The sequence below is a fragment of the Congregibacter sp. genome, assembly GCF_965660375.1.
In the GTDB taxonomy this organism is placed as follows: domain Bacteria; phylum Pseudomonadota; class Gammaproteobacteria; order Pseudomonadales; family Halieaceae; genus Congregibacter.
This window is the reverse complement of the sequence record NZ_CBFHZO010000084.1, coordinates 1-52,551: the sequence shown is the minus strand read 5'-3', so window position 1 is coordinate 52,551 and position 52,551 is coordinate 1. Positions and strand designations below refer to the sequence as shown.

General features: G+C 57.2%; 46 protein-coding genes and 1 pseudogene. 30 read left to right on the top strand and 17 right to left on the bottom strand.

Annotated elements, in window-relative coordinates; genetic code table 11:
* Positions 1-969 (bottom strand): hypothetical protein (locus ACTG3T_RS07595; protein WP_439101659.1); only part of this gene is annotated, 969 nt, incomplete at its 3' end.
* 172 nt (positions 970-1,141) lie between these two features.
* Between ACTG3T_RS07595 and ACTG3T_RS07590 the strand changes: the two genes are divergently transcribed.
* A complete protein-coding gene (locus ACTG3T_RS07590; protein ID WP_439101658.1) occupies positions 1,142-1,663 on the top strand; it encodes a helix-turn-helix transcriptional regulator in 522 nt (173 codons plus the stop codon).
* A 31-nt stretch (positions 1,664-1,694) separates the two neighbouring features.
* On the opposite strand, the gene ACTG3T_RS07585 is transcribed toward ACTG3T_RS07590, so the two are convergent.
* A complete protein-coding gene (locus ACTG3T_RS07585; protein WP_439101657.1) occupies positions 1,695-2,189 on the bottom strand; it encodes a 50S ribosomal protein L11 methyltransferase in 495 nt (164 codons plus the stop codon).
* A 134-nt stretch (positions 2,190-2,323) separates the two neighbouring features.
* On the opposite strand from ACTG3T_RS07585, the gene ACTG3T_RS07580 reads away from it, so the two are divergent.
* The 3 genes from ACTG3T_RS07580 (at position 2,324) to prlC (ending at position 8,195) form a co-directional block, all read left to right on the top strand.
* Positions 2,324-3,604 carry an ABC transporter substrate-binding protein gene (locus ACTG3T_RS07580; RefSeq protein WP_439101656.1) on the top strand — a complete coding sequence of 427 codons (1,281 nt, stop codon included), beginning with the start codon at positions 2,324-2,326 and terminating at the stop codon, positions 3,602-3,604.
* Positions 3,597-5,336, top strand: a complete 1,740-nt coding sequence (locus ACTG3T_RS07575; protein ID WP_439101655.1) for a diguanylate cyclase — start codon at positions 3,597-3,599, stop codon at positions 5,334-5,336. The genes ACTG3T_RS07580 and ACTG3T_RS07575 overlap by 8 nt, the downstream gene beginning before the upstream one ends.
* Before the next feature lie 825 nt (positions 5,337-6,161).
* A complete protein-coding gene (gene prlC / locus ACTG3T_RS07570; protein ID WP_439101654.1) occupies positions 6,162-8,195 on the top strand; it encodes an oligopeptidase A in 2,034 nt (677 codons plus the stop codon).
* On the opposite strand, the gene ACTG3T_RS07565 is transcribed toward prlC, so the two are convergent.
* Positions 8,192-9,187 (bottom strand): alpha/beta fold hydrolase, encoded by a 996-nt coding sequence (locus ACTG3T_RS07565; RefSeq protein ID WP_439101661.1) that lies wholly within the window; start codon positions 9,185-9,187, stop codon positions 8,192-8,194. The two genes, prlC and ACTG3T_RS07565, sit on opposite strands and share 4 nt — an antisense overlap.
* A 10-nt stretch (positions 9,188-9,197) precedes the next feature.
* Positions 9,198-11,432 (bottom strand): acylase, encoded by a 2,235-nt coding sequence (locus tag ACTG3T_RS07560; protein WP_439101653.1) that lies wholly within the window; start codon positions 11,430-11,432, stop codon positions 9,198-9,200.
* A 155-nt stretch (positions 11,433-11,587) separates the two neighbouring features.
* On the opposite strand from ACTG3T_RS07560, the gene ACTG3T_RS07555 reads away from it, so the two are divergent.
* The 7 genes from ACTG3T_RS07555 (at position 11,588) to ACTG3T_RS07525 (ending at position 18,293) form a co-directional block, all read left to right on the top strand.
* Entirely contained in the window at positions 11,588-13,462 is a 1,875-nt protein-coding gene (locus tag ACTG3T_RS07555; RefSeq protein ID WP_439101652.1) for a choice-of-anchor I family protein, read from the top strand.
* Positions 13,463-13,788: 326 nt separating this feature from the next.
* A complete protein-coding gene (locus ACTG3T_RS07550; RefSeq protein ID WP_439101651.1) occupies positions 13,789-14,760 on the top strand; it encodes an NAD(P)H-dependent flavin oxidoreductase in 972 nt (323 codons plus the stop codon).
* Positions 14,761-14,799: 39 nt separating this feature from the next.
* A complete protein-coding gene (locus ACTG3T_RS07545) occupies positions 14,800-15,708 on the top strand; it encodes an AEC family transporter (protein WP_439101650.1) in 909 nt (302 codons plus the stop codon).
* A 94-nt stretch (positions 15,709-15,802) separates the two neighbouring features.
* Positions 15,803-16,492, top strand: coding sequence for an SDR family oxidoreductase (locus ACTG3T_RS07540; RefSeq protein WP_439101649.1), 690 nt, complete (start codon positions 15,803-15,805; stop codon positions 16,490-16,492).
* Positions 16,493-16,570: 78 nt separating this feature from the next.
* Positions 16,571-16,966: an MAPEG family protein gene (locus ACTG3T_RS07535; RefSeq protein WP_439101648.1), complete on the top strand. Its 396-nt coding sequence runs from the start codon at positions 16,571-16,573 to the stop codon at positions 16,964-16,966.
* Between the two features lie 22 nt (positions 16,967-16,988).
* A complete protein-coding gene (locus ACTG3T_RS07530; protein WP_439101647.1) occupies positions 16,989-17,270 on the top strand; it encodes a TM2 domain-containing protein in 282 nt (93 codons plus the stop codon).
* Between the two features lie 108 nt (positions 17,271-17,378).
* Positions 17,379-18,293, top strand: coding sequence for a M14 family metallopeptidase (locus tag ACTG3T_RS07525; protein WP_439101646.1), 915 nt, complete (start codon positions 17,379-17,381; stop codon positions 18,291-18,293).
* 44 nt (positions 18,294-18,337) lie between these two features.
* Here ACTG3T_RS07525 and ACTG3T_RS07520 read toward each other — a convergent pair whose 3' ends face one another.
* Genes ACTG3T_RS07520 through ACTG3T_RS07510 form a run of 3 tightly spaced genes read right to left on the bottom strand, consistent with a single transcriptional unit; the run spans position 18,338 to position 21,338 of the window.
* Complete coding sequence (locus ACTG3T_RS07520) at positions 18,338-18,628, bottom strand: diacylglycerol kinase (protein WP_439101660.1); 291 nt, start codon at positions 18,626-18,628, stop codon at positions 18,338-18,340.
* 47 nt (positions 18,629-18,675) lie between these two features.
* Complete coding sequence (locus tag ACTG3T_RS07515; RefSeq protein ID WP_439101645.1) at positions 18,676-20,067, bottom strand: phosphotransferase family protein; 1,392 nt, start codon at positions 20,065-20,067, stop codon at positions 18,676-18,678.
* Between the two features lie 5 nt (positions 20,068-20,072).
* On the bottom strand, positions 20,073-21,338 hold the full coding sequence (locus ACTG3T_RS07510) for an acyl-CoA dehydrogenase family protein (RefSeq protein ID WP_439101644.1): 1,266 nt from the start codon (positions 21,336-21,338) through the stop codon (positions 20,073-20,075).
* A gap of 168 nt (positions 21,339-21,506) precedes the next feature.
* Between ACTG3T_RS07510 and ACTG3T_RS07505 the strand changes: the two genes are divergently transcribed.
* The 3 genes from ACTG3T_RS07505 to ACTG3T_RS07495 all read left to right on the top strand — a co-directional run bounded on the left by ACTG3T_RS07505 (position 21,507) and on the right by ACTG3T_RS07495 (position 26,524).
* Positions 21,507-24,803, top strand: a complete 3,297-nt coding sequence (locus ACTG3T_RS07505) for an efflux RND transporter permease subunit (protein ID WP_439101643.1) — start codon at positions 21,507-21,509, stop codon at positions 24,801-24,803.
* On the top strand, positions 24,800-25,855 hold the full coding sequence (locus tag ACTG3T_RS07500) for an efflux RND transporter periplasmic adaptor subunit (protein WP_439101642.1): 1,056 nt from the start codon (positions 24,800-24,802) through the stop codon (positions 25,853-25,855). The genes ACTG3T_RS07505 and ACTG3T_RS07500 overlap by 4 nt, the downstream gene beginning before the upstream one ends.
* Before the next feature lie 66 nt (positions 25,856-25,921).
* Positions 25,922-26,524, top strand: a complete 603-nt coding sequence (locus ACTG3T_RS07495) for a hypothetical protein (RefSeq protein ID WP_439101641.1) — start codon at positions 25,922-25,924, stop codon at positions 26,522-26,524.
* On the opposite strand, the gene ACTG3T_RS07490 is transcribed toward ACTG3T_RS07495, so the two are convergent.
* Entirely contained in the window at positions 26,514-27,518 is a 1,005-nt protein-coding gene (locus ACTG3T_RS07490) for an MBL fold metallo-hydrolase (protein ID WP_439101640.1), read from the bottom strand. The two genes, ACTG3T_RS07495 and ACTG3T_RS07490, sit on opposite strands and share 11 nt — an antisense overlap.
* Before the next feature lie 329 nt (positions 27,519-27,847).
* On the opposite strand from ACTG3T_RS07490, the gene ACTG3T_RS07485 reads away from it, so the two are divergent.
* The 5 genes from ACTG3T_RS07485 to ACTG3T_RS07465 are packed head-to-tail and all read left to right on the top strand — an operon-like array spanning position 27,848 to position 32,002.
* A complete protein-coding gene (locus ACTG3T_RS07485; protein ID WP_439101639.1) occupies positions 27,848-28,420 on the top strand; it encodes a thermostable hemolysin in 573 nt (190 codons plus the stop codon).
* Positions 28,417-29,952 carry an AMP-binding protein gene (locus ACTG3T_RS07480; RefSeq protein ID WP_439101638.1) on the top strand — a complete coding sequence of 512 codons (1,536 nt, stop codon included), beginning with the start codon at positions 28,417-28,419 and terminating at the stop codon, positions 29,950-29,952. The genes ACTG3T_RS07485 and ACTG3T_RS07480 overlap by 4 nt, the downstream gene beginning before the upstream one ends.
* Complete coding sequence (locus ACTG3T_RS07475) at positions 29,939-30,613, top strand: TenA family transcriptional regulator (protein ID WP_439101637.1); 675 nt, start codon at positions 29,939-29,941, stop codon at positions 30,611-30,613. Before ACTG3T_RS07480 ends, ACTG3T_RS07475 begins: the two co-directional genes overlap by 14 nt.
* Positions 30,613-31,386, top strand: a complete 774-nt coding sequence (locus ACTG3T_RS07470) for an SDR family oxidoreductase (protein ID WP_439101636.1) — start codon at positions 30,613-30,615, stop codon at positions 31,384-31,386. Before ACTG3T_RS07475 ends, ACTG3T_RS07470 begins: the two co-directional genes overlap by 1 nt.
* Entirely contained in the window at positions 31,379-32,002 is a 624-nt protein-coding gene (locus tag ACTG3T_RS07465) for a tetratricopeptide repeat protein (RefSeq protein WP_439101635.1), read from the top strand. Before ACTG3T_RS07470 ends, ACTG3T_RS07465 begins: the two co-directional genes overlap by 8 nt.
* A gap of 42 nt (positions 32,003-32,044) precedes the next feature.
* Here ACTG3T_RS07465 and ACTG3T_RS07460 read toward each other — a convergent pair whose 3' ends face one another.
* The 3 genes from ACTG3T_RS07460 to ACTG3T_RS07450 form a co-directional block, all read right to left on the bottom strand.
* Positions 32,045-34,237, bottom strand: coding sequence for a TonB-dependent receptor plug domain-containing protein (locus tag ACTG3T_RS07460; RefSeq protein ID WP_439101634.1), 2,193 nt, complete (start codon positions 34,235-34,237; stop codon positions 32,045-32,047).
* 147 nt (positions 34,238-34,384) lie between these two features.
* Complete coding sequence (locus tag ACTG3T_RS07455; protein WP_439101633.1) at positions 34,385-35,389, bottom strand: FecR family protein; 1,005 nt, start codon at positions 35,387-35,389, stop codon at positions 34,385-34,387.
* Positions 35,382-35,981, bottom strand: a complete 600-nt coding sequence (locus tag ACTG3T_RS07450) for an RNA polymerase sigma factor (RefSeq protein WP_439101632.1) — start codon at positions 35,979-35,981, stop codon at positions 35,382-35,384. Before ACTG3T_RS07450 ends, ACTG3T_RS07455 begins: the two co-directional genes overlap by 8 nt.
* Before the next feature lie 341 nt (positions 35,982-36,322).
* Between ACTG3T_RS07450 and ACTG3T_RS07445 the strand changes: the two genes are divergently transcribed.
* From ACTG3T_RS07445 to ACTG3T_RS07435, 3 genes are all read left to right on the top strand, one after another.
* On the top strand, positions 36,323-36,670 hold the full coding sequence (locus ACTG3T_RS07445; protein ID WP_439101631.1) for a zinc ribbon domain-containing protein YjdM: 348 nt from the start codon (positions 36,323-36,325) through the stop codon (positions 36,668-36,670).
* 31 nt (positions 36,671-36,701) lie between these two features.
* On the top strand, positions 36,702-38,327 hold the full coding sequence (locus ACTG3T_RS07440) for a SulP family inorganic anion transporter (RefSeq protein ID WP_439101630.1): 1,626 nt from the start codon (positions 36,702-36,704) through the stop codon (positions 38,325-38,327).
* A gap of 540 nt (positions 38,328-38,867) precedes the next feature.
* On the top strand, positions 38,868-39,425 hold the full coding sequence (locus ACTG3T_RS07435) for a CBS domain-containing protein (protein ID WP_439101629.1): 558 nt from the start codon (positions 38,868-38,870) through the stop codon (positions 39,423-39,425).
* A 49-nt stretch (positions 39,426-39,474) separates the two neighbouring features.
* On the opposite strand, the gene ACTG3T_RS07430 is transcribed toward ACTG3T_RS07435, so the two are convergent.
* Positions 39,475-39,999, bottom strand: a complete 525-nt coding sequence (locus ACTG3T_RS07430; protein WP_439101628.1) for a thermostable hemolysin — start codon at positions 39,997-39,999, stop codon at positions 39,475-39,477.
* A 113-nt stretch (positions 40,000-40,112) separates the two neighbouring features.
* Here ACTG3T_RS07430 and ACTG3T_RS07425 point away from each other — a divergent pair, with 113 nt between their 5' ends.
* The 5 genes from ACTG3T_RS07425 to ACTG3T_RS07405 all read left to right on the top strand — a co-directional run bounded on the left by ACTG3T_RS07425 (position 40,113) and on the right by ACTG3T_RS07405 (position 45,590).
* The gene (locus tag ACTG3T_RS07425; protein WP_439101627.1) at positions 40,113-41,342 is read left to right on the top strand and encodes a lytic murein transglycosylase; all 1,230 of its coding nucleotides are present in this window, start codon (positions 40,113-40,115) and stop codon (positions 41,340-41,342) included.
* Positions 41,343-41,346: 4 nt separating this feature from the next.
* The gene (locus ACTG3T_RS07420; protein ID WP_439101626.1) at positions 41,347-42,102 is read left to right on the top strand and encodes a glucosaminidase domain-containing protein; all 756 of its coding nucleotides are present in this window, start codon (positions 41,347-41,349) and stop codon (positions 42,100-42,102) included.
* Positions 42,102-43,172, top strand: a complete 1,071-nt coding sequence (locus ACTG3T_RS07415) for a polysaccharide deacetylase family protein (RefSeq protein WP_439101625.1) — start codon at positions 42,102-42,104, stop codon at positions 43,170-43,172. Before ACTG3T_RS07420 ends, ACTG3T_RS07415 begins: the two co-directional genes overlap by 1 nt.
* Before the next feature lie 207 nt (positions 43,173-43,379).
* Positions 43,380-43,901 (top strand): DUF4136 domain-containing protein, encoded by a 522-nt coding sequence (locus ACTG3T_RS07410; RefSeq protein WP_439101624.1) that lies wholly within the window; start codon positions 43,380-43,382, stop codon positions 43,899-43,901.
* 177 nt (positions 43,902-44,078) lie between these two features.
* Positions 44,079-45,590: a sensor domain-containing diguanylate cyclase gene (locus ACTG3T_RS07405; RefSeq protein WP_439101623.1), complete on the top strand. Its 1,512-nt coding sequence runs from the start codon at positions 44,079-44,081 to the stop codon at positions 45,588-45,590.
* Between the two features lie 88 nt (positions 45,591-45,678).
* Here ACTG3T_RS07405 and ACTG3T_RS07400 read toward each other — a convergent pair whose 3' ends face one another.
* Together ACTG3T_RS07400 and ACTG3T_RS07395 are read right to left on the bottom strand one after the other, a co-directional pair.
* Complete coding sequence (locus ACTG3T_RS07400) at positions 45,679-46,122, bottom strand: cupin domain-containing protein (protein WP_439101622.1); 444 nt, start codon at positions 46,120-46,122, stop codon at positions 45,679-45,681.
* Positions 46,101-47,360 (bottom strand): NRAMP family divalent metal transporter, encoded by a 1,260-nt coding sequence (locus ACTG3T_RS07395; protein WP_439101621.1) that lies wholly within the window; start codon positions 47,358-47,360, stop codon positions 46,101-46,103. Before ACTG3T_RS07395 ends, ACTG3T_RS07400 begins: the two co-directional genes overlap by 22 nt.
* Positions 47,361-47,640: 280 nt before the next feature.
* On the opposite strand from ACTG3T_RS07395, the gene ACTG3T_RS07390 reads away from it, so the two are divergent.
* Positions 47,641-48,891 carry a cytochrome P450 gene (locus ACTG3T_RS07390; protein ID WP_439101620.1) on the top strand — a complete coding sequence of 417 codons (1,251 nt, stop codon included), beginning with the start codon at positions 47,641-47,643 and terminating at the stop codon, positions 48,889-48,891.
* A 79-nt stretch (positions 48,892-48,970) separates the two neighbouring features.
* On the opposite strand, the gene ACTG3T_RS07385 is transcribed toward ACTG3T_RS07390, so the two are convergent.
* Both ACTG3T_RS07385 and ACTG3T_RS07380 read right to left on the bottom strand, forming a co-directional pair.
* Positions 48,971-49,261, bottom strand: coding sequence for a HigA family addiction module antitoxin (locus ACTG3T_RS07385; protein ID WP_439101619.1), 291 nt, complete (start codon positions 49,259-49,261; stop codon positions 48,971-48,973).
* 14 nt (positions 49,262-49,275) lie between these two features.
* Positions 49,276-49,566: a type II toxin-antitoxin system RelE/ParE family toxin gene (locus ACTG3T_RS07380; RefSeq protein ID WP_439101618.1), complete on the bottom strand. Its 291-nt coding sequence runs from the start codon at positions 49,564-49,566 to the stop codon at positions 49,276-49,278.
* A gap of 620 nt (positions 49,567-50,186) precedes the next feature.
* On the opposite strand from ACTG3T_RS07380, the gene ACTG3T_RS07375 reads away from it, so the two are divergent.
* On the top strand, positions 50,187-51,332 hold the full coding sequence (locus ACTG3T_RS07375; RefSeq protein ID WP_439101617.1) for a Fic family protein: 1,146 nt from the start codon (positions 50,187-50,189) through the stop codon (positions 51,330-51,332).
* A gap of 409 nt (positions 51,333-51,741) precedes the next feature.
* Positions 51,742-52,137: a DoxX family protein gene (locus ACTG3T_RS07370; RefSeq protein WP_439101616.1), complete on the top strand. Its 396-nt coding sequence runs from the start codon at positions 51,742-51,744 to the stop codon at positions 52,135-52,137.
* Positions 52,138-52,283: 146 nt separating this feature from the next.
* On the opposite strand, the pseudogene ACTG3T_RS07365 reads toward ACTG3T_RS07370, so the two are convergent.
* Positions 52,284-52,505, bottom strand: a pseudogene (locus ACTG3T_RS07365) (GNAT family N-acetyltransferase); the annotation flags it as partial.
* Positions 52,506-52,551 lie beyond the last annotated feature (46 nt).

Here is a 52,551-nt window from a genome sequence, read left to right as displayed (position 1 = left end):
GTCACGCTGCATCTGAAAAGTCCGCTGCAGGGCACGCTCACTACTGCGGGTGCTCGCACTGGCGGACTCGCCAAAGCTGAAGGGGATATCAATGGCTACCCCAATCTGCTGCTCGGTAAAACTGGGGATGGTCAGCTCCCGACCCACCAGCGCCACGTTCCAGGGTGTCGCATTTGCAGAGGTCGCACGGAGGGCCGCCAGCTGTTGATCCCGATTCAGGCTCAGGGACTCAAGAAGGGGGTGGTTGTCGTAAAGCAGTGCCCGGGGAAGCGCAGCCGAATCACCGGACACATCGGGCATGGTCGAGCCCGCCGTGAGCGACGCAAACTGACGGCTGGCGCCCGCGATATCTGCTCTCAGCGCGGCCAGCCTGCCCTCGGCGTTCAGGCGCTGCTGCTGAATGGCAATCACATCAAATTGTTCGGCGCTTCTTGCCGACAACTGTTTCTGCAACCGGGATTCCATGTCGGCCAGTAACTTTGCGGCCGTTTCTGCGGCCGGTAAAACTGCCTGCGCTTTTTGCACCCGGGCATAGAGGTCCCGCAACGTTCCCGACAGATACCAGGCCCGGTAGCGGTTCATAGCGGCGTCCAGCCGCGGATCAACGCTCTCAAGCTGGTTATCGCTATCGCGCTGGAGGGGCGATTTGACGGGAAAGTTGAGACTCACCTCCGTCTCGTCCGTTCCAAGGCTTCGATCAGACTCAAGGTGAGTTAAGGAAAGGGTGGGAAGCCCTCCCAACCAGCGACGGGCGCCCTCCATGGACGACACCGTCTCCAGGGCGCTATCAAATTCGGCACCGGGGTTGCTCAAGGCAAGGTCCAGCGCCGCTCTGAGGCTCTCGGGACGACCCGGGGTCGCGCCCTCGCCATCTCCAGGGGCATCTCCAAGGCCATCCCCAAGGGCAGAAAAAGGCGCCAAAAACGGAAAAACCAGTAGCAGTAGAAAGGCTGCTGCGCGTCGCCCCATTGATTTTTGCCTCCGGTCTTGTGTTGTGTGTCGAGTGCTTAACATGACGTAATTATCGGCGCGAGGGCGCCCCCGAACAACTGACAGGTGCCCTACACCCCTGCATAATACGTGGTACATATGTCCCATTCGCCCCCAGAAAGCACCCCAACCTCTTGATTTTCGGAATCTTATGAAAGACCTTTTAATCGCGGCCTTGCTGGCGGCCATCGTAGCCCTGAAGCTGGTAGACGTTATCGCCGATATGGGTTTGCAGTTACCGCTCGCACATCTGGTGCAGGAGTGGACCCTGCTCATGCTCTCTGCCATCGGCTGCGTATACCTTATCTTTGAAATCCGCCGACGGACGCAGGCCACACAGCAGCTCAACCACAGCCTGACGCTGAGCGATGCAAAGCTCGCGAACCTGAGTACGCAGCTCCGGGATGCGCGCCACGCCTACTCCCAAACCATCAGAAGTCAGTTTCTGGACTGGGGACTTACGCCGAGCGAACAGCAGGTCGCTCTGCTGCTCCTCAAGGGCCTTAGCCTGCAGGAGATAGCGGCGGTGCGCGAAACCCGGGAAAAGACCGTGCGCCAGCAGGCATCCAGGGTCTATGGCAAGGCCGGCATCGAGGGACGGCATGCGCTTTCTGCCTGGTTTTTAGAGGACTTTGTAACCGATAGCGAGCCGGTTGCTTCAGCAACACCCTGATCCGCAGCGATCACTGATTTCCCCCGGCGTTTTATAGGGCCGCCGCGTAAATCGACACCCGATTAAATTCTCCCGCCTCATCCATATCGGGGATGGTGCAGCTCTCTTGTTCACAGAGTTTCTGGTAGGGAGGAACAGAAAAATCGCGAACGCGGGAGTCTGCGACAAGTACGCTTCCCGCGCGCTCCACAAAGCGCTGCAGCCAGGGAAAATTACCTTTTTCGTAGAGCACATCGGCGACCAGGATCACATCGATCTCCCCGTTAACCGCCGCAAAGTTGTCACTCAGGGTCAGGTCCACACTATTGAGGGTGGCGTTATAGCGCGTAGCCCGAAGCGCCAGCGGGTCGATATCACAGGCGATGACCTCCCTTGCGCCGGCCATGGCCGCAGCGATCGCCACCACGCCGGACCCGCAGCCAAAATCCAGCGCCTGCTGAAGGGATACAAAGTGTGTCGTCGAGCGATGGTTTGGCAAATCTGTACATGAAACCGCGTAGGCCCAGGGAAAATTGGGGTAGGCCATTGTATGCCACCTTTAACGGGCCACCTTCAAGAAGCCACTTTCACATTCCTGCTGGCGCCAGGGGGCGCATTCAGAAATGCATAGGGCTACAATAAACCCAGATTCTCACCCTTAGACGGTGTAGAGGTGCCATTGTGACAACAATAAAAACCTACAAATCGGGACGCAGAAAGGTACTCAAACAAGCCTGCGCCCTATTGGCCACAAGTTGCACGGGCTTCCCTGCGATCATCTCTGCCCGCGATGCGAAACCCACGGTGCGGGTGCTGGGTACCCATGTCACTCTGCAGGAACCTCTTCGACAGCGTGCCGAGAAAGAACTGGGCATTAACCTGGTGTACAGCCCCGGCGGGAGCGCTCAAGTGCTGTTCAGGGCATCCATGGATCCCTCAGTGTTTGATGTCTACGAGCAGTGGTCGAACAGCATGCGGGTGTTATGGCAGTCTCGCGCGATACAGTCCATTGATCCGGACAGAATCGATTATTGGGGTGAGATCAACCCACTGAGTAAAACCGGCCGTTTGTCCCCGGGGGATTCCATCGGGGCGGGTGATGCTCCCCACCGGTTGCTGTACGTGCAGCCGGACGGATCCCTTGGAAGCCAACCAACCGGCGAAGTGAGTTATCTACCCTATGTGCACAACGCTGACTCCCTCGGCTACAACCCCCAGCGCGTGCCCGAGGGACAGCCCTACGAGACCGAGAGCTGGGGATGGTTACTGGATCCCAAACACGCCGGGAGAGTAGCCATCGTCAACGCACCCAGCATTGGTCTCTTCGACCTGGCACTCGCTGCCCGGGCTCGTGGACTCATGGACTTTGGCGATATCGGCAACATGACTCGGGGCGAAGTCAATCAGCTCTTTGACATTCTCATGCGCTTCAAAGCTGAGGGGCATTTTCGTGGATTCTGGAACTCCGTACCCCACTCAGCCAAACTGATGAGCCGCGGGGAAGTCGATGTACAGAGTATGTTTTCCCCCGGGGTATCCATGGTTCGCGCAACCGGCACACCCTGTCTGTATGCTGCACCAAAAGAAGGATATCGCGCCTGGCAGGGAGTAATGTGTCTTTCCCGGGAAACCCGTGGGGAGCAGGAAGAGGCCGCGTATCAGTACATGAACTGGTGGTTATCCGGATGGCCTGGCGCCTTTATCAGTAAACAGGGCTACTACATCAGCAACCCTGAACGATCCCGGCCGCTCATGTCCCCCACCGAGTGGGACTACTGGTACCAAGGCAGGGCAGCAGCTGCAGAATTGCGGGGGCCTGATGGGAGTGTCACGGTTCAACCCGGTGAAGAGCGACGGGGGGGCAGTTATGCCCAGCGGTTTTCTAATATTGCGGTCTGGAATACCGTGATGCCAACCTTTGACCTCACGGTCCAACGGTGGAATGAGTTTGTCATTGCCTGAAAACACCCAAAAGCTACCGGCATTGCTTGGCCGCCTAACGCTTCGTCAACGTCTCGCGGTAGCTTTTATCACTGGCATTTTCGCCGCGGGCACCCTGGCTCTGACCAGCTACCTGGCCGTAAATTTTAGCGCCAAACAGGCCGAGCAGCTGGAGTATGCGGGTTCGCAGCTTGATTTCGTCAACGGGCTGTCTATCGCCGCCAACGATTTACAGCTGGCGGCCACGCGCTATGTCCTTTACGGGCATGAATCTGCAAAGGAACGCGTAACCTCGGTTATCCACACATGGAACACACGCATTGACACTTGCGAAGAGAGCGGGTGCCTTGCCCCCGATCAGATTAGTGATCTTCGTGTTCACCTTCAGGCGTTTGACGACACCTTTTTACTGGTTGCCACCGCCTACAAAGAAATCTCCGAATCGTTGAGCCGCGAACTGGGGCGAGTGGAAAATCTTGCACCGACCCATGAGACTCTAGCGAGTATCGAATCCTATGAGGAATCCCTCGCGGCTCTTCACGGCAATAGCTTCAACGATCACCTGGTCACAATAGAGGCAGAACTACTTGCCTACTTTGTTACCTCAGATGCCCAAAGAGTTCGTGATGCGGAGGCTCATCTTGCCGAGCTCAAAGCACACGCTGCCCTTGCTGATGCTGCCAGGCGAAGGGCCCCCAACATGCCATATCCCTTTAGCGAAGCTGGTCTGGACATCGAAGAATTAGAGGACAGGCTCTATAGCAAGATCCAGAAGATCCGCAGCTACGCCTATCTTGTCAACGTGATAATGCCTTCGGAAGCGAGTGAACTTGCGTATCTCTCCTCTGAAATCGCCGTTGCCACGAACCTTGAGATTAGCGCCCTGCGTTCGGACATGCAGCAAAACAGAATGCGTTTCTATCGCTGGCAGTCTGGCATTATTGTCAGCGTACTGTTGTTGAGTATTCCGGTGTTCTTCTGGGTATTGAGCTCCGTTACATCACCGTTAAAGCATCTCGCTGAGATTTTTCGCAAGTTATCTGAGGGGGCCGAGGAGGATGTCGTTGGCACCATAAACACCAAAGATGAAATTGGTGATCTGTTTATCGCCGCCGAAGCGTTTCGAAGGGAAAACATTCGGGGACGGGAACTACTCACCGACTACAGGGAGCTCAGCCGGGGTCTGGAGGCTCAGGTCGCCGAACGAACACACGAACTGAACGAGAAAAACAAAGAGCTTGATCGCCTGGCCTCCATGGACAAGCTCACGGAAACCTACAACCGAAGGGCGTTGGACGAGAGCCTGGCCGCGGAGCTTCATCGGGCAAAACGCTATAACCGGCCTATGGCACTCCTGTTGATGGACATCGACCTTTTCAAGGAAGTCAACGACCAGTATGGTCACCTTACCGGTGATCAGGTACTGGTCGCCATGGCTCAACAGATCAAAAACAACCTGCGGGCCTCAGACTTGCTGGGTCGCTGGGGGGGCGAAGAGTTTCTCGTTATCTGCCCTGAAGCGGGCGTTGAGCAAGCGCGAAGCGTGGGTGAGAAAGTGCGCTCAGCTATCGAGGCCACGGACTTTGGACTACCCCGACAGATAACTGTCAGTATCGGCATTTCGATTATTGCGGAGGACAGCACGTCGGAGTCTCTGGTCGCTGACGCAGACCGAGCCCTGTACAGCGCCAAAAATCAGGGCAGAAACCGAGTCTGCCTGGGGCCCATGACGCTCACGCCTAAAACCGCATAAACAACAGCCACTGTCGCGCTCAAAAAGGCCTCCCACGGTAATGCCAAAGATGAACAAATGTTCATTGTCGACAAAGTCCACGTCAATTTGTGGCGACAGTTCGTAATTACCAACATGGAAGCCGTACTCGAGTCCAACTCTCACTAAAAATTCGCCACCCGCCTCCTCAGAATCCTCAATGCCGGGCCCGGCGTAGAGCTTCCAGGGACCGCGATGGTAAGCGAGGGGCAGCACGGCAACGTTGGTATCGAAGTCGCCGCCCACGTGCTCGACGATAGCGCCCACACCAAACGTCTCACTTAGGCGATATTCGTACTCAAGTCCGAGTGTGAAACCCTGGTTTCTACGGGTTTCCGTGGTATCCCCCAAAAACACGCCGAGGGTGTGATGGGGAAACCCAAGCGCGCCATGAGCCCCCGGATGCTCGCGATCGCCGCCATGGTTTGCGGCCAGGTCCGCGTCAGGGTGCGGGCCAGCCTGCAGCGGGACCTCCGCCAGGGTGGATACACTCAGCATGAGCAGGGCCGCAAGCCACCATGCGCCCAACAAGCGGAATTTATTATCTTCTCTGAACCTAAAAAATAGTGTCATCGCTGCTTTTGCCGTCGTCAGAAGCCTGTGCAAGCTGTCCCAGATGCACCGGTGGCCTTTCCTGAAAAAAACACTGTCGCGCCGCGTGCGTCGTCGTTGCGCTGCTCGGGCTGTAGGTCACCAAAAGCCATGACAGTTTTCCCGTGTGTTGCCGCACCGAAGTCTCAAGCAAATAGCCACCTCTCGTCGCTTCATGGCAGAATTGCGCGCCCAGATCACAGCATGGAACCCACTATGTCCAATCCGCTTCTCGCCGACGGCCCGCTGCCGCCATTTCAATCCATCCTGGCCGAGCACGTGGAACCTGCTATCGACGAGCTTCTGGCGCTCAACCGGGAGCAGATCGCCAAACGCCTGGCCTCCGACGACACCCCCACCTGGGAAAACTTCGTGGAGCCGCTGGAGCTGCTGGATAACCGCTTGTCCCGAGCCTGGTCACCGGTGTCTCACCTCAATGGCGTGCTCAACAGCGAAGCGCTGAGGGAAGCTCACAGCGCCTGCCTGGCAAAGCTGTCGGAGTTCAGCACCGAGATGGGGCAGAACGAAGCGCTGTATAAGGCCTACAAATCCGTAGCGGAGAATGGGGACGCACTCAACGCCGATCAACAGAAGTTCCTCAGCAACGTTCTCCGGGACTTCAAGCTGTCGGGTGTGGATCTGCCCGAAGACAAGAAGCAGCGTTACAAAGAAATACAGCAATCACTGTCGGCGCTGTCGAGCGACTTCTCCAACCAGGTGCTGGACGCGGGCAACGCCTGGAGCAAAGAGCTTAAAAACAGCGAAGAACTGGCGGGATTGCCCCAGACCGCGATTGATCTGGCAAAGCAAACAGCGGCCGACCGTGGACTAGACGGCTATCTCCTCACCCTGGATTTCCCCTCCTACCTGCCGGTCATCACCTACGCCGAGGACGCCGCGCTCCGCGAAGAGATGTATCGCGCCTTTGCCACCCGTGCCAGCGATGAAGGTCCCCAGGCGGGAGAATTCGATAACTCCGGGAACATGCGTGAGATTCTGGCGCTCCGCCACGAGGCGGCGCAGCTTTTGGGTTTTAACAACTACGCAGAGCGCTCCATTGCCACCAAGATGGCGCGGAGCACCGATGAGGTCATGAGCTTTCTCAATGATCTGGCGCAGCGCTCCAAAGCTCAGGCCGAGACAGAATTTGCAGAGCTCAAGACCTACGCTGCAAAGGAGCACGATCATCCGGATCTTCAACCCTGGGACGTAGGCTACTTCAGCGAAAAGCTCCGCCAGCACCGGCACAACATCAGCGAAGAAGAGGTCAAACCCTACTTCCCCGTGAGTCGCGTGATTTCCGGTATGTTCGAGGTAGTCGGCAAGCTCTTCAGCGTGAGCTTTCACAGAATCGACGATGTAGAGACCTACCATCCCGATGTCAGCTTCTATGAAATCCGTGACCCCGATGGCAGCGTGCGCGCGCAGTTTTACTTTGATCTCTATGCCCGCCAGCACAAGCGCGGCGGTGCCTGGATGGCGGATTGCCAGTCGCGGATGCAAACGGCGTCCTTCGAGCAGATCCCCGTGGCCTACATGACCTGCAACTTCACGCCTCCGGTCGGTGACGCTGATGTTCTGCTTAACCACCGCGAAGTAGAAACGCTGTTTCACGAGTTCGGTCACGGCCTCCATCACATGCTCACCCGCGTGGACTACCCGGGCATTGCGGGCATCAGTGGCGTGGCCTGGGACGCGGTGGAACTGCCCTCACAGTTTATGGAGAACTATTGTTGGGAGCGGGAAGCCCTCGACCTTTTCGCCGCTCACCATGAAACCGGCGAACGCATTCCCGACGATCTTTATGAGCGCATGATCGCCGCCAAAAACTTTCAGTCGGGCATGATGATGGTGCGCCAGCTGGAATTCTCGCTCTTCGATTTCCGCATGCACCTGGAATACGACCCCGCAGCGGGCGATGCGATCTACAAGATCCTCAATGAGGTGAGGGAGCAGGTAGCTGTGGTGCCAACGCCCCCCTGGAACCGCTTCCCCCACGCCTTTTCTCATGTCTTCGGAGGAGGCTACGCAGCAGGCTACTACAGCTACAAGTGGGCCGAGGTGCTGTCCGCGGATGCTTTCTCACGCTTTGAAGACGAAGGCGTGTTTAACGAAGCCACTGGAAAACGCTTTCTGGAGAGCATCCTCGAGCGTGGCGGCTCCGATGACGCCATGAATCTGTTTGTGGATTTCCGGGGGCGCGAACCCGAGGTGGATGCCCTCCTCCGGCACACGGGCATCGCCGCCTAAGGCGGAGGTGGCGCTTCTTCGTTTTTGATTTGGCTTGGGCTTGAACCCAGGCGGTTGTCCAAATTGGACGAAAGGTCCAGGGACTGAAGAAAAGCGCGCACTGGCTTTATAGACCGATCAGGACCCTCTTCCTGGGGCACGTGCCCCAGCCCCGGCAGAGCCACGAGGCGACTGTCGGGGAGGTACGCCTGATAGTCCGCCGCATTCTCGATGGGAATCGCTCCATCTTCCTCGCCCCACAGCAATAGCACCGGCACTTTGATGCGCGGTAGCAGCGGTTTGGGGTCCCTGAGTACCGTCTGCGCCATGCGTTGAATAAGCGCATCCCGGGAACCCGGGGCCAACATCAGATCGTAATAGCGCGACACCACTGCATCCGTAAGGATCTTCGGGTTGCCATAGGCGGGTCGCAGACTCATCTCCAGTAAAAACCGCGGTAGTGTATAGCGCATGAGTTCAGTCATGGCTGACACTTCCGGGACTTTGCCGTATTCAAAGCCCGCGCTGGCAAAACCATCGGGCGAGATGAGTACCAGCCCTGACACACGACCGGGGTAGGCCGCCGCAAAGCGCCAGGCGAGCCGTCCGCCGATGGAATTACCGATGACTACCGCCTTTGCAACACCGAGGTCATCCATAATCGCCTGCATCAAGGCCAGCGTTCGCTCATCCGAGTAATCACCGGAAGGATCCGGGTGGGACAGTCCAGCCCCCGGCAAGTCCATTCGAATCACGCGGTACTGTTCATCCAGTGCCCGGGCCCACCCTTCCCATGTATGGAGGCTGGAGCCAAAACCATGGAGGAGCAGCAGCGCGGGTGCGTTGGCGGGTCCCGACACCCGCAGATGAAGACGTACACCATCAACCAAACGAAGGTCGTCGGCGTCCTGCAGGTATTTAGCCTCGAGTCCCGGGCGACTTTTGTCGGGGGTCCATAAGGCAGCGACCGCTAGCAGCAGAATGCAAAGTACGGCGAGGATCCTGAGATACATCGACACGGTTTTAGTCTGCGCTCACCGACCGCTGCCCCGGGTGATAGCTACTTACCGCCCGCGCGTCCACATCCTCGCGATAAAACGCCACATCTTTGAACTTCCGGTCAATGTAGGGCTGCGCCTGATCGTAAAAGTGCGGGGAATCAGGATCGCCGCTCTGGCCGCCCGCAAGCATACTCTTGGCGCGCACCTTGTCGCCAAACTCCACTACCGCCACAAAGCTGTTGCCGGACACACCGTACAAACGTTTTGTATCGCGGCGTACCGCCCGATAAGACGCCAGAGCGCCCCAATCCCCGGACGCCAGACCCACAGGCAGGCTTGGCTTATCATCGTCAAAGGCCAAATTGATATCGCCCGAGAGTCGCTGGAAGCGGTTGATCTCACCCCAGGGGGTATCCCAGTGGCCAAAGTCATTCTCGAGGCGCTTAACGGCTGCCGCAAAGACGCGCAGCCGCTCATCGAGAGGAGACGCTGAGCCGAAATACTCAATCAGAGCCATACGGCGAAGACCCTCGGGATTTGCTCCGTCCTCGCGAAACTGCATGCCGTAAAACTGGGCCAGTGACATGGCCACGGAATCCGCGCTGGTGCGCATATCCCAGTCCCGCAAAGCCGCGATGGGCGCCGCCAACTCGGGGTAGCTGTCGCCCTGCGCATCATAGGCTTCCATAAGTCCGGGAATCAGCGCCTCAAACCCCGGCAGATAACTGTCGTAAGCCAGATCAAGAAGACCGTCCAGGGTAAGGTTGGAGACGCCCTTGAGTACCTGCTGCGCATGAATACCGCGGAAGTTCTCGGCATCGGGTGCCATGTACACCGGATAGTCTTCGCGCCTGGGACTGAATTGTCCGGCTGCGGTAAAGGGCGTGGAGTTACAGTTCTGAAGCCAGCCATTCTCAGGATTGGTCACCGTGACAATCTCATCCACCGTGTGCAGCCCCTGCCAGTCGGTCGCAGGATTGCTGCCATCAACGGGTTGGGAGAAATCAAACTCCGTGTCGCGTTTGGGGATAAAGTTGCCGTGGTAATAAGCAATGTTGCCGGACGAATCGGCGTACACCGTGTTGTTGGAGGAGTTCGTGCGCAGATCCATCATCTCATTGAAACCTTCGAGACCGGTTTTCTTGCTACGCACATAGGACTGCTCCAGCGCCGTCACCGGATCCCAGTTAATACGGGTGGCAACCCACCTGTCGTCGAGCATATGGGTAATAGGCCCGTGATGAGTGCGGTAGCGGGGGAAGGTCCGCTCCGCCATGCCCTCAGCCGTTTTGTAACGCAGGGTCACTTCTGACACATCCACGGGGCGCAGCTCATCGCCGTAGCGATACATCAGCGCACCATCTGCACCCTCGACGATCTCTTCAACGAACTCATCCATAAAATCCACACCGGTGGAGGTATGCATCCAGCCGGTGTCCTCGTTAAATCCCTGGTATACAAAAAACTGCCCCCAGGTGACAGCGCCGTAGGCATTGAGTCCCTCCTCGCTCACCACGTGAACTTCGCCGCGAAAATACAGCGAGGTGTGGGGGTTGATCAGTAGCATGGCGTCACCGGAGCGCGTGTGCTCGCCGGCAATGGCAAAGCCGTTGGAGCCCAGATGCTGCTCATAGCCGAGCTTTGGCTCCCGGGCCTGCTCCAGCTGGGCCAGGGCGATGGAGCGTCCCTCACCATAAAAAGCACGAATGCCGTTCAGGGGGATCTGCTCGATATCGCCGCCAATGGAGCCCTCAAAAAAGAACATGGGCATCCAGGGTTCAAAGCGGTTGAGCACCTTCGGTGTCACCTCGGGATGCGTGGCCAGGTAGTAATTCAATCCATCGGCAAATGCGTCACAGAGCTCCTGAAGCCACGCCGGCGCCCGGGCGTAGGCGGCCTTCGCCTCGTCTGTCGACATGTAAAGCCGGGCACGAAGATCGCTGAAAATAGCAGACTCACCTTCGGCTTCCGCCAGACGTCCAATCGCCCAGTAGTAGTTGCGCTCCACCCGGGGAAAGTCATCTTCTGCCTGGGCATATAAAAGACCAAACACCGCATCAGCGTCCGTCTTGGCGTAGATATGCGGCACGCCATAATCATCCCGAATAATAGTCACGGCCTCGGCGCGCGCCGCCAGACGCGCAAGCTCAGGATCTACCGTGGCTTCGGTTTTATTCTCACAGGCGCTGAGCAATGCAACCGCACATAACGCCACACACCATCGAAACGCACCGGGAACACTCATAGAACTACTCACTGCTTAATGGCCTTTAAAAACGCCACGTTATCACCGAAGCGTCACAAAAACGTCATCGTTTTGCCGCATTTTCTTCATCATTCTGTCATCCCGCTGCCACAGGCTCTGCTCCTTTAGTTTTGCCCATGTCGGGCCGCATTGAAGGGAGTCAACGCATGTCTTACAAACGTTTACTGATCAGTCTTGCTCTTATCGGGCCTCTCACCCTGGCGGGTTGCGAGGGTGATGATGGTGCCGCCGGCGCCCAGGGTCCTGCGGGACCCGCAGGACCTGCCGGCCCCGAAGGGCCTGCCGGCGCACCGGGCTCGGATGGTGCCAGTAGCTCTGCAAGCACCATCGCCCTGAGCTTTCTCGGTCGCTATGAAACCGGTGAGTTCGATGAATCTGCCGCAGAAATTGTCGACTACGATCCGGCCACGGAGCAGGCCTTTGTGGTAAACGCCAACTCCGGGCAGATCGACGTACTCGATATCAGCTCTCCCTCCACGCCTACGCTGGCAACATCCCTGGATGTCGCAGCAGATGTGGCCGGTGCCTTAGCAGATCTGGCCGATGCGTCTGCGCTCGGCGCGGCAAACAGTGTTTCGGTGTCAGGCAGCACCTTGGCTGTGGCCATTGAGGCAGACAGCAAGCAGGACAACGGCTACATCGCCTTTTACCAGACCGATGGTACCTTCCTGTCGGCGGTGGAGGTGGGCGCCTTGCCGGACATGGTGACCTTTACCCCCGATGGCAACAGTGTGCTGGTGGCCAATGAAGGCGAGCCCAACGGCGATTACAGCGTGGATCCCGAGGGAAGTGTAAGCCTTATCGATGTATCCGGCGGCGTATCCGGTGTGATGCAGTCCAATGTCACCTCTCTGGACTTCACCGCCTTTAACAGTGGCGGCACCAAGACTCTGGGTAGTGACGTCCGCATCTCCGCCAAGGCAGAGAGCGTCGCGCAGGATCTTGAGCCCGAGTATGTCACTGTCTCCTCCGATAGCAGCACCGCCTGGGTTGCTCTTCAGGAAAACAACGCAGTGGCAGTGGTCGACATCGCCGGCGCCGAGATCTCCGCCGTTCTGGGCCTCGGCTATAAGGATCACGGCCTCATTGGTAACGAACTGGATGCGAGCAACCGCGACGGCGGCGCCAACCTCCAAAGCTGGCCGCTCCGGGGCCTGTTTATGCCCGACACCATCGCCAGCTATGACTATGCCGGCACCACTTACCTGGTCACCGCGAACGAGGGCGATGCGCGGGAATACCTGACCGATGCCAGTGACGAGGCAGACTGCACCGCCCAGGGCGGCTTTGATTTTGACGGAGGTGATTGCTTTCACTACCTGGACGAGATTCGCGCAGGCGATTTTCTGGACGTTGGTGCCACCGTTGATCTTCCCAATCTCAGCCGCTTTGCCCCCGACCTGGAAACCCTGCTGGAAAACGAAAACCTCGGTCGCATCAAGATCGTCGTTGATCAGGGTGTAAGCGGTTGCAGTGATCTGGCGACCACCGGACAACCCGATGGGGCCTGTACCTACGAGGCGCTCTACAGCTACGGCGCTCGCTCCTTCTCCATCTGGAACGGCAGCACGGGTGCCCTGGTGTTTGACAGCGGCAGCGACTTTGAACTGATCACGGCGCAGCGCCTCGGTGAAGGCTTTAACGCCACGAACGATGATAATGAAGGCGATAACCGTTCTGACGATAAAGGTCCCGAGCCAGAGGCCGTCTCCATCGCCGCCATCGACGGCAACACCTATGCATTTATCGGGCTGGAGCGCGTCGGCGGCATTATGGTCTACGACATCAGTAATCCCCAGTCTGCGGAGTTCGTGCAGTACATCAGCACCCGGGACTTCTCGGTAGCTATCGGTGACCTGGTGGATGCGGGCGATTTTTCAGCTGCCGGCGACCTGGGACCGGAGTCCATCAAGTTTGTCGCCGCAGAAGACAGCCCCAGTGGCGAGCCCATCCTGATTGTCGGTAACGAAGTGAGCGGTACCACTGCGATCTTTGGCGTGACCGTCGTAGAGAATAATTAAGTAGAGAGCAATTAACGGCAGAGGGTAACTCACACCCTCTCGGGCCCAAGCGCTCCGAACCAGCCCCGCCTACTCCGGTACGCGGGGCTTTTTTTCGTCTGCCACCAGACAGGAGAACTCTGATTGGGGCAAGTCGCCGATGCAGCCGGTGAGGATTGCGCCAACGGTTGCAGAAGCCATTGCAAGGACGAGGGCTCGATTCATAGCAGCAAAAACCCCAATCATTGAAGATTGCATAAGCCCCCCGGATAAATCAGCATAGCCCCCATTCCAACTCCACCAAAACACTCTTCATAACATCAGCTACCTTTTGAGGGACACCGGCCATGAAAACGCGCATTACTGACATGTTTGGGATTGAGCATCCGATTATCCAGGGCGGCATGCACTATGTCGGCTTTGCTGAACTGGCCGCTGCCGTATCCAACGCGGGGGGCCTGGGGATTATCACCGGGCTCACGCAAAAAACGCCGGAAGACCTGGCCAATGAAATCGCCCGCTGCAAAGAGATGACGGACAAGCCCTTTGGCGTAAACGTCACCTTTTTGCCAGTCGTGAATGCGCCGGACTACCCGGGCATCATCAAAGTCATCATCGACGGTGGCGTGAAGGTGGTTGAGACTGCGGGCAACAACCCCGCCGAGTATTTGCCCGCGCTCAAAGAAGCGGGTGTCAAGGTGATTCACAAGTGCACCGCGGTGCGCCACGCCCTCAAAGCTCAAAAGATCGGTTGCGATGCGGTGTCGGTGGATGGCTTCGAGTGCGGCGGCCACCCCGGGGAAGACGATATCCCCAATATGATTCTTCTGCCCCGGGCCGCCGATGAACTGGAGATTCCCTTTGTCTCCTCCGGTGGCATGGCGGACGCTCGCTCCCTCGTCGCCTCGCTGGCCATGGGTGCCGAGGGTATGAACATGGGCACGCGCTTCCTGGCCACGAAGGAGGCGCCGGTGCACGAGAACGTCAAGCAGGCGATCCTTCAAGCCACGGAGCTGGACACGCGACTGGTGATGCGTCCGCTGCGCAACACCGAGCGAGTGCTCAACAACCCCGCCGTTGAGAAAATTCTTGCCACGGAACAAGCCAAAGGCAAGGATCTGGCGTTTGGTGACATCGCCGGAGAAGTAGCGGGAGTCTACCCGCGGGTCATGATGGAGGGTGATGTGGAATGCGGCGCCTGGTCCTGTGGCATGGTCGCCGGCCTGATCAACGACATCCCCAGCTGCGAGGAGCTCATCAGCCGGATTATGACCGACGCCGAGGAGATGATCCGCCAGCGACTGAGCGGCATGCTGTAGGCTGAGCATTCCGTCGCCCCGTTCAGCGCCTGAGGCATCATGAGCGTCTCCAGCGGCTCCTTCTTTGATCTTGCGACCTTTGCCCGCATTGCGGGCATTTTGTTCCCCATTGTCGCCATCGTCATCGCCGGCTTCTGGTATGGCCGCAAACACAATCCCGAAATGTCGGTGGCCAATCGCCTGAACATGGATGTATTTGTACCGGCGCTTATTCTCGGCGCAATGATGAGCAAGAGCTTTGACCCGGCGCGCTACGCAGGCCTTGCCGCCGGCGCGGCACTCATTGTTCTGTGTAGCGGACTCCTGGCCCGCCCCCTCGCCAAAGCGCTGAACATCGACTGGCGGACCTTCGTACCACCGATGATGTTCAATAACTCGGCGAACATCGGGATTCCGCTGGCGGTGCTGGCCTGGGGGGAAGACGCCCTGGCCGCGGCGGTGATTCTTTACAGCGTCTCCAACGTTTTACATTTTTCCGTGGGCCTGCACATGCTCGATCGGGATGCGCAACTCAAAACCCTGTGGCGCAACCCCACACTGCTGGCGGTATTTGCGGGCCTGAGCATTTCACTGATGCGCATCCCCGTATGGCCACCGCTGGTCGAGGCTCTGCAGCTCATGGGCAACGTGGCTGTACCGCTGCTGCTTTTTGCTCTTGGCGTGCGCATGCGCGAGGTCCGTTTTGATGCGCTTACCGCGCCGCTCCTGGGCGCTTTTCTGAAGCCTGCCTTTGGCATGCTGCTGGCCTGGGGCTTTGCGCTATTACTCGGACTCAATGAACGGGACACCGCAATGCTCATTATTTTTGGCGCCCTCCCCCCCGCGGTCATGAACTTTCTGTTTGCCGAGCGCTACGCGCAGGACCCTCAGCGCGTCGCAGCCATTGTGCTCATTGGTAATCTGGCATCGCTGATTATTCTTCCCGTGGCGTTGGGGATCGTATTGTGATCCAGGGCATCACGCCGGGGCCTTACACTGACCCTTGCCCTTCCCGGTGAACTACTAGAGGGTTCGTGCTCGTCTTCAGCCAAGGGGTTTTCTTATGCCGACAGTACTCATAACCGGTGTAAACCGCGGTCTGGGTCTGGAGTTTATCCGCCAGTACGCCGCCGCGGGATGGACGGTGCTGGGCACCTGTCGCGATCCAGACAGCGCCGGGGAAGCGAGAGAACTCGCCGCCGCTGCGCCCAATGTCACTTTATACAAACTCGATGTCGGCGATGCCGGGGCGATCGCCGCGCTTGCCGACACGCTCAGAGGCGTTGCCATCGATGTATTGATACTGAATGCCGGCATCATGGCGGAACGAACAGGCCTGGGAACCTTCAAGGCCGAGGACTTCCGGCACGTCATGAATATCAATGTGGTTGCACCCGCCCTGTTTATTCAGGCCTTTGCCGATCACGTGGCCGCCAGCGAGCGCAAAATCATTGTCGGCATGGGCAGCACCCTGGGCAGCATTGCCGGCAATAACAGCGGCGGACTCTACAGCTACCGAAGCTCCAAGGCCGGGCTCCACGCCATCATGAAAACCGCCAGCATTGATCTGAAGGACCGGGGCGTGATCGCCATCGCCATGCACCCGGGCTGGGTTGTCACTGACATGGGGGGCAATAGCGCCGATATTCAAACAGAGGAATCCATCGCCGGCATGATGGCAGTGATTGATACCTTGGGCCCCGACCACAGCGGCCGGCTTTTGACTTACGCAGGTGAAGAACTGCCCTGGTAGCGCCGGGCGGCACTCACCCACAGGCTCCAACTAACACGTTCCGAAGCTAGCTACCCCACCAGACCATGGAGAACCGACATGACCCCGTTATTGAGTATTGTTGTTTACACCACCCTGCTGACCTTCCTGGCAATTATGCTGGGGGCTTTTCTGCGTAATCGCGAATGGACGCCCGAGGGACTCAAAGCGGGCCTGAGTAACCGCGATGACCTACCCGAAGCGACGCCCCTCGGCGGCCGGGCCGAACGGGCGGCAAACAACACCATCGAAGCGCTTGTTTTGTTTGTACCCCTGGCGCTCACGGCTCAGGTCGCCGGCAGCGCCGATACGGTCACGCTGGGAGCCACCGTTTTCTTTTGGGCCCGCGTGGTCTATTTGCCCGTCTATCTCGTGGGAATTCCCGTTGTACGCAGTCTGGTGTGGGGTGTGGGCGTGGCAGGACTGGCCATGATGGTGATGGCCCTGCTGGGTTAAAGGCAGGCCCGCCGCAACACCGATGGAGGCGCCAGAGCCGCGCCGGGATGCCGATTTCTCCCGCGCGGTACTCGAAGACCTCTATTACTATCCAAAAAAGCGCAAAGGAGTCGCCTGGACGCTGTGGGCCTTAACAGGGCTCTTCGGTGGGCATCGCTTTTGTCTAGGTAGACCGGCAACGGCCCTGGCATTCATGCCGCCCAGTCGCGGCATGTGCTTTTGGAGCGGCGCGATCGCACGGTGTGGATTCTCACGTGCATTACCCTCGCCGCCATCTATCTTGGCGCAACGATCTGAGGTTTGACGATGGAGCTTGCTGTGGTTTGGGCTCGCACCACTGGCGATCACCACGAACTGGACATACCCCACTCATGCGGTATGGTGCGCCCCACATCACAGCTGGGAACGATAAATGAGCGACTCCGACCAGTACGCCATTGGCGACGCCAGAGTACCCTGGGGCGTCGCGGAAAAAGCCGCCTGGCGCGCCGTGCAGGTAAAACAGCGCTCCTACACTGAACAGGTGGAGCTGCGCATACAGGCCCTGATCGAAGACTATGACCTGGCGCAGTACGGCCGGCTGTACTATGACAGCGATGAGTACGCACTCCACGTCCTGGCCTCCAAAAACTGGAATCCCGAACTACCCAATATACTGGTGACCGGTGGTGTTCACGGCTACGAAACCAGCGGCGTTATGGGAGCCCTGAGCTTCCTGGAAACGGCCTGCGAGGCTTATAAGGGTGCTTTTAACTTTCTGGTGATGCCCTGCATCAGTCCCTGGGCCTTTGAAACTATCAACCGCTGGAATCCCCTGGCTATGGACCCCAACCGTTCCTTTGTCGCCGACAGTCCAGCGCCGGAGAGCGCAGCGGCGATGGACTATCTCTCCCGCCGTGGCCTGGATTTTTTGGCGCACTTTGACTTGCACGAAACCACGGATACCGATAACTCAGAGTTCCGACCTGCCCTCGCGGCGCGGGACGCCAAGCCCCAGGATCACTGGGACATCCCCGACGGCTTTTACGGCGTGGCTGACAGCTCCCGACCCGCACCTGAATTCCAGCGTGCCATCATTGAGTCCGTCGCCAAAGTCACGCACATCGCGCCTTCCATTGACGGACGAATCATCGGCGAGACCCTCCAGCAGGAAGGGGTAATCTGCTACGACGGTAAAGGGCTGGGACTTTGTATGGGGATTACCGATGCGCCCTACGTCACAACCACCGAGGTGTATCCCGATAGTCCTCTGGTAACGGATGACGACTGCACTGCCGCACAGGTGGCGGCAGTGACGGGCGGACTGGAGTACCTTCTCAGCGTTTAGCTCAGCATTTAGACCGGTGCATGATTCGCGCTGCATCCAGACGATCAAGAAAATCGGCGAAACAGCGCCTCTCCATACACCAACGCCAAAAAACTCAAGACCACAAAGACTGAGGCAGACCCCATGTCCTTGGCTCTGCCGACCAGTGGATTGTCTTCACGGGTGGCGGCGTCGGCCACCGCTTCAATCGCGGAGTTCACAAGCTCGGTGAGCAGCAGCAATAGCAGACTCAACATCATCAGTAACAGGTGATTCGTTGAGCTTGACAGAAAAAAGGCGGACGGCAGGAGAAGGAACACCAAAAACAGTTCCTGGCGAAACGCGGACTCGTGAATTAATGCACTGCATGAGTTGCCGATTCAGTGCAAAATTTTGCCGCCGGTCAATGCAGGGCGGGGTAGCGCGGTTGATCAATTGCCAGCTGACCCGCTACCGTCTGACGCAGGTGATCGGCCAAGCCTACCGTATCGAGCGGCATATCTTCTCTCAAACGATGAACCAGCTCCCAACGCAAAGCGTCTAGCTTGTCCTGACGCCCAAGAAGCACCTCCAGCCGGCTCTGTTCTTCTGTCGCTAACGAGTTTCCGTACTGCAATTCCCGCTGGGCAATACCCAGGGAGTTTGCCGCCACTTTGGCAAGAAACCCGTTGCGGCCCGGCAACTGCGTGGCAACCTCATCCTTCAAAAATGTGGCCACCCCCGACAGCAACTCGGCGGGCATGGGAAGCTGAGTGCCCTCGGCGATGGTTGCCGCGCTGTCCGGCAGATCGAAATCGCCGGGTATTAAAAGATTCACGCAATCCATCTGTGCCTCGGAAGAGCGCCTGCCTATCACGGGGCGCTCAAGGCTCGGCGTTTCCCCCGTGCGCCAGGCATGGGCCATTTGCAAGGTCGCCATGGCCCACCAGAACGAGCCGAAAACCTGCCAGTACTTGATCTCGTCCAGAGACACATCAACGCCACTGGTCTCGCGGTACCCTGTCCGCAGATCCTCAAGGCGTCCAAAACCGCCCACGGCCAACGCGTCGTTACCGAAGCGCCAGGAATTCACGCAAAGCCAGCCTAGGTCGCGGACGGGATCACCGATCTGGGCCAACTCCCAATCGAGCACAGCGTTGATTCCCTCGGGGTTGACCATGAGGTTGCCATTGCGAAAGTCCCCATGAACCAGCGTTGTGCGCCATTGTTCAGGCGCATGGTCCAGAAGCCAGCGGTAGCAGTAGTCGATCATGGGCACCGGCACCTGCAAATCGCGGTAGGTGGCCCAGGTCTCTTTCACCAGCTCCGGGGGACTGACCCGGGGAAGCTCCTCGGCCAGGGGCGTGGACTCCCAGTCCAGAGCGTGGATTCGGCCGAGGATCTGACCGCATTCCCTGGCAAGCTTCGGGCGGACATTCTCCAGCTCCTCAGATCTGACAATGCGCTGCCCCAGGGTCTCGCCGCTGAGCCAATCCATAATAAAACCACTGCCAAGACCATCGTCGGCCTGCAGAACGTAATGCACCGTTGGGCCGGGAATGCCTGCAGCGCCGGTCAACCGAAAAAGCCGCGCTTCGGTCTCCAGGGTGATCGTGCCCACACCCGATTGCGGTTCCAATGCCGGCGGTGAACGCCGAAGCGCATAGAGCTTCTCTCCCGATGCGTCCTCAACCCTGAGGCGATAGGTTTCCTGACTCGCACCCGCCGTGAGCTGCTCGCAGGCAATGAGACCACGGCAACCCGAAAGCTCCCGCTTGAGCACCCGCTCCAATGCCGCATTAAATTCCTGCGCCATGGCTGTTACTCAACGCCCTTGGGTTTCTTCTGATTCATAAAGCCGAAAAGGTACCCCGCTGCGCGTCGGATCTGAATTTCGTCGGCGCCTTCGGTAATGCGATAACGCCGGTGATGCCGGTAAATGTGTTCGAAGGGTTTATAGCGGGAATACCCCATACCGCCGTGGACCTGCATGGCAAAGTCCGCCGCTTCGCAGCAGAGTCGGTTTGCCTGGTAGTTGCACATGGACACCTTGTCCGAGACCGAGAATGCGCCGTCCCGATCCATGAGCCAGGCGGTCTTGTGGATGAGCGCGCGGAGCATTTCGCAGCGGGCATTGAGCTCCACCAGCGGAAACTGAATAGCCTGATTGCCAGCCAGCGCTTTACCAAAAGGCTTTCTTTGCTTTGCATGCTCCACCGCCTCGTTCACGCAGTACTGGGCCGCCCCCAGGCTAGACGCTGCCTGACGAATGCGGTTTTCGTTAAAGAAGTGCTGGATCACCATGAGGCCCTTACCCTCACCGCCAAAAATCGCGCTGTGAGGCACGCGGACGTCGGTGAAGGAGACCCGGGCGTGATCCGATGGCATATTGAAGGTCCAAAGGTATTCCTCGACCCTGACCCCGGGCGTCTGCATGGGCACGAGGAACGCGGTGATTCCTCTGGCCTCCCCCGGCTGCCCGGAGGTGCGCGCCATGACCATGTCCGCATCCGCAATGTGCACACCGGTGTTCCAGGTCTTCTCACCATTGATAATCCAGTGATCGCCATCGCGCACCGCGGCAGTCTCCATATGCGTCGCGTCCGACCCGTGCTCCGGCTCGGTAATACCAAAGGCAAAACCCTGGCGCGCTGATGCCATACCTTCGAGCCACTGGGCTTTTTGTTCTTCGGTGCCGTAGTTGAGCATGAGCAAAAGCGCGATATTATTCCCCACGATGGAGTGCTCGTTCTGCAGATCGTTATGCAATCCCAGACCCTTGGCGGCCAGGTGCTCGCGGATAAGCGCCATGCCCAGATTGCCGCCATCGCGTCCGCCGAACTCTTTGGGGAATGGGTAGTTGAATATGCCCGCTTCGATGGCCAGATCCTTGGCCTTGCGGAGCAGTGCTTCCCACTCTTCGTTGGGCAGGCCATCGCGCTCCCAGTCGGTTCGCGCGTCTTCACGACGATGATCAAAAAAACGGATATTGTCGTCGCTGTTTTCCAGCGGCTTGATTTTGTCGTCAATAAATTGGTCGACTTCCCTGAGGAATTTGACGACATCGGTAGGCATTTCAAAGTTCATGAGGAAGTCCAGAGCATTTTGCGACAGCGCATTTTATTACAATATGCGCGACGGTGATTGCAGCGAAAGACCGGGACGCGTTGACCTGCATCAAGACTGTTTTCACCCGATTTGTGATCTACTTAAACTTCCGGAGCGATCGCTCCGTTTCAGGGGACAATAAGATTCGTGTTTGATCGCATCATGGCCATGACGCTTCGAGGCTCTTTTCCGGCAGCCCTGTTTTTGCTCGGCCTGTTTGCCGGGGTAATAGCACTGACATTCACCCCTCGGGAAGAAGAGCCGCAGATTGTAGTCCCGATGATAGACGTGCTCGTTTCTGCGCCGGGGCTTTCGGCACGACAGACGGAGCGGCAGGTCACCATTCCCCTGGAAAAACTCCTGGCGCAGATACCGGGTGTAGAACATCTGTATTCCAGCACCGACGCGGGAAAAACCGCAGTTACCCTGCGCTTTTATGTGGGTGAGGATCGCGAAGACTCCCTCCTGAACACCTATAACAAGCTCTATGCGAACCAGGACCAGATTCCGGCTGTGGTCACCCAGTGGCTGCTCAAGCCGGTGGAAGTGGACGATGTGCCTATTCTGGTGCTCGGACTCTGGAGCCATGACGAGGCTCTTTACAGCGATTTTGAACTTCGGCGGATGGCCGACGAAATCTCTACGGCGATACAGGCGATTCCCCAGACCAGTGAAGTCAATGTAATCGGTGGACGACCCCGCACCCTGCGGATTTTGCTGGACCCGGAGAGCCTGGCGGCGCGCCATACGACAGCGGCCGACATCGTGTCTGCCATGCAGGTTTCCAATGTGCTGCAGCAGGCAGGCACCTGGACCGTCGGAGATACCGCTATTACGCTGGAAGCGGGCGATGTACTGCGGGTTCCTTCCCAGCTGGCAGAGCTGGTGGTGAATGTCATCGATGGCGCCCCGGTCTACCTGCAGGATGTGGCCACCATTATCGATGGCCCCGCCGAACCCGACAGCTACACCTGGCTGGGATTCTCTGACGCGGGCGTTGATGAGAACCAGTATCCCATGGTCGCCATCTCGGTCGCCAAGCAACGCGGCGCCAATGCCGTGACGCTGGCGGATGACACCCTGAATCTCATCGAAGACCTCCGTGAAAATCTCTTACCCCGGGAGGTCGACGTCGCAGTACTCCGGGACTATGGCGAAACAGCCGATGCCAAAGTGAACAACCTCGCAAGCTCCCTGGGTTTCGCTATTGTCACCGTTGTGGTGTTTATTGCCCTGTTTCTGGGCTGGCGGCCGGCACTGATTGTCGGCCTGGCGGTACCCGTTTGCTACGGCATCACCCTGGCTCTCGATATGCTCATGGGCTATACCATCAACCGTGTCACCCTGTTTGCTCTGATACTGTCCCTGGGACTCCTCGTGGACGATCCCATAACCGGGGTAGACAATATCGCGCGGTACATGAAGCGCCAGCAAATGTCCCTGACAGAGCGCGTGGTTGCGGCCATGCACGAGATTCGCACCCCTCTGATTCTGTCGACGCTGACCATCGTGCTTGCCTTCCTGCCCCTCGCAGCAATTACCGGAATGATGGGCCCTTATATGGCACCCATGGCGTTCAACGTCCCGGTCAGTGTGATCAGCTCCACGCTGGTGGCTTTCCTGGTGACTCCCTGGCTCGCCAGCCGGCTGCTCAAGGAACCCATCAGTGAGCCCTCGGTCGACAGCAACAAGGTCACGGCTTACGCCCGCCTGATCAGTCCATTCCTGGACACCCGCGCCCACGCCCATCGCCTGTTGTGGGTTGTGGGGTTCCTGTTTGTATTCGCCGCCCTCCTGCCGGCCCTGAGATGGGTGCCCCTGAAGCTGCTTCCCTTTGATAACAAAAATGAAGTGCAGGTACTCATTGACATGCCGGAGTCTGCAAGTCTCGAACGCACCGCCGCGCATACGCGCAGCGTGGCCGATGCGGCCCTGCGAATTCCCGAAGTTGATTTGGTGGCCGCATTTATCGGCGAGCCATCCCCCATCGACTTCAACGGCATGGTGCGCCGCTACTACCAGCGTAAGGGCCCCCACCTCGCAGAGTTACGACTGGTCCTCAAGGACAAACTTGATCGCGAGCACCAGTCCCATGCGGTTGTCCTGCGCCTCCGGGAACTGCTGGGCCCCCTGCAAACAGAGGGCGTAAAAATTAAAGTGGTGGAAGTCCCTCCCGGACCGCCGGTACTCAGCACCCTGGTGGGCGAGATTTATGGGGAATCCCTGACACCCTATGCCAGCCAGCAGGAGGCCGCCACCGTACTGATGGAGCGACTGTCGCGGGAAGCCCATGTTGTGGAGATCGATGCATCTCTGGAAGCCCCGCAGCCACGCCTTCGCTTTATTACCGACCAGAAAAAAGCGGCACTGTCCGGCGTATCCAACAGCGACATTGCCCAGACCCTCAGCATGGCCAACGATGGCCACGTCGCGGGCTATCTGCAACAGGCCCAGGAACTCAAGCCCCTGCCCATTGAGTTACGCCTGGCACAAAAACAGCGGGCCTCTCAGGTGGACCTGGAGCGCTTACAGGTTCGGGGCCGTGCCGGCGTGGTAAAAACCCGGTCACCCCAGGGACTGGATCTGGCTCCTCAGCCCCTGGTGCCCATGGGAGAATTGGGTGAATTTGTATCAGGCGAGGCGGACACACCGATTTTTCGCAAGAACCTTCGCCCGGTGGTCTACGTGACCGCAGAACTTAACGGCCGCACACCGGGCGCCGTCATCGCCGATCTGGTTGCGGATTACCAGGAACCGCACAGCGAGGTGGTGCGCCCCTGGCAAAGTCGCACGTTTTTTACCAATGGCGGAGGCGACGGCTGGGAGCTCCCCGAGGGCACATCGGTAATCTGGGCCGGTGAGGGCGAGCTGCAGATCACCCTGGATGTATTCAGAGACATGGGGCTGGGTTATCTTTTTGCCCTGCTGGCCATCTTTGTTGTGCTGCGCATCCAGACCTCCTCCACGGCGCTGTCCCTGATCATCATGCTTGCGATCCCCCTCACCATCATCGGAATCATGCCAGGCTTCTGGCTTATGAATCATGTGGGCGAGCGCGTCATCGCCGGCGCGCCGGAACCGGTGCTGTTCACCGCCACGGCCATGATCGGGATGATCGCGCTGGCGGGTATTGTTGTTCGCAACTCTCTGATTCTTGTGGAGTTCATCACCCAGGCCCGCAATGAAGGCATGCCTATTCGGGAAGCCTTACTCCAGGCGGGTTCGGTACGAATGCGCCCGGTGTTACTCACGGCCGGCACAACAATGCTCGGCAACCTGGTGATCACCCTGGACCCTGTGTTCAATGGTCTGGCGCTGGCAATTATCTTCGGCATTGTGGCCTCAACGCTGTTCACACTCATCGTGGTTCCGGTGGTTTATCTCCTTGTATTTGAAGGAACAGAGACCGCTGGCACAGCGAGTGCTATGGAGGATTCAACATGAACGGGAAGCGCACAATCCTATTGTCCCTCGTGGCATTGGGGGGACTACTGCTACTTATTGGCGTGATGGCGGGTATTTTTCGTGATCGCACGGAGCCCGGCCTCCTTGCGCTTAGCCCTGCTGACCAAGGAGATAGCTACACGGTGGCGCTTCGGGAGGTGCCGGCTTTTGAAAGTATCGCTGCGTCTGTGGAAGCGCGGGAGACCACGATCATTGCCGCACGCCTGCTCGCCCGAGTCGAACAAATCACGGTGCGGGCGGGGGACTATGCCGAGGCGGGGCAGTTACTGGTCAATCTCGAAAACGAGGATCTTGAAGCGCAGGTCGGTCAGACAAGCGAAGCTATGAAGTCCGTGCAGGCGCGCCTGATCGAAGCACAACAAAGCCGGGATCGCGCGGTGGAGCTTCATGAACGCAAGCTCATCGCCGATGCCGACCTGGACGCGGCCAACGCGAATGCGGCAGCGCTGGAAGCAGAGCTCGCTGCAGCAAAACAAAGCCTTGAGATCGCGAGAACCTCGTTGTCCTACGCCAAAATTCACTCGCCCATAGACGGTCGCGTTGTGGATCGCTTTGTGGAACCCGGGGATACGGTATCGCCGGGCCAGGACATTCTGTCGCTCTATAATCCCGTTTCTCTGCGTATCGAGGCCTGGGTGCGAGAGTCTCTCGCCCTGACGCTCACCGAAGGGCAGGAAGTTACCGTGGAAATCCCCGCACTCGACAGTCGCGTCGCGGCCCGTATTGAAGAGCTCGTCCCTGCAGCTGACCCCGGTTCCCGAGCATTCAAAATCAAGGCTGCCCTGCCCGCCGCACCGGGACTGCTGCCCGGCATGTATGCCCGCATGCTGGTCGCGGGGCGCTCACAGCAGGTTGTCGTGGCACCACTGGAGCGCATTGCCGAGGTGGGCCAACTCAACATCGCCTGGGTAAACACTGAAGCGGGCCCCGCTCGACGATTTTTGCGTCTGGGGGAGCGGGTGGACGATGAGCACATCATTGTCACCGCCGGACTCTCCCCCGGCGATGAATTGCTGATGCCACCGGGCTGAAAGCACTACCTCCTGGCTTAACTGCCCCGCCTTTGACCTGGATCATCATCCTGTTGAAGTTAATACATGCTCGGTAGAAGCCACGAAATCACCGTCATCAATGAGCGGCGACTGGAAGCCCCCGGTCACGTCATCATCGGCGCCATGCCCTTTGCCTCGTGCTTTGGCCCCGCCTACGAAACCGCATTTGTTATTGATGCGGATCTGCGCAAGCGCAAGATGCGCGACAAGGTTCCCATGACCTATGTCACTTCGGAGCCCTACATCGGCCACCGAGGCTTGGGGGGCGTAGGTGACTCCAAGTCTGTTCTAGAGTCCGAATTGCGTCAGCATCACATTAACTGGATTTGTAACGCCAAGGTCACCAAATGTGAAGCGGGCAAGATGTATATCGACGAGTTTCAACGCAACCCCAAGTGGCAGAACATTTACTCCGCCGGGGTATGTGTGGCAATTCCCCCCATCGAAGTCACACCGGAGACCCGGGCGACCTGGAATGCCCTGTGCCTGGCGGATATGGGGGATACCGGGGCAGCGTTTGTAGCACTCCCGCAAATGCCGCCCAGGAACGTTGCCTGGATCAAGAAAGGCAAGTGGGTACACCTGGCGAAGATCGCCTGCGAAAAGTACATTCTGAAGCTGCTGGGGATTGGCAAACTCAAGGAGTAGCCAACTCCCACTCCCGATACCAGGCGGCAATGGCTCTCTGGGGGTAACGGGGATTGAAGAATCCCCAGTCTGCTGTCGACGGGGGCATTTTGTAGGCCTCTCCCGCTTTCTCGGGCGACCATCCTCGCTCTCGCGCCTGAAGCGCAGCTTTATCGATGCTGGCGATCAATTCCACATAGGGGCCCATGTCCTCCGTCGACACGAGGCCACCATGGCCGGTCACCATCAGGCGGGATTCGCCGGACATCAGCGTCTCCACCGACGGTGCCAGTTTTGAAGGCACCGCATCGACGTAATTGGGAAACAGTCCCCACCAGGCCAGATCACCGCCAAAGGTAATGGGAAGATCATCCACCAGGATGGCGAGGTCGGACGGGGTATGCCCCGACAGCGGCATAATGGTGACGCTACGGCCTCCGAGGTCCATGGCATAGGATTGCGACTCATCCTCGATGACCCGCGTCGGCCCCACAAGTCGCGCGGGTGGCGCAAGAAAGGGCGTGCCCTCCACCGGGCTACCACTGCTGTACTGCGCCACCATCATCGCCCAGGTGCTCGCGGTCATGTAGATTTCGGGGCCGGTAGCGCCGTCCTGAAAACCTGCCAGGCCACCGGTGTGGTCTAAATGAAGATGGGTGCAAATCACGTCACTCACTGGCCTGCCGAACAGCCTTTTGGCCTGCTCATTCACCCAGGCCGCACCCTCGGGCTGATAATAGCCATCGATAGAGAGGATCCGTTCATCGCCGACGACGAGACCGCCATTGCACAGAGTCTGGGGTGTCGCAAAGTTTCCTGCGCTATCGAGAGGTGTGGACATCACAGCAAAAATGCCATCACCCACCTCGACGATGCGTGCGAAAGGGCTTTTTGCAACTACCCTGTTTTTGGGAGCGGCGGCCCCTGCGCCGGGAAGCGCGCCGGGCATTGATGCCAATGCGACGGTGGATGCTAACCCGGCTTTTAATAGCGAACGTCGCCTGCGATCGATCATGGGATAGTCCTCGTTAATCGCGAATCTCCACACGCCAGGGCGGAAAACGCCGGTGCTCCCCCGCGCAGTAAAGCTTGATTTGATTACCCGAGGGGTCGTGGTCCGACTGGCACCTTAAACCCAATAGCTCTGCGGCGCTAACCCGGGCGGGAAGGCAGCATAGGCTCGAAATTAAGCTCCGACGCTTTCCGCAAAAAAAGACCGGCGAGCGCGAATGATTTTTCTCCCTCGGCACTCTTACAGCCATGAACGTTGAGGAGCGCGGAATTTTGCAAGCCATTTCCCTTGATACAAACACAACTGAAGCGGTGACGACTCTGGCAAGTTTCATGGGTTCTCGGTACGAAATTGAGGTCGCTTACCCTGGCGACCCTCGCTTCGACGAGGCCTTTGCGTTGAGCGTGGTGGAGTACCAACGCCACTTCGGTTGTCACCTGGAGAACCCCTACCCTGCCTATTTCTGCCTGACCCGGCGCGGCCGCTTGTTGGCTGTCTGCGGGTTTCGCAGCGGCGACAGCCCCCTGTTTTTTCTTGAGCAATATCTGGATGTTCCCGCCCAGGATCTGATTACCCAACGCTCTGCCGGGGTTGTGCATCGCACTCAGCTGGCAGAACTGGGCGGATTTGCCGTGCGTCGCAGTGCCCTCGCTATTCCCTTTATGGCCATGCTGGCTCCGGCCCTGTTCGACAGGGGGTTTACCCATGCGATCGCCACGGCAACACTGCCGGTCCGCCGCTGCATAGCTCGCATGGGCGTACCAATACAGCGCCTCGCTGATGCCCATGAAAATCAAATCGCGGACGCCGGAACACGCTGGGGCAATTACTACCAGATGCGCCCCGCCGTGGTCGCCGGAAATATCGGGGACGCCATTACACACTTCCGGCAAATTCAGTCATGAAGGAAAATCTGATCCTTGCACGAATTGAAGAACACGCGAGGGTGCGAGGGGAGTCAACCGCCTTGCGCGATGACCGGGGAAGCATTAACTATTCGCAGCTGTTAACTGCAGTAGAGGATTTCTCCAGGGCGCTTTCACACCAGGGGATCAGACGCATTATTCTGGATGCTGAAAACAGTATTTCCTGGGCAATTGCGGATCTGGCCGCCATGTCGGCCGAAGCCACAGTAATACCTCTCCCGGGTTTCTTCTCCAAGGAGCAAGTGACCCACGTGGCCCAGACGACGGCGGCGGATCTGGTCCTCGTTTCGTCGGAGCGGCTCGAGCGCTGGAGCCAGGACGGAGCCTGGACCACGGGGGCAGACGCGCGGGGACTGACACAGCTGACCCCCACGTCCGGGGTGGCAAAGCCTCACGACGGCATACCCCTCGCCAGCAAAATCACCTTTACCTCGGGAAGCAGCGGAAAACCGAAGGGCGTTGTGTTGGACAACGGGAGTATCACCGCCACCAGCACCGCGATTGTGAATGCACTCGCCCCTGTGACGCCACGGGAGCATATTGCTGTGCTCCCCCTCGCGACCCTGCTGGAAAATATCGCGGGGCTTTACGCCCCTCTGATGAACGGTAGCTCAGTCTATCTCCCCGCGGAGTCTCGCATCGGTCTGACCGGCGCCTCCCTGGATACCCAGAAATTTTGTGAGCTTCTCAACGGGTCAGGGGCGGACACCATGATCCTCGTACCGCAACTGCTCACGGCAGTGGTAACACTGATAGAACTGAATCTGCTGGCGCTACCCTCCTTCAGGCTAATCGCCGTAGGAGGAGGCCGGATCTCCCGGACACTCCTAGATCGCGCAACAGCCGTGGGTTTACCCGTCTGCGAGGGCTATGGGCTCTCGGAGTGCTGTTCGGTGCTGACCCTGAATCTGCCGGGACAGCAACGACCGGGCTCCGTGGGCCGCCCCCTGGATCACGCACGGCTTCGCATCAGTGATACCGGAGAAATAGAGGTTCTAAAACCCGTGATGAGCGGGTACCTGGAGGGCAACGTGCTGCACTCTCCGGACACCTGGTATCAGACCGGCGATCTTGGCCATCTCGACAACGACGGCTATCTGCACATCGACGGACGCAGCCGCAACGTGTTCATCACCGCCTACGGACGCAACGTCAACCCCGAATGGCCTGAAGCGGCTCTCCAACAACACGCCGTGGTCGCCCAGGCAATGATGATCGGCGAAGGCAGGGATCACAACCTCGCCCTGCTTTGGCTGCGCTTTCCTCAGTCGGCAGAGGAGGTCCAGGGGCTCGTCCAGAGCGCCAACAGCGAGCTTCCCGACTATGCACAGATCCATAAATGGGTTGTTGTGGAGACAGATCTCGACCCTGCGCTGCAGACCGACAATGGACGGCTAAGACGCCATCGTGCACTGCAACATTACGCCCCATTGATTGACACACACTATGCAAACCATTCAGACAATTTTTTTGATAGCCACAGCGAGAGGACAGACCATGCCGTTTTATGAGGAACTTGTTGACGCGACGTCGACCGAGCGCGACTACTTTCTATCCGCCCCGATCATTTCTGATGTCATGGCGGGCCATTTCAATCTGGACACGTATCTGGCATTCCTCCATCAGGCCTACCACCACGTCCGTCATACCGTGCCTCTCCTTGAGACCGCGCGGAGCAATCTTGGGGCGGATCAACAATGGATGGAGCCGTCACTCACGGCCTATATTGCAGAGGAGTCAGGCCACGAAGCCTGGATACTGGATGACATTGAAGCCTGTGGTGAAAGCCGGAACACCTGGGCAAACCGGCCCCCGGGCTTTCATACGGAGATGATGGTGGCCTACCTTTATGACGTTGCCCAACGGGTCAATCCTGCGGGCATCTTCGGTATGGTTCTGGTACTCGAAGGCACCAGCTCCTCCCTCGCCCCAGCCGTTGCGAAAATCGTGCAGGAACACCTCGACCTCCCCGACACGGCCATGACCTACCTGACGACCCACGGGGAACTGGACCAGACACACATAGCCCATTTCGAAGCAGTAATGAATCGCGTCTCCAGTGAGGAGGATCGCGCCGCTATTATCCACGCCGCGAACAATGTGTACCGTCTCTATGGCAACGTTTATCGCGATATCCCTTCAGGAGCTGCGCTGACAGCCGAGGCTGCCTGATGAGAGTCCTAATCACCGGTGCGTCCGGTGGCATTGGCGCGGCGTTGGCTCGGGCGCTCGCCGCTGAGGGCCACTTCCTGCTCCTCCAGGGTCGTGATGAGGAACGCCTTCGCGCCCTCCAATTCACGCTGCCGGAAAGCCAGTGCCAGATAGCTCTGGCAGATCTGACAGTGGAGGAAGATCGGCAGCGCCTGTGTAACACCGCGATCGCATTCGGCATCGATGTGCTGTGCAACAATGCCGGCATCAATCAGTTTGGCGCTTTTACCAGCACTGATGTCGCGCGCATTGTTGAGGTCAACGTCACGGCAACGATGCAATTGACGCAGGAGCTTCTTCCACAGCTTCTCCAACAATCCCGACCACGACTGATCATCATTGGATCAGCCTTTGGAGCTATCGGCTTCCCCGGTTATACCGCCTATTGCGCCAGCAAATTTGCCTTGCGAGGTTTTGCAGAGTCCCTCTCCCGCGAGTGCGCTGATAGTCCCCTGCGGGTTTATTACCTGTCACCCCGGGCTACAGCAACCACCATGAATAGCTCTCGCGTAAACGCGCTCAATGAATCCCTGGGTACGGCCACAGACACGCCGGAGGTGGTGGCAGAGCGAGTGCTACAGGCCCTTGCGGGGGACGTACGCCGGCGACAAATCGGCGCTGTGGAGGCATTCCAGAGCACCTTGAACGCTATCGCACCGTCCATTGTGGATCGCGCGCTTCGTGGCAAGTTGAACACCATCAAAAAACACTTTAAGGAGATAGAAAATGTCTAGGCTGAAACCGATTGTATTGCTGACCCTCGGTCTGCTGCTTGCGGGCTCCGTGACTGCAGAGACCCTGGAGAATATCCAGAAGCGGTGGGCAGAGGCCAACTATGAAATGGAGGGCGACGCGCAGATAGAAGCACTGGATTCCTTGATACAGACCCTCGACACCGCCCTGGCAACCGACCGCGACAGTTCGGAACTCTTGATATGGGATGGCATTGTCAAAAGCACTCTCGCGGGGAGTAAAGGCGGCTTCGGCGCCCTTTCGCTGGTAAAGGATGCCCGTCGCTCGCTGGAGACCGCCCTGTCCATTAACGCCATGGCCCTCGATGGCAGCGCCTACACAAGCCTCGGAGCACTGTACTACCAAGTCCCCGGTTGGCCTGTTGGCTTTGGCGATGAAGACAAGGCTCGCGAGCTCCTCGAGAAAGCCGTCGAGCTGAATCCCGATGGCATAGACAGCAACTATTTCTACGGCGACTTCCTGGCGCAGGAGAAGGACTTTGACGGCGCAAGGCGAGCACTCGAAAAAGCGCTCATGGCACCCGATCGTCCTGACCGGCCCCTGGCGGATTCGGGACGGCGGAAGGAAATTAATGCGCTCCTGGCTACTTTTCCCTGAGAAACTGCAACAGATTGCTCCCGAATCATCAGAAACGAACCGTCAGAACGCCCAGTACAGATCGAGGACTGCTGTGCGCGGCGAAGCGTAGAAGGGAGCGCGCAGCAGCGTGCTCTTTTCTCCTAGGGAGTAATCAATACCCACAGCGTTTTCACGATTCCCAAGGTTGTTTATGCCGACCTCCAGTCGCAGCTCATTCCCGCCCCAGACCCATCGTCGAATGGCTTTCATATCCAGAGACAGGTAATGGTCAAACCGTTCGCTGTTACGCGGACCGGCCAGCACCCTGTCTCCGCTTAGAAACAACGGTGTAGCCAGCCAGCCCTCGTGAAAACTACCACTCACCGCGAGCTCCCACTCGCCCAAGGTCGTCTGATATCCGGCGTTCCAGGTCTTACCCTGATCCCAACCCCGGGGAATGTACCCACCCCGGATGCCATCATCGGCAGACGAATAGGCGTAATTCAGCCACAGCTGTCCCACGCGCAGAGGCACGGCCAGACTGAGCTCCGCTCCCCGGGCTCGATAGCGGTCTGCCTCAACAAGTACACGATCGGGCTGCAACTCCGGTAACAGCGTAAATGCGTTGCTGAGGTTGTCGTAATAGGGTGTTACCGTCTGCGCGTCTTTTTCATAGACCTCGATTTGCAGATCCGCGCCCAGCACGGGCAGGGTCCAGTCCAGCGCCACAACCACTTGCTGTGCCACCTGCGGCGCTGGAACAAAGAAACTCCTGTCGGCCACAGGTAATTCGTTCAGTGCCTGCGCCTGGCTATAGCGCCCCACTGCCAGGCGTACATCCAGCTCAGGCAGCACTTGATAGAGGATGCCCAGGCGATAAGACAGTTCGCTGTCACCGCGGTCTGTATAGCGCTGTCCGTCCAGGCGCAGGCCCATATCGATATAAAACTGCGATGTCACGCGCTGCTTCCAGCCAAGATAGACAGCAGCGTTATGCACATGCTGTGCACCCCGGTAGAACGCAGGCTCCTCCCGATCGATATTGCTGAGACCGCGAAACGCCGGTGCGATATCCAAGGTTGTCGCGGTATCAAAACTGGCGTCCATATAACGGTAGTCCCATCCCAGGCTGTACTGTGCACCGTCCGTCCCCCACTGGTAATCCTGGTTCGCGAATACCGTGACCAGATTGAGGTCATCGCGCAGGGCGCCGACGACCTTTCCCGGCTGATTAACATCGCCTATGCGGCTGTTTTGCAGATAGCCGACACCAAAAATGCTGTCTATTTGAAGCGCTGCATCCGGCGCACCGCGCAGTGATGCCCAGGCGTAGCCACTCTGGTAACTGCTTTCTGCGCTTTCTCCTTGATCGCCTCCGCCTAAACTTAGATCATCCCCGTACCAGAGCAGATTAGCGCTCCAGGTCGATCCGTCCTTACGCGCTCGCTCATAACGTAAAAAGGCATCGGCAAATTCCGGATGCCCCAGGGTGTCCTCATCCAGAAGATGTCCGGCCTCGGGTCCGCTTCGGCGCACCGTTCCCAGAAATGCATCATCCTCGGACACAGCGCTGTGAAAGTAGGAAAGCTGGTACAGCCCCAGCCCCAGCTCCCGACGGTTTTCCTGCTCTTCGCCGAGAGGCGGCGTGATGGACATGGCGGCGCTGAGGCTGTCGCCAAAATTCATGGGATAAGCGCCGCTATAAAACTCCAGTTCGGCGACCAGGCGCTCATCAAAGGCCGAGTAAAGACTGTTATAACTTTCGTAGTGAAAAGGGTTGTACACGCGCACGCGATCAAACTCGATCAAGGTCTCGTCTTCGCTTCCACCCCGCACACGGGGACGCACAGAAACTCCCACGGATGCGCTGCCGGGCAACTGGTTAACCACACGTAATGCGTCATTGGCCAGTACGGGACGTCGTACCAGCTCGCCACCGCTGAGATAAACACCACCCTCGCTTCGCCGCGTCCATTGATACACGCTGGAATGAACAATAATTTCTTCAAGCACCGGCGCTGCGCGCTCCTCAGGGGGAGCAGACGATGGCTGTAAGGCGGATGAGGGTGGGCTTTGGGGGCGCAGCAGGAAGGTGTCGGCGGACAACTCTTCCAGCACCAGATCAAAATTCTGCAGATAATCCCGCAAGGCGTCCAGGGAAAATACCGCATCTTCATCAATGTCCAACGTCTGGGAGGGTGTGATCACCGAGGACGCATAGATAATATTAATGCCTGCCGCTCGAGCCTTCGCCAGATAGGCAGAAAGATCCATTGTTTCTGTAGCGCCGGCGGGCACGGCAACAAGCAGGAGAATAAGCGCGCGGCAGCCGTGGCTGGCCAGCCAGCGATATAGTGGAACAGGAAGCAAGAGTAGGTGAAGTGGGTACAGGGAGAGACCTTTGAAAACCCGAAAGGAAAATTACCGTGACAAGATAATCTCATCTGGCGTTTGGTCAACCATCTGAAAACCCGCCCCCGCTGTTACCGCCTTAAAACCCTCCTCCATCGACAGTCCATCGAGGCTTCCATGCAGCAGCGTCTGCCCGGCGATCGCGGAATCTATGGGGTTCTGGAATTGCACTGTCAGGCCTGTTTCCCTTGACCACCAATCTACGTAGGCACTCAGCGTCTGGCCCTCTATGGTCATGGCGAGCTGAGCAGCGTGGGTCCAAGACCAACTATCGTCGCTGCTGCTGACCGGCTCCCGGGCGAAGCCCTGATTGACCGCCAGTAACCGCACTCCGGTGTCCGCTACCGCGCTGCCCGCCACCTCATCCTCGACGATGACTTTTCCCTCTCGCACCTGTATGCGCCACCCCTGATCCACCAGGCGCACCTCAAAGCGCGTACCGATGTCCCGGGCCACGCCACGATCGCTGTAGATAGTCACGGTGCTTTCGCCGGGCGCTTCTACGTAGACAGCGCCGCGCTGAAGAAACAATTCTCCATCCGCCATGAAGTTCAACTGCGTATCTCTATCCATGCGCAGCTGGGCACCATCGGCGAGCGTTAAGGCGCCATAGCTCTTTTCTGTGGTTCGCACGCTGTCGCCAACGGCAAATTCGGCCTCCTCCTGGGTGAGATGCCAGGCGGTTTCACTCTCATCACTGTTTGCTCGGTACTCCACCGGTCCATGCCCGGGAACAAGCTGCGCCAGCGGGAGAGATTGCTCCGAGGGAAATTGCTGAGACAGCATGAACGCGAACCCCAGGGCCAGCACCACGCTGGCCGCTGCCGCCACATATCGCCAAGGACTGCGCTGGGAGAAAGAGTCCTGCACGCTTTCCCGCCAGGCCTCCCTGACTTCAAGACGTGCCCGCGCCATTGCCGCTGGATCGGGCTTTGGACGCTCGCCCACACTCTGGAGGAGGCTGGCTATCTGCTCCTCGTTCATATCAGCTTGCTTGGGCCCTTGATCATTCATGACTACTGCCCCCGTGCTGCAGTAAAGCACGCCCCATGGCGTCGCGAAACGCGGTGCGCGCCCGGGCAAGTAAAGACTGCGCCGCAAGGACCGTCACACCGAGTTGCGACGCGATATCGTCAACCGACTCTCCACGGATGTATTTCCACTCCAGCGCTTCGCCGTAACGCTCCGGCAAGTCGTCAAGAATTGCCTGCACCCGTTCAATCAGCTGCACCCGCTCCGCCACCGCGTCAGGGTCAGTTTCATGGCCCGCCTGCAGAAGCTCCATTATGGAAACTTCACCGTCATCGTCCGTAGCTGACGTATCTACCGTGCGACCCAGTTTACGGTAATGCCCGCTGAGTTCGTTACGGCATATCTGGCAAAGCCACGAGAACAGGCTTGCGTCTCCACGATAACCGCCCAGGCCGCGCACACCGTTGATTAATGTCGTCTGCGCCATATCCTGTGCCAACTCCTCGTCACCCTGGGTCCGCGTCAAAACAAAACGATAGAGACGCGGATAGTATTCGTTGAAGAACCGATCAAATTGCCGTTCATCGCCGTTACGCAACGAATCCGCAAGGGCGCGATCTGCCCTATGCGGCATTTTGAAAAGCCCCACCTAAGCCTGTTATGAGGTAAGAGTCTTGAATCAGGAAAATCATTCGGGAATCGAGGAACTTTTTTTTGAAGCGTAGGTCTGGGCACATGCCTTTATGTTCGATCAGTTCAATACCCGGCAGAGTCTACAGAAAATCCGCACAACAACCGATGCTGATTCATTGCAAAAACATCAAGAGTAACTGTTATTATTCATGCGCTCGGTTCCATCGCTTGCGGTAATCGACGACCCTCAGCAGATTTTGGAAGATGTCCGTAATCAATCTCCTGCGCTCACCAAACCGGCATTAGCACTCCCTTGTATTGTCGGCAGTTAGAGGTTCCAGAATGAGTCATTATCCGCCGTGCCCCAAGTGTCGGTCTGAATTCACCTATGAGGACCGCGACTTACTGGTCTGTCCGGAGTGCGCACACGAGTGGACAAGGGGCGAGAGTGAATCGACCACGGAAACGCCGGTAAGCGTGAAGGATGCCAACGGCAACGATCTCTTTGAGGGCGATAGCGCCACCCTGATCAAAGACCTCAAGGTCAAAGGCAGCTCCAGTGTGCTCAAGATAGGCAGCAAACTGACGGTCAAACGTATTGTCGAGGGCGATCACAACATTGATTGTCGCGTCGATAAGGCGGGCGAAATGATGCTGAAGTCGGAGTTTGTCAAGAAAGCCGTCAGCTAAGCAGCGTCAGTTTTGACCGAGCAGTACATCGATGTACACAGCCAAAGACTATAGGCGAAATATTCGTGGTGACCTCTTCGGGGGTATCACCGCTGCCATCGTTGCACTGCCTCTCGCCCTCGCTTTCGGTATTTCGTCGGGAGTAGGAGCGGTAGCGGGGCTCTACGGTGCCGCCATTGCCGGCTTCTTTGCAGCGGTTTTTGGCGGCACTCCTTCGCAGATATCCGGACCTACGGGACCCATGACCGTAATCATTACCGGCATGACAGCGAATTACCTGGCGCTATGGCCGGATCAGGGACTCGCCCTGGTATTTACCACGGTGTTTCTCGGCGGCTGCATGCAGAGCGCGATTGGCCTGCTGCGCCTGGGTAAATTCATCATCATGGTTCCCTACCCCGTGATCTCGGGATTTATGACCGGCATCGGTGCCATCATTATTCTTATTCAGCTCGGACCGTTACTGGGATTCCCTGCATCGGTCAGCGTCGGCGCGGCCGTGGCAGCGTTCCCCGAGCAGCTTTTACACTCCGATGCAGCAGCGCTGAGCATAGGGGGCCTCAGCCTGGCCATCCTTTTCCTGTGGCGCGGACGCCCTGCAAAAATGCTTCCTGCTCCCTTGGTAGCGCTCGTTCTGGCAACAATGGCGACTTATTGGTTCCCCGATGGAAGCCTGGATCGGATTGGAACCATTCCCTCCGGTTTACCTGCATTGCAGATTCCAACCTTTCGGCCGGAAATCGCTACGGAGATGCTAATCAACGCACTAATGCTTGCGGTGCTGGGTTCCATCGACTCGCTGTTGACCTCGCTCGTTGCAGATAACCTCACCGGCACCCAGCACAACTCAGACCGAGAATTGCTGGGACAAGGTCTTGGCAATGCCCTCGCCGGACTGTTTGGGGGTATTCCCGGGGCCGGGGCGACCATGCGCACGGTAGTCAACATAAGAGCCGGCGGCAGCGGCCCCCTGTCCGGCGCTTTCCACGCGCTGATCCTTTTAGCTGTGGCAGCGGGCCTCGGATTCCTCTTTGAGAGCATTCCCCTCGCCGCGCTGGCGGGCATACTGATCAAAGTGGGGATAGACATTGTCGACTGGCCTTTTATGCAGCGTCTGCACCGGCTTCCCCTGTTCCCCGTCGCGTTAATGTTGCTAGTGCTGTTGCTAACGGTATTTGCAGACCTGATTACGGCGGTCTTTGTCGGGGTGTTCATCAAGAACCTTGTCACCGTGAGCAAGCTGTCGGACCTGGAGCTGGGCAACGTAGTAATGAGCGATGGCTCGGACCGAAACGCGGACCTCACGTCGCTGGAACGGGAGTTACTGGACCAGCATGCCGGGAGCGCCGTTTTACTTCGTATCACGGGACCGGTGAGCTACGCCGTGGGACGCGGGATCAACGCCCGCTTTGAGCCTTACCGCAATCGGGAGTTCCTATACATCGACATCACTGACGCGGCGATCGTAGGCATCTCTACGGCGATGGTGCTTGAGCATCTGATACTGAATGCCAGAGCCAATAATGTCGTCGTGAAGCTCATCGGGGTGGACCGCTCTTTGCATCAGGATATAGAGCAACTGGGGATTCCTGACATTGTAGGCAGGGAGAACTGCCTCACCTCGGCTAAAGATGCTTTAGAACGCCCGCATACTTGAACAACGCGCGGAGGGATCAAAGTTACTCACAGCTGTATTGAGGACGCCTGAAATTCTCGCTGACCCGGGTCACGACGTGTATTGAAACCAATTAAATCCCTGATGGTCCAACATGTCACATAGCTACTAAGCCGGCCCGGGAAAGCACCGACCTATGAGCAGAATTCTGCTGTGCCTCAGCGTGCTCCTTGTTGCCGGCCTCTCGGCTGGTCACGGGGAAGTAGGGAATGCTGATCTAAAACCGCTTCTACAGTCCGTTATCCTCGAACAGGACAGTAACCCGGACGTTGACTGCGACGATGAGACGCCTCCCGCTGACGCCACCCCTATCGAGGTAGTTGCCCCACCCCACGCTCTCGCACCCACCGATGACATCCAGCACGCTTCCGGCGCCTTAACTAGCCATCCATTCATAAGAGCTCCCCCATCTGCGTAACCAGGTTTCAAGTAACCGTATTAAAACGCAACGATGCATTACTCGAAGTCAAAACGTCACCTAACGGCAGCGTCATTGACTGCAATAGCGAAGGAATTTTTCTTATGAAAACACTCAGTCTGTACCCCATTGGCAAAGCGGATCACCTGGCGTCACCGGAAGCAACAGCGGCGCTTACCGTGGACACCCCGGCGCTCCGTTTCTTCACTGATTTCAAACAGGTGGAGCCTCTGGTGCTCGAATCCCACATGTCTGCACTGGATGCGAAACGGCTCATGCAGACAGCCCATGTGCGGATGAAATTCGTACTCAATGAATCCGGTCAGTTTATTGGGATCATCACCTCAGAAGACCTCATTGAACGAAAACTCGTGCAAAAAGTTTCCGAAGGTAGCAACCGGAATGAGATAGGCGTCACGGATCTTATGACGCCAAGAAGTGAGCTGAAGGCCCTGGACTATCAAGAGGTCGCCAAAGTGACGATCAGCGAGGTCATTCACAAATTGAAGGATAGCGGTGAGCAACACTGTCTTGTGGTTGCACGGGAAAGCAACGAAATCAGGGGCATCTTCTCTGCCAGTGACATTTCACGAAAACTGCATCTTCCCATCGACATACAAGCGAAGTCGGACTTCTATAAGGTCTTTTCAGAAACCGCCTGAAAATCAGGCTGCTGGCAGCGTCTCTCTCGACGCCGCGCTCATGCGTGTATCAATCGGATTGCGCTGCCAGCGGTAATACGGACACTTTCAGGGTCGCGGGCTCCTGAGAGCCGCTCAGCCCTGACTCCTGCTCACTCGTCATGGTCGCTCGCTCCTTACACCACTGGGCCAGGCTGCTGGCACCAGAGGGCGACAAAGCCAGAGCGTGGCTGTAGCCCTCGGCAATGAGCATCTTTTCAATGTGTGTGGCGAACATGGGAACCAGCGCTGGGGATCGGGCGTGAAAAGCCCCTAATTCGGCGATGGCACTGCGGGCCACGGGAGATTCATGATGTCGCGCAATGTAGTCGTCCGCGCGCTCCTCCATAAACTGCTCCAGAAACAATCCGCCCTTTGCCCCTCTCACACCACAAACCGCGGATATACCCCCGTGCCGGAACATGCACGCATAAGCAGGAAAAGCCTGACGGATAGGCTGCAGGGATGAAGCCCCGTACGCTGCAAGAGCAAATTCCACACAGGCGGCATAGTCTTCATTACGACCTTCCACCATGGAAAAAACAAACTGATTCATGGAGGTCGCCTCGCTCTGCGCTGTCAACTGAAAAAAACCAGGACCGCTCAAAGCTGCCCTCAACGTGTGCATGGTATCGTAATTAGTCTCATTGAATCTGTGTGGAAGCAAAGATGAAATACCCGCAAAAGCTGCTCCTTACTCGAAAACTCACGGGTTTTTGCGGCCTGTGGCTATTGACGGTTTGCACCACCGCTTCTGCCGCGGTTGATCAACAGACATTCGCCAGCTGCATTGCTGATCTTGGAGAGCGCGCCCGGGTAGCGGGTGTTGAGACATCGCTGGTTACCGCGGTGCTCCCGGAGATTGCACCGATTGAACGGGTTATCCAACTCGACCGGAAGCAACCCGAGTTTGTGCAGACTTTTGGTGCCTACGTGGACAAAAGGGTCACCGAAGGGCGGGTTGAGCGCGGTCGCGCGCTGCTGGCGAAGCACCAGCCCTTTCTCCAGGACTTGCTGGAGCGTTACGGCGTCCCCCCCCGTTACCTCATCGCTTTTTGGGGACTGGAAACAAACTTTGGCAGTTACCTGGGCAATATCCCCACGCTGAATGCCTTGGCAACTCTGGCCTGCGATCCCCGTCGCAGCGATTTTTTTGCCGGGGAGTTTGTCGATGCGCTGCAACTCATGGAGCGCGAGGAGCTACCCCTGGAGACCCTTCGTGGATCCTGGGCCGGCGCCCTGGGCCACACGCAGTTCATGCCCTCCTCCTATCTGCGCTATGCCGTGGACGGCGACGGCGACGGGCGCGTCGATCTCTGGGCGAGCGAGCGTGATGCTCTCGCCTCCGGTGCCAACTTCCTGCGCAGCCTGGGCTGGACGCCGGAGCTACGCTGGGGTCGCCAGGTCACGCTGCCCGAGGGCTTTCCCTACGAGCTCGCGTCTCTGGGTAAGAAACGCAGTCTGCGCGCATGGGCATCTATGGGCGTTCGTCAGCTCAACGGCGCGAGCGTGCCGGCATTGGATCTGGATGCGGCGCTGCTGCTGCCTGCGGGACATCTTGGCCCGGCCTTTCTCGTCTATGAAAATTTCCGCGTGGTGATGCGCTGGAATCAGTCTTTGTCCTATGCCCTGTCCGTGGGACTTCTCGCTGATCGTCTGGCGGGAGCACCCCCTTTGGCCCTGGGCGAAGCAGCATCGGCCCCCTTGCGCAGTGCTGATATCGAGAACGCCCAGCGTGCGCTGAATGCTCTGGGACACGAAGCAGGGGAGCCCGATGGCGTGCTGGGCAAACGCACCCGGGCGGCGCTGCGCGCCTTCCAGCTAGAGAACGAGCTTCCTGCTGACGGCTATCCGGACGCACGAACGCTGGAGACTCTCGCCGCAGTTACGCTACCCTGAGGTCATGACTCTCCTCTCGCTTCCACGAAAAATGCTGACCCTGGCGGCGCTGTGCCTTCTTATCACCGCCTGCGGTGGTCACAGCGACAAGCTCCCGGACCTCGCGGCCATCGACGATGTTTCACGCATGAAACAGACGTTCTACGAATACCTGACCCCGATCGTAATAGAGCAAAACAGCCGTATCCTGGAGCAGCGCGCTGGCCTGGGAGAGATTCGTGCCGCTTTTTTCGAAGGTGAAGACCCGAACTGGTTTCAGCGCCGTAGGCTGAAAGGTCTCGCCGAGGAATATGAAGTGGCCTGGGACGACAATGAGCTCGCCGCGGTAATTGACACGCTCTGGCGTCGCGTCGATGTGATTCCTGCAGATCTGGCGCTGGTACAGGCGGCCAAGGAGTCGGGCTGGGGGCGTTCGCGCTTTGCGGTGGAGGTCAATAATCTTTTTGGCCACTGGTGCTATCAGCGGGGTTGCGGCGTGGTGCCAGCGCGACGCCAGGCCAGTGCCACCCACGAAGTTGCTGCCTTTGACAGCGTGTCGGAGTCCGTTCGCCGCTACATGAACAACCTCAACACCCATGAGCGCTATGCGCCCATGCGTCGCTTGCGGCTCCAACGACGGAATGAGGACCAGGAAATCACCGGAGCCGCATTGGCACCCGGACTGGAGGCCTACTCTGAACGCGGCGAACCCTACGTTAAAGAGCTACTGTCGATGATGACCCAGAACCAGGCGCTCCTCGGCGACGTCACCGCGGGCTGATGTCGCGCTGGCTGCTTGTCGCTTATCTGGCGGTACTTAGCCTTGGCTCAGGCGCCGCAGAGCATGGGGTCATTCTTCTCTATCACCGAATTTCCGAAACCGGTCCGGACTCCACGCGTGTGTCTCCCGCGCGCTTTGCCGCACATCTCGACCTGATACAGGAGAGGGGCTATCAAGTCATAGCGCTGGGAGATTTGCTCAATGGCGTTTATGGGGAAGGCCCGCTGCCAGACCGCGCGGTGGCACTGACCTTTGATGATGCCTATCGCTCTGTCGGTGAGCTTGCCCATCCCATGCTTCGCGAACGGAATATGCCTTTTAGCGTATTTGTAGCCACTGATGTCGTTGATGAGAACAGCCGCGCCTTCCTCGACTGGCCAGCACTGCGGAGCATGGCCCAAGACGAGCTCGTTACCTTTGGCCCTCATTCAAAATCTCATAAGCACCTTGAGAGCCTGAGTCTCCACGGTGACCCTGGCGCGACTGTGGCGTCTCGAGCAGAGGAGATCGGTATCAGCCTGGCGCGGCTGCGCGCGGAACTGGGTCAGGAGCGGGTTGGGGCGGTACTGAACGTGTTTGCCTACCCCTTCGGTGAATATAGCCGCGACACGGAGAAGCTGCTCTCCGAGAGAGGCCTGTATGGACTGGCGCAGCAGTCGGGCCCCGTCGCAGCAACGACAGCTCGCACGCGCATCCCCCGTTTCCCCCTGTATGTGGGTGGCGACAGTGATGCGCGGCTAAAAACCGCACTGCGCACGCTACCGCTGCCCGTCGTCAACGAGACAGAGACACCGGTGTTTTTTCCACACGACACCACTGTGCCGCAGGAGTGGAGGCTCGAGCTTGCAACTGCCCCCTACGACCGCAAACAACTGCGCTGCTACGCGGCCACCGGTGATGCGTTGGAGCAGCGGCTAACAGATGACGCTGTGCTAATTTCGCTGCCCACAATGCGTCCTGGCCGGAACAAAGTGAACTGCACAGCGCCCTCATCGGAGAGCGGTGTCTTTCACTGGTATTCGCGGCTGTGGTTGCTTGCCGATCAAGAGGGCCGGTGGCTGCAACGATAAACGGAGGCAGCAGATCCGGGTGCCCCAGAAACACATAAAAACCCCAGGATTTGCATGGTGTAATTGCTAAGACAGCTGAGCTAGGATCTTTCTATTTACTACTTTCTACCTTTACCTCTTCAGAGTGCAGTGTGCATGAACCACAATCCAGGTCTCGCTTTAAAGTTACTTAAAGGTTTTCCGCTCCTATGCATGTGCGCTCTATTCTTGAGTGCCTGCAGCGGAACGCAGGTCACACCCTCGGACACTGCGACTTTTGCTGCCACGGCGTACACGGATTACGCATGGCGCAGTGAACCGCCCTCTTCGTCAACTAACAGCAAAGACATGCTCGCGCAGAAGAGCCCTTCGATCCGAGCGGGCGTGGAAGAAGCAATGTCTGGGCTCGGTTATCGTCGCGTCGACAAGACCCAGGCCGAGTTTCTTATTGAGTATGTAGCGGCGCCGGGTTTTGCCGACGGCCAGCTTGTTCGCGGTGGCTCCAACACAACCCTTTACGGAAGCTCCGTTAACCGGCAAGTCGATGGTGCCCTGGAAGACAATGCCTACGCCCTGAGCGGCCCGGTGAAGACCGGAGAAATGAAGCTGATGTTTCTCGATGCAGCATCGTCGGAAGTACTCTGGCGCGTCGACATGAGCATTGTCGTTGAGGATGCAAACCGCATCGATCACGATAAAGTGCGTGCGGCGGTCCGCAAAGGCATTGCAGCTTTGCCGCCCGCACCCTGACGCGACCCTGTCGCGCCTTCGCACTTTGCGAAGGACAACATCTAAGCAACCGGCCCAAAAACTCCATAGCGCTTTATTGATTGCAAATTCCCGGACACTTTTAAGCAAAAAATAGTAGGCTACGCCCCGTAACTCAGGCCTGTTTTGAAACATCGGGAATAAATAACAAGACTCCACATGAATAGCGAACTCAAGAGCGCACTCGCCGCATGTAAAACTCTGCCCACGCTGCCCACGGTAGCGGCACAAATCATTGAGCTGTCTTCCCAGGAAGACTACGGGCTCATGGACATTATCGACATAGTCCGCAACGACATCACCATCGCCACAAAACTCATCGCCAGCGCCAATACGCCGCAGTACTATCGTGGCGAGGCTGTTGTAGATATTTCGCAGGCGGTATCCCGACTCGGCTTCAAGTCCACGATGATGATCGCGCTGAGTTTCTCCTTATCGGTAAAAGCGAGCGATTCCCAAGCGCCAAATGTCGACACCGATGCACTATGGCATCGCTCGGTGGCCAGTGGCGCTATCGCCAGACTGCTCGCCCGCCAGCTGGGTAGCAAAGATCCCGAAGCGTGCTTTCTTGCCGCGCTGGTGCAGGACATCGGAGTGCTCGCCCTGGCACAGGCAGCGCCACAAGCCTACGGAACTCTTTCCAAGACCTCTCATGAAACCCTTTGCGCCGCAGAAATCGCTGCCTTTGGATGCGATCATGCGACGGTGGGAACCTGGCTTCTCGAGAACTGGAAGCTACCGGCACAAATCAACGAGTTGGTAGCAAGCAGTCACGACTTTGCTGAGCTCACCCTGGAGATCGGCTCCCGGAAGGATCACTGGTGTGTCGCAGCCTCCGGCTTATTGGCAGATGCGATGTTGGCCGGAGACCAATTTCAGGCGGCGCGCATGGTATGGCTGATTGACGGCGTCTGCAGCGAGGATGCGGATAGCGAAACGAATCTTGTACCCCATATTGCTGAAGCCGTTCGTGAAGCAGAAGCGCTGTTCGACGCCAGGCTAGTGCACGACCCCATGGCGCTGCTGGAAGCATCAAAGGAAAAGTTGCTTGAAGTCATGAGCGAAGCCTCCAGAGACATCAGCGATGACAAGGTGACGCAGTTGGAGCAACGCGTATCAGTGCTGGAACGCCAGGGTCAGCGAGACAGTCTGACCGGCGCCATCAACCGCGGACACTTCCATAGCGAACTGGATCGTCTTTTTGAGGAGGCCGGTCATAGCGGCAATCCCCTGAGCCTTATGTTCATTGATGCGGATCACTTCATGCAAGTGAACGATAGCTACGGGTATCTGGCGGGCGACGAGGTTATGAAATGGCTGGCGGACGCGTTTACAAAGCTTGTGGGCGATAACGGCATTGTCGGACGCTACGGCGGCGAAGAGTTTGTTGTCATCCTTCCCACTACCACGGAGGCAGAGGCAAGTGCGCTGGGACAGAGGATTTGCGAGCACGTGCGCAACGGTCACATCAGCGCCGGCGACGCGACTATTCAGGTCACGGTATCGGTCGGCATCGCGACCATCGATAACACATCGAGATTACGTGGCACCCGGGATCTTATCTTTGCAGCGGATCAGGCAATGTATTTTGCCAAGCAAAGCGGTCGGGATCTGTGTATCAGTGCCTCAGCTCTTCCCAAACCACCCTCGGCGGCCCCGGCCACGGCTTAAGCGCTTGAGCGCTGTCAGCTAAGGCAACTCCCAAGCATCGTTCGCGCCCACTCGGGCGAATAGCTCTGGTAATGTGCGGGATTGATAACTAATCGGCGCAATTCAGATAAACCGCTAGCAACGTAGCCGGGGTATCGCCGGGATTGAAGCCGTGATGCATCACATTCATCGCCTCCATAATAGCCTCACCTTCACTGTAGGTTCGGGTAATGCCCTGGCCCTGCTCGTAAGTCACTGAAACCTGTCCGGATACGATGTAAGCATAGAGGGGCGTCAGATGTTGGTGCGTCTTGCCCACTTGCCCGGGCGCCATGGTAATGAGCACCGAATGAACTTTAGCCGGGCAGTCTGGGTACTGTAGTGTATGTCCCAATACATCAGTGGTGCTATTGAAGAGATTAATGGCCGGATAGTCTCCTGTCACCTGCGCCTCTGAGTGCGCTGTGGCCGCCGCACCGGAGGACAGATACGACAAGCTCCAAAGCAGAAGCGCTGTGCCCACATAACGCTTCAAAGTATCAATTTCCACCACAGAAAGACTCCCAAAAAACCGAACAAGTAGACTAAGCCTAAGCGCGACAACCACAGCATGTGACGAGTAGCACCCATAGACCCGTCGTTGACATTGCGACTTACCAACAGATAATTGAGAAGCGCGAAAAACGGTGTCGTTATAAACGCCATGATCATGGCAAAGTTCATCAAAGGCATGAGTGCCGCTGCAAAGAACAACAAAATCAACAACGAGACAACCGCCAGTATCAGCATCCAGCTGTGCTCAAGGCGCTGAAAATCAGCACCCGAGGATAGACCCAGCAGCCGTTGTGACTCGGCAATCACACGACTGTAGCCATCAATAACAGTAATGGTACTGCCAAAAATGCAGAAAAACGCTACCACGCCAATTAATGGACCCGACCAAGCGCCAATGGAACTAGAATACATGCCAACCAATTGCCTGCTAAATGCCACGCCAGTTGACGCCAGCTCCACGCCCCGGCCATTAATTATCAAAGCACCCATGGCGACGAACACAAGGGCCAGCAGTGTGGTCCCTACATAGCCCACATTGAAGTCAACCCGCGCCGATGTCGGCGTAACCGCTGTCAGCTCACGCTGACGCTTTAACCACATTGAGGTCAAACTGGAAATCTCAATAGGGGCAGGCATCCAGCCCATGGTGATGACCACAAACCCGATGGCTGCAATAGACCAGGCCGAGGGATTGGCGGTGGCATCCACTGGCGCTTGATATTGAGCTCCGGCAATCACCACCGCCGCTATGGACGCGACCGACAACACCACCATGATGAGCTTTGATAAACCATCGAGGGCCTGAAACCGACCCAAAAACAGGATAAGCAGGCAAACGAGCAAGACCCCTGCGCTTACCCACCCGGGATTGATACTCACTGGTAGGAAGTAACCCAACAGACTGGCACTGAACAAGGTAAGCGCGGCAGTATTAATAACGCCCGCGATCACAACCAACGCGCCAAAGAGTATGAGGTAGCCCCGACCTAGTCGACGATACCCCTCAACCAAACTCTCGCCCGTCGCCATGGTGTATTGAACACCAGCCAAAAAAAATGGGTACTTGAGCAAGTTCACCAGAACAATGAGTGGCACAAGCTGCCAGCCGTAAATAGCACCGGCCTTGGTAGAAGCAACCAAATGGGAACCACCCACGGCTGCCGCAGCGGTCATGATGCCGGGGCCAAGTAATTTTAGTCTCTGTCCCAGCGCCACGGACGCCGTGTCGTTGTGCATAGGTCTTCCTTAGGTGATGACGACGAATTATCAGAGCAGGATTATCAGTCGTTATTTAACCACGATAATCGACTGAGCGCCTTGCTGCCGAGGGGAGTTGTTGGTCTTGCGACGTACATTTACCAATACCCTGTGAGCCATTGCTGTGACTGCGCTGCATTCCTAAATCCTCGCTGTCGGATCATGGCGCTTTGAATAGTACCTGTTGCCCAGAGCGCAATTTTGCAGCTATCTTCCATCCAAGCCGTATTCGACGAACCAATAATAAGGAACACCCATCATGCCCACGATTACGCCTTTTAACCCTGACGCTGAGTTTCTTAAAGCGGATCCTTATCCGCATTTTAAGGAATTGCGGGAGGGGGATCCGATCCACCGTGGCGAGTTCGGCTATTGGGTGGCCAGTCGCTTTGATGACGTGCGCTCGGTGCTCATGGACCGTAGTGGTTTTGGCCAGGGCGATTTTGTACAGAATATTCAGCTTTTTTACGGTCCGGATTTCGATCCTCTGGCGGAGCCTGCCTACCGTTGGCTATCGGAAATTTTCCTCATGCAGGATCCACCGCAACACACGCGCATTCGTGGACTGGTAACGGGAGCACTTACCGCCAAGCGCGTGCGCGCCATGGAGCCGCGTATCCGACAGATAGCCGATAATCTGATCGACAAGTTGAGTGATCAGCTTCTCGCTCACGGTGAGGTAGATGTCATCACAGAATTCGCCTATCGCCTTCCGGTTATGGTGATGTGCGACATGCTGGGCGTGGATCCGGATGATCCAGAACTACCAGCGGTGGTGAAGGCGATTGCCGAGAGCTTTCTGGTTTTTGAGGCGCGACAGTTATCGACGGAGGAACTGACTACCGCCAATAAAGAAATCGAATTGCTGGAGGACTTTTTTGGCCGGCTTTTTGCCGAACGACTGGAAAGACCGCAGGACGACCTGGCAACGGCGTTGGCGCAATCGAGGGACAACCAGGGCGACAACGCAGATGCCTTGAGCCACCGGGAGCTGGTTACCGTTGCGGTTGGCCTGTTTGGTGCGGGGTTCGAAACTACTGCACACATGATCGGTAACGGAATGCTGTGTTTTGGGCGCAACCCGGAGCAATGGCAGGCCTTAATTACCAACCCCACTGCACGGGCAGCCGGCGCTGTCGATGAAGTGCTGCGTTACGAGAGTTCATTGATTGCTACCTATCGCACAGCTCTCGAAGAACGAACGGTTCAAGGCGTCACTATCGCACCGGGCGAAAAAGTACTGACACTGATCGGAGCGGCAAATCGCGACCCCCGGGTATTCGACAATCCCGAGCATTTTGACATCCAGCGGAATGGACCGGGGCATATGAGTTTCGGTGGCGGTATTCATTATTGTGTCGGAGCTGAACTGGCGCGAATCGAGGGGCGCGTGGCTTTTGAGCACCTCGCGACGCGCCTGCCTGATGTTCAGGTCGACACCCGCCACCCAAGCTGGCGCGATGGCTTTATGTTCCGGGGGCTATCTCGCTTAATGTTACGAGCGCCCTAGCTTTATGAATGTGGTTCAGTTGAGTAGCTAAATATTCTAAAAAGCTTGTAACACGCTGAAAAAAATTGCCCGAGAACTTTTATGGGCTCGGTGCTACAAGAGGCTGAAAGTGATGATCGGGCCTGTGTGCTGAAAGATCATGTATCGACTGCAGGTGAAGCCAGAACTCCGGCGACGTTTTTAAGGCTTCTGAAAACAGCCAGGCCGTATCAGGCGTAATGCCACGCTTGCCGCGGACAATCTCGTTGATTCGCTGAACCGGCACACCGAGGTGGGTCGCCAGCGCCTTCTGCGTTATCTCAAGAGGCTCGAGGAACTCTTTAAGCAGAATGACGCCGGGGTGTGTTGCAGTTCTATTTGTTGGAACCATAAATCACCTCCGTACTAGTGATAATCCACAATCTGAACGTCATGAGCGGCGCTACTTTTCCAGCGAAAGACCACACGCCACTGACTATTGATACGAATACTATAGAAACCCTTCAAATCGCCTTTGAGTAACTCAAGCCTGTTACCTGGGGGTGACTTCAGATCGTCAAGATTCTGAGCCGCGTTTATGACATCAAGCTTAAACAACGCCAACGTGTGAATTTGCGTAGGCAGCTTACGAGCCTTCCGACTGGAGATGCCGTTGAAGAGGTCAGAAGTGCCGCTATCGCCGAATGAAACGATCATCGCCGTAAATTAACGGATACCGGGTAATCATGCAACGCCTTAGGCATAAGGTCTTTGATATGGTCCTTGGCGGCTCTGAACTAGGTCACGGAGCAAAGTGGGCTCGGCTCTTCATCAGTAACAATGGGGTAGAGCCGGAAAGCACAATCAATCGATTTTAGTGAGAGCCGGTCTATCACCCGTTAATCGGGGAGAGCCGTGGGTAGAACCCAAAAATCAGGCGTGGTCTCAATATGGTCTCAAACCCCAAAAATCGGGTTCTGAGGGGCAATTGACGCAGTGAACTACCGTGCTAAACTATTGAAAATTAACAAGAAAATTTGGCAGCTACGGGTGGACTTGAACCACCGACCCCAGCATTATGAATTTTGCTGTAAAATTTTAACCCATTGATTTTATTAACTTAAATCCGAACACCCACAGCGCATTTTGCACAACAGAGCACAACTTTTCACCACAATTCCCGCAAATCTCCCGCAGGTACCAGTGGTGCCTTGGCAACTTTGTCTGTCCTTTTATCCGGCTGTAAACGAAATAAGGCGCCCTTAGTTTCACTTTTAGCTCGTAAAGTGAAATAATAGATTTTGTGTTTCACTTTCATTCAGCAGCGCAAGGTTTTTATGGCCATCAGGTTAGAGGAATATCGCTCTGGCGAATACCGGAGGGGTTTCCAGTACCAATTCTTTTTGCCCTCTCATATCAATGAGAGCTGGACCTGGGATACGCCACAAATCAACCAACTTGTAGAGAAGGCTGCCATAAGACTGGGGGAGCTGAATTCCTATGCTCGCCTGGTGCCAAACATTGATTTATTTATTCAGTTGCATGTCACCAAAGAGGCCGTGGTATCCAGTCGGATAGAGGGCACCAAAACCAATATCGATGAAGCCCTGTTACCAGAGGAGGAAATTAACCCGGAGCGGCGGAATGACTGGCGCGAGGTTAACAACTACATCCGGGCGATGAATGATGCCATCCAAACGCTGGAGACATTGCCGTTATCGTCTCGTTTGCTTAAGCAGGCTAACCAGACACTACTCACGAATGTTCGCGGAGAACAAAAGATGCCCGGGGAATTCCGCACCAGTCAGAACTGGATAGGCGGCAGTAGTCTGGCTGATGCGGTATTTATACCGCCCGCGCACGAGCATGTTCCTGAACTGATGGGAGATCTGGAGAAGTTTCTGCACAATGATGAGATTCAAATGCCAGCGTTAGTTCGCATCGCCATTGCTCATTACCAGTTTGAAACCATACACCCCTTTCTGGATGGCAATGGCAGGATAGGCCGTCTACTTATAACTCTGTTCCTGGTGAGTGAAGGGATTCTCAGTCAGCCCTTACTTTATCCTTCTACCTATTTTGAAAAGAACAAGGGGCTGTATTACGACAACCTGATGAGGGTGCGTACTCACAGTGACATGCTGCAGTGGCTGAAGTATTTTTTGGTGGGTGTCGAGCAAACAGCAACCGAGGCCGTCGGCGCCCTGACAAACACTATCAAGCTCAAGACAGATACTGAAACGCTGATTCACAACAACTTCGGAAGACGGGCCGCCAGCGCCACACTCTTATTGCAACAGCTGTTCAAGCAACCAATTTTGAGCGTTGATCAGGCCGCGACGATCTGTGGCGTAAATTATCGTCCGGCGAATGAGTTGGTTGCCTTGATGTGTAAACAACAGATCCTTAGAGAGATTACCGGGCAAAGCCGAAACAGGTTGTTCGCGTTTGAGCCATACCTGGAACTGTTTAACCTTGACTGATCACTCGCCACCAAACTCAGTATTTGGCCTGGCAGTTAGTCAGCGCCATTGTGGACGCCCGGATAGACCTGAGCCCGCATCAGGCTTTAGGCATAGGACATATTAACGGCCTATCGAGAGTAGACATCCTCGCTGATTGTGCTGTCTGGACCTGCAAACCTGTCGAGGTTCATTTGGTCCACCGCAGCAAAGCGGAGGTTTCCGAAGGGTTCAATCGCCAAAGGCGATGGCGATTGAAGACCATTCGCCTGGTTCTACCGAACATGAAACCCTCGCCCGCCGGGCGGGGGTTGTTTGTTTGTAGCGCTGAATATTAATGGGGATCACAGTTCGAAAGATGTGGCTCTAGTCGCTGCCTAGGGTAGAGAATCCGCACCTACAAATAAAGATTTCACGGCGAGGGTCGATTATGGATCGCACAGCAGTAACTCTGGGGCGCATTTTGTTAGGGCTTTATTTCCTGGTGCCTGGCATAACAAAAATCACGGGCTACCAAGCCATGCTCGACTACATGGTCTTACACGGTATTCCAGTGCCCGACATATTATTGCCGCTTACCACCGTTTTGCAGATCACTGGGGGCCTCCTCCTGATTACCGGCGTTCGAATCAAAGAAACCGCCTATATGTTCGTCGGCATGGTCTTACTCATCAATGTGGGCATGCATGACTTTTGGAACACCTATGCAGAACACGATCAAAAGCATGAGTTACAGAACTTCATTAAGAACCTAGGTATCTTAGCGGGTCTTTTGGTGCTAAGTGCCTCCCAGCATGCGATGCAGTGGCAACCATTTAAGCGCTAACAAAGCACTGGGGTCGGAAAGAGCGCGGGAGAGGCACGCGCGCTCGAGACCATCCGTCGGTCCTATCAAAAACCATTGGTCATACGCGTTGGCTCCAGCTAGACACTCACCTGACCTACACTAAGCTGGGAGTCGTTCGAGCTGGCTTAGCCAAATTCAAATGATGTCAGCCCAAATACGCGATTGGTCTTTAAGGCAGCTTGGTCACCGAGATACATCTTTGCGCAGCGAAACACATCCTCCAAACCAAATGATATGGCACGCGCCACGGCTTCTTTGTTGATCTCGGGCACATCCAGCTGGACAAGCTCGCCCCGGACACCAGACATTAGATGCGCTACCGCTTCTCTAGCACCCTGGGGGCTATAGGCGAGAACAGGGTGCTAGAGAAGCGGTAGCGCATCTAATGTCTGG

Excerpts from the sequence above, each read along its gene's own strand:
- ACTG3T_RS07590 (WP_439101658.1), top strand. The coding sequence starts at position 1,142 with ATGAAAGACCTTTTAATCGCGGCCTTGCTGGCGGCCATCGTAGCCCTG.
- ACTG3T_RS07585 (WP_439101657.1), bottom strand. The coding sequence starts at position 2,189 with ATGGCCTACCCCAATTTTCCCTGGGCCTACGCGGTTTCATGTACAGAT.
- prlC (WP_439101654.1), top strand. The coding sequence starts at position 6,162 with ATGTCCAATCCGCTTCTCGCCGACGGCCCGCTGCCGCCATTTCAATCC.
- ACTG3T_RS07565 (WP_439101661.1), bottom strand. The coding sequence starts at position 9,187 with ATGTATCTCAGGATCCTCGCCGTACTTTGCATTCTGCTGCTAGCGGTC.
- ACTG3T_RS07555 (WP_439101652.1), top strand. The coding sequence starts at position 11,588 with ATGTCTTACAAACGTTTACTGATCAGTCTTGCTCTTATCGGGCCTCTC.
- ACTG3T_RS07550 (WP_439101651.1), top strand. The coding sequence starts at position 13,789 with ATGAAAACGCGCATTACTGACATGTTTGGGATTGAGCATCCGATTATC.
- ACTG3T_RS07545 (WP_439101650.1), top strand. The coding sequence starts at position 14,800 with ATGAGCGTCTCCAGCGGCTCCTTCTTTGATCTTGCGACCTTTGCCCGC.
- ACTG3T_RS07540 (WP_439101649.1), top strand. The coding sequence starts at position 15,803 with ATGCCGACAGTACTCATAACCGGTGTAAACCGCGGTCTGGGTCTGGAG.
- ACTG3T_RS07535 (WP_439101648.1), top strand. The coding sequence starts at position 16,571 with ATGACCCCGTTATTGAGTATTGTTGTTTACACCACCCTGCTGACCTTC.
- ACTG3T_RS07530 (WP_439101647.1), top strand. The coding sequence starts at position 16,989 with ATGGAGGCGCCAGAGCCGCGCCGGGATGCCGATTTCTCCCGCGCGGTA.
- ACTG3T_RS07525 (WP_439101646.1), top strand. The coding sequence starts at position 17,379 with ATGAGCGACTCCGACCAGTACGCCATTGGCGACGCCAGAGTACCCTGG.
- ACTG3T_RS07515 (WP_439101645.1), bottom strand. The coding sequence starts at position 20,067 with ATGGCGCAGGAATTTAATGCGGCATTGGAGCGGGTGCTCAAGCGGGAG.
- ACTG3T_RS07510 (WP_439101644.1), bottom strand. The coding sequence starts at position 21,338 with ATGAACTTTGAAATGCCTACCGATGTCGTCAAATTCCTCAGGGAAGTC.
- ACTG3T_RS07500 (WP_439101642.1), top strand. The coding sequence starts at position 24,800 with ATGAACGGGAAGCGCACAATCCTATTGTCCCTCGTGGCATTGGGGGGA.
- ACTG3T_RS07495 (WP_439101641.1), top strand. The coding sequence starts at position 25,922 with ATGCTCGGTAGAAGCCACGAAATCACCGTCATCAATGAGCGGCGACTG.
- ACTG3T_RS07490 (WP_439101640.1), bottom strand. The coding sequence starts at position 27,518 with ATGATCGATCGCAGGCGACGTTCGCTATTAAAAGCCGGGTTAGCATCC.
- ACTG3T_RS07485 (WP_439101639.1), top strand. The coding sequence starts at position 27,848 with ATGGGTTCTCGGTACGAAATTGAGGTCGCTTACCCTGGCGACCCTCGC.
- ACTG3T_RS07480 (WP_439101638.1), top strand. The coding sequence starts at position 28,417 with ATGAAGGAAAATCTGATCCTTGCACGAATTGAAGAACACGCGAGGGTG.
- ACTG3T_RS07475 (WP_439101637.1), top strand. The coding sequence starts at position 29,939 with ATGCCGTTTTATGAGGAACTTGTTGACGCGACGTCGACCGAGCGCGAC.
- ACTG3T_RS07470 (WP_439101636.1), top strand. The coding sequence starts at position 30,613 with ATGAGAGTCCTAATCACCGGTGCGTCCGGTGGCATTGGCGCGGCGTTG.
- ACTG3T_RS07465 (WP_439101635.1), top strand. The coding sequence starts at position 31,379 with ATGTCTAGGCTGAAACCGATTGTATTGCTGACCCTCGGTCTGCTGCTT.
- ACTG3T_RS07460 (WP_439101634.1), bottom strand. The coding sequence starts at position 34,237 with ATGGATCTTTCTGCCTATCTGGCGAAGGCTCGAGCGGCAGGCATTAAT.
- ACTG3T_RS07455 (WP_439101633.1), bottom strand. The coding sequence starts at position 35,389 with ATGAATGATCAAGGGCCCAAGCAAGCTGATATGAACGAGGAGCAGATA.
- ACTG3T_RS07450 (WP_439101632.1), bottom strand. The coding sequence starts at position 35,981 with ATGCCGCATAGGGCAGATCGCGCCCTTGCGGATTCGTTGCGTAACGGC.
- ACTG3T_RS07445 (WP_439101631.1), top strand. The coding sequence starts at position 36,323 with ATGAGTCATTATCCGCCGTGCCCCAAGTGTCGGTCTGAATTCACCTAT.
- ACTG3T_RS07440 (WP_439101630.1), top strand. The coding sequence starts at position 36,702 with ATGTACACAGCCAAAGACTATAGGCGAAATATTCGTGGTGACCTCTTC.
- ACTG3T_RS07435 (WP_439101629.1), top strand. The coding sequence starts at position 38,868 with ATGAAAACACTCAGTCTGTACCCCATTGGCAAAGCGGATCACCTGGCG.
- ACTG3T_RS07430 (WP_439101628.1), bottom strand. The coding sequence starts at position 39,999 with ATGAATCAGTTTGTTTTTTCCATGGTGGAAGGTCGTAATGAAGACTAT.
- ACTG3T_RS07425 (WP_439101627.1), top strand. The coding sequence starts at position 40,113 with ATGAAATACCCGCAAAAGCTGCTCCTTACTCGAAAACTCACGGGTTTT.
- ACTG3T_RS07420 (WP_439101626.1), top strand. The coding sequence starts at position 41,347 with ATGACTCTCCTCTCGCTTCCACGAAAAATGCTGACCCTGGCGGCGCTG.
- ACTG3T_RS07415 (WP_439101625.1), top strand. The coding sequence starts at position 42,102 with ATGTCGCGCTGGCTGCTTGTCGCTTATCTGGCGGTACTTAGCCTTGGC.
- ACTG3T_RS07405 (WP_439101623.1), top strand. The coding sequence starts at position 44,079 with ATGAATAGCGAACTCAAGAGCGCACTCGCCGCATGTAAAACTCTGCCC.
- ACTG3T_RS07395 (WP_439101621.1), bottom strand. The coding sequence starts at position 47,360 with ATGCACAACGACACGGCGTCCGTGGCGCTGGGACAGAGACTAAAATTA.
- ACTG3T_RS07390 (WP_439101620.1), top strand. The coding sequence starts at position 47,641 with ATGCCCACGATTACGCCTTTTAACCCTGACGCTGAGTTTCTTAAAGCG.
- ACTG3T_RS07385 (WP_439101619.1), bottom strand. The coding sequence starts at position 49,261 with ATGGTTCCAACAAATAGAACTGCAACACACCCCGGCGTCATTCTGCTT.
- ACTG3T_RS07380 (WP_439101618.1), bottom strand. The coding sequence starts at position 49,566 with ATGATCGTTTCATTCGGCGATAGCGGCACTTCTGACCTCTTCAACGGC.
- ACTG3T_RS07375 (WP_439101617.1), top strand. The coding sequence starts at position 50,187 with ATGGCCATCAGGTTAGAGGAATATCGCTCTGGCGAATACCGGAGGGGT.
- ACTG3T_RS07370 (WP_439101616.1), top strand. The coding sequence starts at position 51,742 with ATGGATCGCACAGCAGTAACTCTGGGGCGCATTTTGTTAGGGCTTTAT.